This window comes from Bradyrhizobium sp. SUTN9-2, from assembly GCF_003122645.1.
GTDB classification, from domain to species: domain Bacteria; phylum Pseudomonadota; class Alphaproteobacteria; order Rhizobiales; family Xanthobacteraceae; genus Bradyrhizobium; species Bradyrhizobium yuanmingense.
Window position 1 is genome coordinate 924115 of the sequence record NZ_LAXE01000001.1, and the last position, 56768, is coordinate 980882.

The following is a 56768-nucleotide window of genomic DNA, read 5'->3' on the forward strand; positions in this document are numbered from 1 at the left end:
CGGAGGAGCTGCAGGCGGCTGGGGCGGTGCAGCCGCCGGCGGCGGAGCCGCGGGGCGTGCGGGTGCTGCAGGCGGCGCCGCGCCTGGCGGTCCCTTCGGCGGCTGCTTCGGTCTTCCGTCAGGGCCCGCGTCCTGCGGCTGGGCCTGAGCGACGACGAACGGCGCAGCGTCTTGCGCATGCGATGCGGTGTTGGCCAATTGCATCGCGGTCAGAGCCGTCGTCGCAAGCAGCACGAAACGAAGGTTGGTCATGTGGTGAACTTCCCCGGAAGGTTCTTTGTCGAAGTGTCGGGATGAACGGCTAAGCGTTAGGCCGCATTGTGGCGGGCGATGCAACTGCGACCCGATTTATTTCTGCACGCAAATCATCTCACTATGGCAACGTTCATTGCGCATTCAGACGCTGGTGGCAATCGCCTGACATTGCTTCGCTGCTTCACGCGTGATCGCGCGGCGGAATCGCATCCGTCGCAGGATTGGGCGTGAGCGGCCCGTTCGGTCCGCGCGATGGGATCTCCTCAGGCATGCGGCCCGGCAATTCGTCGGGCCGCGGCGGCGAGCCGGGCTCGCGCACCGGCGGCGTGATTTCGGGCTGCGGATTGCCGGGCGGGATTCCGGGCGGCGGCTCAGTCGGCGTACCGGGCGTCGACGGCGGAATCTCGGGCGGTTCAATCGGCATCGGCATCATCGGGATCGTTGTCAGAGAACAACAACGAAGGTGCAGCACCGATGTTCCGCGTCACATCGCTTCGGAGACCGGATTATTCCGGCGTGTGGCAGACCGCTTCGATGTTGTGGCCGTCGGGGTCGAGCACGAAGGCGCCGTAATAGTTCGCGTGATAATGCGGGCGGATGCCGGGCGGGCCGTTGTCGCGGCCGCCGGCCGCCATCGCCGTCTTGTAGAACGCATCGACGGTGGCGCGGTCATTGGCGCGGATGGCGACATGCACCGGCTTGTTCATCGCGCCTTCGCCCCCGATCCAGAAATCGGGCTTGCCGTCGGCACCGAAGCCTGCAGCCGCAGCGTGTCCGGTCTGCTCGGCAGTGACCTCCATGATCAGGCTGTAGCCGAGCGGCGCCAGTGCCTTCGCATAGAACGCCTTGGCGCGCTCATAGTCGGAGACGGAGAATCCCAGATGATCGATCATCGCAACCTCCCTTGTTCGTACCCGTCAGCGGGACAAAAACGTATTGCTTCGTGTCTTGCGTGCGATCGTAAAGCCGCGCCCGACCATGTCGGCAATACAATCCTGCTGCCATTCGTTTTGTGACAGATGCTCGATCACCACCGCACGTGGCCAGAGCGATTGCGGCGCGTCGCGGAAGAAGCCGATCAGCACGCGGTCCTCAAAGCCCTCGACGTCGATCTTCAGCGAATCGACTTGGCCGACGCCGGCCTCCTCCAGAATGCGCACCAGGCGCAGCGACGGCACCTTGATGGCCTCGGCACTGGCCGTGCCGGTGACGACGTGGGTGGCGCCGAGATTGCCGCCGCCGCTCTCGATCATCAGCTCGCCGTCGCTGTCGCCGGCGGCGGCCTGCACCAGGCGCACCTGCGGCGTCTTCGATGCGGCGTGGTTGAACGAGAGCCGTCCGAAGGTCAGCGGATGCGGCTCGATCGCCACCACTTGTCCGGATGGCCCGACCTGCCGCGCCATCACCAGCGCAAAGGTGCCGACATTGGCGCCGACATCGACGAACGTGCCGCCCGCAGGGGTGTGCTGGCGCAGGAAGTCGAGCTCGTCGAGATTGTAGTCGGGATTGAACAGCGCGCCGCGCTCGGTCGCGCTGCCCTGGTGATGGAAGCGGAACGAGGCGCCCTGATATTGGACGTCGACCGGGCCGCTGCGCAGCAGGTTGACCAGCCGCGACATCCACGGCCGGAACGCGCCGCGCTTCAGCCCCGATCGTTGAGCGAGGCGGATGATCGCGGCCTGTGCCGCATTGGGCGCAAACGCACCGAACGGCGCGGACGAAGGGGCATTGTCGGACGTCAAGCAGCAGATCCTCGTTGCAGGCGGCGCATGCATAACCGGTTTTGACGAGGACTCCAACTTCAGGTCCGTAGCCCGGATGGAGCGCAGCGAAATCCGGGATTCTTGCTGACGGATAGATCTTTCCGGATTGTGCTGCGCTCCATCCGGGCTACACGCCGCGAACCTCACGCCGCCTTCTTGCGCTGCCGCAAGAACCGCCCCAGCAGCCGGCGCCGGCCCTTGCGCGGAATCAGGTCGATATCGCTGACGAGCTTGGCGCCGCCCTTGCGCCGCTCCAGCACGATCTTGCGGCTGTGGAAAGCCTCCAGCTCGGCGCGATGCGCGACGCTGACGATGGTCGCCTTCGGCAGCGCCTCGGTGATCATCTGCATCATCTTGTCCTGGCTCTTCTCATCGAGCGCCGAGGTCGCCTCATCGAGCACGACGATGTCGGGGTTGTGCAGGAGCAGCCGCGCAAAGGCGAGGCGCTGCTTCTCGCCGCCCGACAAGGTCTGGTCCCACGGTGCCTCCTCCTCGATCTTCTCCTTGAGATGATCGAGGCCGACCTTGTGCAGGGCTGCGCCGATCTCGTCCAAAGTCCAGTGGTCGGCCGCGCCGGGATAGGCGACCGCCCGCCGCAAGGAGCCGGAGGGCACATAGGGCCGCTGCGGCAGCATGAACAGCCGGCGATCGGCATGGAAATTCACGCTGCCGCCGCCCCACGGCCACAGCCCGGCGATGGCGCGCACCAGCGTGCTCTTGCCGGTGCCGGATTCGCCGGCGACCAGCAGCCGCTCGCCGGGCTCGATCACCACCTCGGTCTCGCCGACCACGGCCGTGCCGTCGTCGAGCGTGACCGAGAGATCCTTCAGCTCCAGCATGGCCTCGTTGCTGGTTTCGCCGCGCTTGATGCGGCCGAGGCCGTCGCCCTGCTCGGCGCGCTCGAGGCCGTCGAGCGACATCATCAGCGAGGCGATGCGGCGTGCACAGGCGTTCCAGTCGGCGAGCCGCGGATAATTGTCGACCAGCCAGCCGAACGCGCTCTGCACGATGGTGAAGGCGGACGCGGCCTGCATCACCTGGCCCAGCGTCATGCTGCCGTCGAGGAATTTTGGCGCGCAGAGCAGAAGCGGCACGACCGGCGCAACGAGGCTCGATCCTTGCGACACCAGCGTGGTGCGCATGTGCTGGCCGGCAAGGCGCGCCCATTGCCGCAGCACGCTCGTGAAATTGCGATCGATGCCGTCGCGCTCCTCCTCCTCGCCGCCGAGCAGGGCGATGCTCTCGCCGTTCTCGCGCACGCGCGTCAGGGTGTAGCGGAACTCGGCTTCGGCCTGGTTCTTGCCCTCGGAGACCTGCACGAAGCGCCGGCCGATCACCACGATCGATCCGGATGCGATCGCGGCGTACAGCATCGCGGCGATCACGAGGAAGCCGGGAATGGTCACCGACGAACCGCCGAGCGTGACGGTAAGTGCCCCGCCGATGGTCCAGAGCACGACGATGAAGGTCGCGGCCGACAGCAGCGCCGAAGTCACGCCGGCGAGGAAGTCGACGGGGGAGTCGGTCGCAATCCGCAAATCCTCCGCGATCCGGTATTCGGGATTCTTGTGGTCGCCGCCGACAAGGTTGAGCTGATAGTAGCGCCCGTTCTTGAGCCACCGTGTCAGCACGCTCGCCGTCAGCCAGGCGCGCCAGCGTCGCTGGATGCCCATGCGCGCGAACACCTGCACAACTGCGAGCACGATGCTGCCGATCGCGAGCGGGAAGAACATTGCGGTGAGATGGAAGACGCTCGCCGCATCGCGCTTCTCGATGGCGTCGAAGATCGCGCGATTCCAGACATTGATGCCGTATTGGAAGCCGACGGTCAGCACGATCAGCAGGCCGAGACCAACCGAGAACGGCCAGGCGAGGCGGTCGCCGTTGCGGCCCCAGAAGCCGCGGGCGCTGATCCAGAACCGTGTCAGCAGATAATCCTTGCGGACCTGCTCGGCTGCCTCGGGTGACAATTGGGGGTCGGGTTCGACCAGTTCGGGCGGCGGCGGTGTCACTTCGTCGCCGTTCTCGCCCTGGATGTCGATGATGGGCGGCTTCTTGCCCTTTTCACGCGTCGCGGCCGGCTTGTACATGAGCGGACAACGCCAAGGGAACTCGGCCGGTTCCCACGAGAGTTCCGCGTGCCCCTATTCGGCGGCGCCGTTCCTGACGCGCCGGATCCGCGCCGCCCGATGCAGAACGCGCGACAATTCCTCGATCGTATAAGGCTTTTGCACGAGGTCGCAGCCGCCTGTACCCTCCTGCGACAGGGCCTGGCTGTAGCCGGTGGTCAGCACGACCGGCACGCCGAGGCTGCGCTCGCGGATCGCCTGCGCCAGATCGAGCCCGGTCATGCCGGGCATCACCACGTCCGAGAACACGACATCGAAGCGGTCGGTGTCCACGACGAGCTCGGCGAGCGCGTCGGCCGCGTTGTCGACCAACGTGATGCTGTAGCCGAGCTCGGTGAGCCCGTCGGCGGCGAAGTTGGCCAGCTCGATATTGTCCTCGACCACCAGCACCGACATGCCGCTGCCGGCCACCGCCGGCGCCGTGTTGGGCGCTTGGCGTTGCGGCAGCAGGCCCGGCGGCACGCGCGGCAGATAGAGCGAGAAGGTGCTGCCGTGCCCCACCTCGCTCGTCACGGTCACCTCGCCGCCGGATTGTCGGGCGAAGCCGAACACCTGGGACAGACCGAGGCCGGTGCCGCGGCCGACCTGCTTGGTGGTGAAGAACGGCTCGAAGATGCGGCCGAGCCGCGCGGCGGGAATGCCGACGCCGGTGTCGCTGACGGTGACGCGGACGAAGCCGTGGTCTGGGCTGGCGGAAAGTTGCACCAGCGCGTCCGGAACGGTCGTCGTGGCCTCGACCCTGAAAACGATTCGCCCTTGGCCCTGCATGGCATCGCGCGCATTGGTCGCCATGTTGATCAGGGCCGTCTCGAACTGGCTGGCATCGGCATTGACGAGGCACGGTTCCGCCGGCAGTTGCATGACGATCTCGATCGCGGGGCCCAGTAGCGTGGCGAGCATGTCGTGCAGCGACTGCACCCGTGCGCCGACGTCGAACACCTCCGGCTTGAGGGTCTGGCGCCGCGCAAAGGCGAGCAATTGCGAAGTCAGCTTGGCCGCACGCGCCACCGAATCGGCAATGGCCGTGATGTAGCGTTGTCGCCGCTCCTCCGTCAGCTGCGGACGGTTCAAGAGATCGACCGAAGCACGGATCACCGTCAGGAGGTTGTTGAAGTCGTGCGCGACGCCGCCGGTGAGCTGGCCGAGCGCTTCCAGGCGCTGGCTGTGCTTGAGCGCCTCCTCGGCCTCGCGCCGCCTTGCAGCTTCGGCCTGAAGGTGCTGGGTACGCCGCAGAGCGAGCACCAGCAGCAGGAACAGCAGCGCGGTGGCGGGAATGCCGAACACCAGATGCTGGCCGATGGTGGCGAGCCAGCGTGCGCGGATCGCAGAGGTCTCCAATCCGGCGCTGACATAGATCGGATATTCGGCGACGCGCCGGTAGGCGATGCGCCGCTCGATACCGTCCGAGGGCCAAGCGACCGTGATGAGGCCGTGCACGGGCTGGGTCGCGATCTTCTGGCCCACCGGTCCGGTCGGATCGAGCCGAAGCTCGTGGTCGAGCCGGGGAAAATGCGCGAGCATTGCGCCGTCGGTGCGCCCCATCGCGAAGAAGTTGCCGGGATCGGTGCCGATCCTGGCATAGAAGCTTTCGAAATATTCCGGCAACACGGAGGCCTGGATCACGCCGATGAAGCGACCGTCGTCGGACTCGCGGCGGCGGCTGACGCCGAAGAATCGGGCGCCCTGATAGGGCGGTCGTGGCGTCAGCGCCGTGCCGATGAACGTGCCGATGCTCTGGTCGACATGGGAATAGAAGTAATCGCGGTCGGCAAAGCTCAGGTCCGGCGGCGGCGAGACGAGGCTGTTGACCAGCGCCTTTCCGTTCGCGTCGAAGATCCAGGCCGATTTGAGCTGCGGCAGCGAATCGGTCAGCCGCTTCAGCCGGCGATGCAGCGTCGGCTCGCGCTCGCGGATGATGCCGTCGGGCAGACCGCGCACGACCTCGTTGAGCTCGGCGAGGCTGCGGTCGATGGTCTCGAAGACCTTGAGCGCGTGCTCATGGGCGACATCGACCGTGCGCTCGATCTCGCGGTCGGCGGTATCGTTGGTCGATGTGTAGGAGATCGCGGCGGCGACGACGAACAGCCCAATCGGCAGCGCCAGGGATGCCGCCATCATCCACTGCAACAGCCTCAGCGAGTTGCGTTGCGCCCTCTGCACAGTCGCTCCGTCCCTGACGGGAGCTTAACTGAATCCCGCGCAAGGAAGGAAGCAGCTTGTGCTGGAACCGTTGGTTGCGAGCCGGAAATTTGCGCGTCGAGCGGGTCAGAGAAAAATTCTGCTCGAATTAACGGCAAATGCAGAACACCCCGGCCGGTTTAGCCGGAGCGGCAGGGGGGACTTCGCCTCAGATCTGGCGTTCGACCATCTTGAGCTTGAGCTCGGCGATGGCTTCGGCCGGGTTGAGGCCCTTCGGGCAGGCCTTGGCGCAGTTCATGATGGTGTGGCAGCGATAGAGCCGGAACGGGTCCTCGAGATTGTCGAGCCGCTCGCCGGTGGCCTCGTCGCGCGAATCCGAGACCCAGCGGTTGGCCTGGAGCAGCGCGGCGGGGCCGAGATAGCGCTCGCTGTTCCACCAATAGCTCGGGCAGGAGGTCGAGCAGCAGGCGCAGAGGATGCACTCGTAGAGGCCGTCGAGCTTCTCGCGGTCCTCGTGGCTCTGGCGCCATTCCTTCTGCGGCGTCGGCGAGGTCGTCTTCAGCCAGGGCTCGACCGAGGCGTATTGCGCGTAGAAATTGGTGAGGTCGGGGACGAGGTCCTTCACCACCGGCTGATGCGGCAGCGGGTTGATCTTCACCGCGCCGTCCTTCACGTCGTGCATGGACTTGGTGCAGGCCAGCGTGTTCTGGCCGTCGATGTTCATCGCGCAGGAGCCGCAGACGCCTTCACGGCAGGAGCGGCGGAAGGTCAGCGACGGGTCGATGTGGTTCTTGATCCAGATCAGGCCGTCCAGCACCATCGGGCCGCAATCATTGGTGTCGATGTAATAGGTATCGACGCTTGGATTCTTGCCGTCGTCCGGATTCCAGCGATAGACCTTGAACTCGCGGAGCTCGGTCGCGCCCGGGGGCTTCGGCCAGGTCTTGCCGCCAGTGATCTTGGAGTTCTTCGGAAGTGCGAATTCAACCATTCGATTAAGGCCTTCGCTGTTCGATCAATACACGCGCGACGTTTAGTAAACGCGAGCTTTGGGCGGGATGTACTGCACGTCGTTGGTCATGGTGTAGTTGTGAACCGGGCGATACTCGATCCTGACCTTGCCGGCATCGTCCAGCCAGGCCAGCGTGTGCTTCATCCAGTTCTTGTCGTCGCGCTCGGAGAAGTCCTCGCGGGCATGGGCGCCGCGGCTCTCGGTGCGGTTGGCGGCCGAGTTCATCGTCACCACCGCCTGCGAGATCAGATTGTCGAACTCCAGCGTCTCGACGAGGTCCGAATTCCAGACCAGCGAGCGGTCGGAGACGGCGATGTCGGTGATGCCGCTGTGGACCTTCGCGATCAGGTTCTGGCCTTCGCTCAGCACTTCGCCGGTGCGGAACACGGCGCAATTGTTCTGCATCACGTGCTGCATGCCTTCGCGCAGCTTCGCGGTCGGCGTGCCGCCTGAGGCGTAGCGGTAATGGTCGAGGCGACCGAGCGCCATCTCGGCCGAGTTCGTCGGCAGCTCGGGCTGCTTGGCGTTGGGTGTGAGCTTTTCGGCCAGGCGCAAGGCGGCGGCGCGGCCGAACACGACGAGGTCGATCAGCGAGTTGGAGCCGAGGCGGTTGGCGCCGTGCACGGAGACGCAGGCCGCTTCGCCGATCGCCATCAGGCCGGGGATCACCGCGTTGTCGTCGCCGTCCTTCTTGGTCAGCACCTCGCCGTGATAATTCGTGGGGATGCCGCCCATGTTGTAATGCACGGTCGGCACGATCGGGATCGGCTCGCGCGTCACGTCGACATTGGCGAAGATCTTGGCCGATTCCGAGATGCCCGGCAGGCGTTCGGCGAGCACGGCGGGATCGAGATGGTCGAGATGCAGGAAGATGTGGTCCTTCTTCTTGCCGACGCCGCGTCCCTCGCGGATCTCGATGGTCATCGCGCGCGAGACCACGTCGCGCGAGGCGAGGTCCTTGGCCGACGGCGCATAGCGCTCCATGAACCGCTCGCCTTCGGCGTTGACGAGATAGCCGCCTTCGCCGCGCGCACCCTCGGTGACGAGACAGCCCGAGCCGTAGATGCCGGTCGGATGGAACTGCACGAACTCCATGTCCTGCATCGGCAGGCCGGCGCGCAGCACCATGCCGCCGCCATCGCCGGTGCAGGTGTGCGCCGAGGTGCAGGAGGCATAGGCGCGGCCATAGCCGCCGGTCGCCAGGATCGTGGTCTGGGCGCGGAAACGGTGCAGCGTGCCGTCGTCGAGCTTGAGCGCGATGACGCCGCGGCAGGTGCCCTGGTCGTCCATGATCAGGTCGATGGCGAAGAACTCGATGAAGAACTCGGCCGCGTGGCGCAGCGACTGGCCGTACATCGTGTGCAGCATGGCGTGGCCGGTGCGGTCGGCGGCGGCGCAGGTGCGCTGCGCCTGGGCCTTGCCGAACTCGGTGGTCATGCCGCCGAACGGACGCTGGTAGATCTTGCCGTCCTCGGTGCGCGAGAACGGCACGCCCCAATGCTCGAGCTCGTAGACCGCGTCGGGCGCGTTGCGCACCATGTATTCGATCGCGTCCTGGTCCCCGAGCCAGTCCGACCCCTTCACGGTGTCGTACATGTGCCAGCGCCAGTCGTCCTTGTGCATGTTGCCGAGCGAAGCGGAGATGCCGCCCTGCGCCGCGACCGTGTGCGAACGGGTCGGAAACACCTTGGTGATGCAGGCGGTGCGGAGGCCGGCTTCGCTGCAGCCGACGACGGCGCGCAGGCCGGCACCGCCGGCGCCGACCACGACGACGTCATAGGTGTGGTCTTCGATCGGATAGGCTTTTCCGTTGGTGGCGGGAGCGCCGTTGCCCTTGCCATTGGTCTCAGCGGCCATGGGTTACACTCCGGAAGAAAGCTTCAGGATCGCGTAGGTCGAGGCGAGCGCCACGGCGACCGAGAAGAAATTGTTGAGCATGATCGCGGTGAGCTTGAGCTTCTCGTTATGGACGTAGTCCTCGATCACCACCTGCATGCCGATCTTCATGTGCCAGGCGCTGGCGAAGATGAAGAGGAGCAGGATCACCGCAACGGGAATGGAGCTCAGGGTCTGCGCCGCGTAGACCTGGTTGCGGCCGAGCAGCATCATGATAATGACCAGCGCCGGGATCATCAGCAGCGTCATGGCGACGCCGGTGATGCGCTGGCGCCAGAAATCGGACGTGCCGGAATGCGCGGCGCCGAGATTGCGGACGCGGCCGAGCGGGGTGCGCATCGAGGGACGCTTCGGAGAGCCGTGGGATTCGTCAAAGCTCATCGGCCGCCTCCGTTTGCATAGGCGATGATCCAGATCAGCACCGTCAGTGCGATGCCGCCGACCAGGGCGCCCCAGGTCAGCGCTTCGCGCTCGTTGGCCTTGAAGCCGTAGCCGAGATCCCAGACGAAATGCCGGATGCCGCTGAGCATGTGGTGCATCAGGGCCCAGGTGTAGCCGAACACAATCAGCCGGCCGATGATGCTGCTGGAGAAAGCCTGGACATGGGCATAGGCGGCCGGGCCGGAGGCCGCCGCAACCAGCCACCAGACCAGCAGCAGGGTTCCGACGTAAAGGGCGATACCGGTGGCGCGGTGCACGATGGATAGAGCCATCGTCAGCGTCCAGCGATAGGTTTGGATGTGCGGCGAAAGCGGTCGTTCGATCCGTGCGGTCATGGGCGGCTTTTGATGTTTGTTGCGGCCCAGCATGGGGCGCGCGGGGATCGCGAAAGGTGGGCTCTATTTACGGAGTCGATCTGGCCTGCGCAATCACCAAATCGCCATAAACCGAACTGTGGTTCAGCTCTATGGCCTTGATGAACCAAGGCCAATCAGGGTCTTGGTATACCAGCCTATCGGTCCGCCAACGAACATAGGAATCCAAATTCATCTCTTTGGCGCGAGCGTACGGCGCATTGAAATCGCTATTGGAACGCCTCTAAGCCGCCTTGAGCCCGTGCGGCCGCAACGTGCGAGGGGACGATGCCGAGGGTAAACCGTCCCGGCTGCGACCCACCGCGACTCCCGGCACGCGCACCGGTTCCCGCGCTCCGGGCGGATATGCGCACCCTGCATTCCACCCCAGCCCGACCGTGCGACGTGTCAGGTGCTATCTGTTGGTCTCGGCCGCCGGCTTGCTTCGTCGCAAGAGCTCCTCGCAATGACGCCGACAGAGCGGAGCTCTCTCACTTCTTCGCGTAAATATCCTTGTACGTTTCGCGCAGCACGTTCTTCTGCACCTTGCCCATCGTATTGCGCGGTAGCTCGTCGACCACGAAGACCCGCTTCGGCATCTTGAATTTCGCGAGGCGCCCGTCGAGGCCCTTCAGCACGGCCGCTTCATCGATGCTCGCGCCGGGCTGGCGCACCAGCACCGCGGTGACGCCCTCGCCGAAATCGGCGTGCGGCACGCCGATCACGGCCGACTCCACCACGCCAGGCATGGCATCGATCTCGCTCTCGATCTCCTTCGGGTAGACGTTGAAGCCGCCGGAGATCACGAGATCCTTGCCGCGTCCGAGGATGTGCACGTAACCCTTGGCGTCGATCTTGCCGAGATCGCCGGTGATGAAGAAGCCGTCGGGCCGGAATTCGGCCTTGGTCTTCTCCGGCATGCGCCAATAGCCCTTGAAGACGTTCGGCCCCTTCACCTCGATCATGCCGATTTCGTCGCGCGGCAGCTCTTTCGCTGTCTCGGGATCGGTCACGCGCACGGAGACGCCCGGCAGCGGAAAGCCGACTGCGCCGGGCACGCGCTCGCCGTCATACGGGTTCGACGTGTTCATGTTGGTCTCGGTCATGCCGTAGCGCTCGAGCACGGCATGTCCCGTGCGCGCCGACCATTCGCGATGGGTGTCGGCGAGCAGCGGCGCCGAGCCCGAGATGAACAGCCGCATGTGCTTCGTCGTCTCATGCGACAGCGCAGGGTTCTGCAGCAGGCGGGTGTAGAAGGTCGGCACGCCCATCAACACCGTGGCGCGCGCCATCAGCTTGATGATCAGGTCCGGATCGAGCTTCGGCAGGAAGATCATCGACGCCCGGGCGAACAGCGTCACGTTGGTCGCCACGAACAGGCCGTGGGTGTGGTAGATCGGCAGCGCGTGGATCAGGACGTCCTTGTCGGTGAAGCGCCAATAGTCGACGAGCGAGAGCGAGTTCGACGCGAGATTGTCATGCGTCAGCATCGCGCCCTTGGAGCGGCCGGTGGTACCCGAGGTGTAGAGGATCGCGGCAAGATCGTCGCTTTCACGCGGCACCGTCGTGAATTCGCGGCTCGCTTTGTCGGCGGCCTCCGTCAGCGAGCCCTTGCCGTCAGCCCCGAGCGTCTCGACCTTCGCCCTCACCTTGCCTGCGATCGGCGCGAGCCCCTCCGCCTTGGCGGGATCGCAGACCACCAGCGACGGCTCGGCATCGCCGATGAAGTAGTCGAGCTCGTTCAGCGTATAGGCCGTGTTCAGCGGCAGATAGACCGCGCCGGCGCGCACCGTGCCGAGATACAGCACGATATTGGCGACCGACTTCTCCACCTGTACCGCGACGCGGTCGCCCGGCTTCACGCCGCGCGCGACCAGCACGTTCGCCATCTGGCCCGCGCGCGCGATCAGATCGCCATAGCTGATATGGGCGCCGTCATGCGTCTCGATCGCGAGCCGCTTCGGATCGGCGAGGCCCTCGAACAGGCGGGAAAACAAATTGGCGTTGGCAGCTTGGTTCATGCAACATTCCTCGCCGGCACAGGCCGGTCAAAACCGCGGGCTGGATTAGCAAAAACCGCCCCGATCAAGCAACGGAGACAGTTTGCATGTCAAAAAGCGGGAAACGCGTGGCCTGGGTCACGGGTGGCGGCAGCGGGATCGGGGAGGCCGGCGCCGAGGCGTTAGCTGCCGACGGCTGGACGGTGGTGGTGTCCGGACGGCGGCAATCAGCCCTGGACGCCGTGGTGGCGAAGATCAGCAGTGCAGGTGGCGCGGCCGAGGCCATTGCGCTCGACGTCGCCAACGCGGCCGCAGCCCAGAAGGCGGCCGACCAGATCGTCGCGAAGCACGGCCGCATCGACCTGCTCGTCAACAATGCCGGCATCAATGTCCCCAAGCGCAGCTGGAAGGACATGGAGCTGGAGGGCTGGGACAGACTGGTCCAGGTCAATCTCAACGGCGTGCTTTATTGCATGCGCGCCGTGCTGCCGACGATGCGCCAGCAGCAGGACGGTTCCATCATCAACGTCTCGTCCTGGGCCGGCCGTCACGTCTCGAAGATGCCGGGTCCGGCCTACACCACCACCAAGCACGCGGTGCTGGCGCTGACCCATTCCTTCAACATGGACGAATGCGTCAACGGCCTGCGCGCCTGCTGCCTGATGCCGGGCGAGGTGGCGACGCCGATCCTGAAGCTGCGACCGGTGGTGCCGAGCGAAGCCGAGCAGGCGAAGATGCTGCAGCCCGAAGATCTCGGCCGTACCATCGCCTTCATCGCGAGCATGCCGGCGCGGGTCTGCATCAACGAAGTGCTGATCAGCCCGACGCATAATCGCGGGTTCATTCAGACGCCGAACAACAGGGATTGAGGCGAGGACACTGCCTCAACGGGTACGCCGTCGCAGGATGGGCAAAGGCGCGAAGCGCCGTGCCCACCATCTCTCTCCGCATTTGCGTTTGGTGGGCACGCTTCGCTTTGCCCACCCTACTGCTTCGCTACGCTTGTCCGGGTGCTCTCGTTCGCACACGAAGATCCCCGCCGATAGTTTCACCCATCACAAAGAATTTTTCCTCGAAACCGCACCTGAAACCCTCCCGTAGTTCGGTCCAACGACGGCACTGCTGCATCACCCTTAACTGTCGCAGGCGCCGTTGTTGCTCAACTCAACGCCGGCCAACGCCGGTCTCAATTCAATCGGGAGACTCTCTCATGTCGAAGCGCATTGCCTATCTCGCTGCCGCCGCCTTCAGCGCCATGGCCCTCACCGCGACCGTCGTCGCGCCCGCCAGTGCCGAGGAAAAGACCGTCATGGTCGGCGGCGCCGCGATGTACCCGTCCAAGAACATCGTCCAGAACGCGGTCAACTCCAAGGATCACACCACGCTGGTGGCGGCGGTGAAGGCGGCCGGCCTGGTGCCGACGCTCGAAGGCAAGGGCCCGTTCACGGTGTTCGCGCCGACCAACGCCGCCTTCGGCAAGCTGCCGGCCGGCACCGTCGACAACCTGGTCAAGCCCGAGAACAAGGCAGCGCTGACCAAGATCCTCACCTACCATGTCGTGCCCGGTAAGCTCGCGGCTTCCGACCTCACCGACGGCAAGAAGCTGAAGACCGCCGAAGGCGAGGAGCTGACGGTGAAGAAAATGGACGGCAAGGTCTGGATCGTCGACGCCAAGGGCGGCACCTCGATGGTGACGATCACCAACGTCAACCAGTCGAACGGCGTGATCCATGTGGTCGATACCGTGCTGATGCCGGCGACGTAACACCGCGCGATCCTGTTTCATCCCCGAACAGGACGTCCTCAGACCGCGAGCCGGGGATACCCGGCTCGCTCTTTTGTGACCACAATAGCCTCACGACATCGATTCGATGGCGAACGGGATGTAACGAAAGCCGAAACACCGGCGTATAATCGCTGTCACACGACCTCAGGATGGAACCCGCCATGGCGAGCCTCACAGTCACTGACGAGCAGGTCACGGCCACCAAGTCCAAAGTGATCCAGCCGGCCTGGGTGCGGGTCATGCATTGGATCAACGCGCTCGCCATGATCCTGATGATCCTGTCGGGCTGGCAGATCTACAACGCCTCGCCGCTGTTCGACTTCCGCTTTCCGCGCGAGTACACGCTGGGCGGCTGGCTCGGCGGCGGCCTGCTCTGGCATTTTGCGGCGATGTGGCTGCTGATGATCAACGGCCTCGCCTATCTCGTCACCGGCATCGCTACCGGCCGCTTCCGCAAGAAGCTGCTGCCGATCACGGCATCAGGCGTGCTCCACGACGTCAGGGCGGCGCTGACCTTCAAGCTCGGCCATGACGATCTCACCGTCTACAATTACGTGCAGCGGCTGCTCTATGCCGGCATCATCGTGGTCGGCGTGCTGATCGTGCTGTCGGGCCTTGCGATTTGGAAGCCCGTTCAGCTTTATTATCTCGTGATGCTGTTCGGCGATTATCCGGCCGCGCGCTATGTCCACTTCTTCTGCATGGCCGCGATCTGCGCGTTTCTGGTCGTCCACGTCTTGCTTGCGCTGCTCGTGCCGAAGAGTCTGCGCGCGATGATCATCGGTCGCTGAGGAGGAGAATATGGCGAAGCGCCCGTTCCTGATTCCCGGCGTCGACAAGCGGCTCCTGATCAAGGATTCCCTCAAGACGATGCCAGACGTCACCCGCCGCCGCTTCATTGCGGGCGGCGCCAGCCTGGGCGCACTGACGCTGCTCAGCGGCTGCGACGTGATCGACTCGTCCTCGGCCGAGACCATGCTGGCGAAGGTCTCGAAGTTCAACGACGCGGTGCAGGCCTGGATGTTCAATCCCGACGCGCTGGCGCCGACCTTCCCCGAAAGCGCGATCACCAAGCCCTTCCCGTTCAACGCCTATTACGATCTCGACGACGCGCCCGATATCTCGGCCGCGGATTGGAAGCTCGAGGTGCGCGGCCTCGTCGACAACAAAAAGTCCTGGACGCTGGACGAGCTCTACAAGCTGCCCCAGGTCACGCAGATCACGCGCCATATCTGCGTCGAGGGCTGGAGCGCGATCGGCAGCTGGACCGGCACGCCCTTGCGCGATTTCCTCAAGCTGATCGGCGCCGACACGCGCGCGAATTATGTCTGGTTCCAGTGCGCCGACAAGGACGGCTACAATTCACCGCTCGACATGCGCAGCGCGCTGCATCCGCAGACCCAGATGACGTTCAAATACGCAAACGAGATCCTGCCGCGCGCCTACGGCTTTCCGATGAAGATCCGCGTGCCGACCAAGCTCGGCTTCAAGAACCCGAAATACGTGGTCTCGATGGAAGTCACCAACGATTACAAGGGCGGCTATTGGGAAGACCAGGGGTATAATTCGTTCAGCGGGAGCTAGCTCCGCTGTCGTAGGGTGGATTAGCCGAGCGGCTGCGCGAAGCGCAGTCGGTGGGCGTAATCCACCATACTTCCGCAGTTGCCGAGCGAAGTTGGTGGATTACGCTTCGCTAATCCACCCTACGGCACCGATTGCTTGGCCGGCCCCACCTTCCGCTGGCACAACGCCGCCACCGCGCCCAGCGCCAATAGCGCCGCCGACACATTCAGCGCGTAACTCAGGCTCCCCAGCGCATCGGTGATCGCGCCGACCACGATCGGCCCGAGCGTCTGGCCGACGCCGAACGAGATCGTCATCGCCGCGATCGCGGTCGGCCACACCTCTGGCGGATAGTTGAAGCGGACGAAGGCGGTGGTCGAGCCGACCACGGCGAAAAAGGCGACGCCGAACACGATCGCGGAGACCGCGAGCCAGGCCGGCGAATGCCCGAGCATCGGCAGCGCTGCGCCAGCTGCGTTGGTGCCGAGGATGATGGCGGTGGCGAGCCCGCCGCGGTCGAGCGCCAGCACGCCGCGCCAGGCCCAGGGCGTCACGAACGCAGATAGACCGATCAACCCCCAGAACGCCGCCTGCGCCGCGGCCCCGCCGCCGCCGTCGCGCACATAGGCGATCATGAAGGTCATGTAGGCGATGTAGCCGGCGCCGAACAGAAAATAGCCGGCCAGATAAATCAGCACCGGCAGGATCGCGAACGAGGCATGACCGCCTTCAGAGAAGCGCGCGCCGCTCTCGATCCGGATCAGGAACAGCGGGATCGTCATCGCGACCGACAGCAGCGTCAGCGCCCACCACACGATCCACCACGAGCCCGGCCCGAAATATTGCAGCGTGAACGGGGCGATCAGCCCCGAGGACAGAATGCCGATGCCGGGTCCGGCATAGAACAGGCTGAGCAGAAAGTTGGCCCGTTCGGGCCGCGACTGGGCGATGGTGGCGGCGAGCGCGCCGCCGGCGACGAAGCCGGCCGCCGCGCCCAGGCCCAGCACCAGGCGCGCCAGGCTCAGCGCGACGAAATCCCCCGTCAGAGCGCAGGTGGCGAGCGCTGCGACGCAGGCAATTGTTCCGCCGCGGATCGCGGCGGCCCAGCCGACGCGCCGGATCAGGCGGGACGCCACCAGCGCGCCCACGAGATAGCCGACGGCGTTGATCGTGTTCATGAAACCGGCCGCCGAGTAGGACCAGCCGAGGTCCTCCCGCATGTCCGGCAGCACCAGCGCATAGGCAAAGCGGCCGATGCCGAGCCCCACGGTGGCTGCCAGCGACAGGGTCAGGATCAGCCGCGCGGGGTGTGCGTCGGGCAGGGGGCGATCAGGTGCGTGCAAGGGGTACTCCGGTTTGTCCAGTGTGGCAGGCCCCGCCGGCCTTGCACAGCCGCAGCGCGGCAATGGTGTCTTGCCAAGCGCGCAACGCCGCTCTAGCACTCCGGCGCCGTCATTCCGGGGCGCGCGAAGCGCGAGCCCGGAATCCATAACCCCGGCTGGTGGCTATGGATTCCGGGCCCGCGCTAAGAGGCGCGTCCCGGAATGACGAGAGAGGATCGAAAAGGACACGACCATGGCGACCCACAAACTGCTGCTGCTTCCCGGCGACGGTATCGGCCCCGAGGTGATGGGCGAGGTGAAGCGGCTGATCGACTGGCTCAATTCGGCCGGGATCGCCAAGTTCGAGACCGACACCGGCCTCGTCGGCGGCTCCGCCTATGACGCGCACAAGGTGTCGATCTCCGAAGGCGACATGGCCAAGGCCAAGGACGCCGACGCCGTGATCTTCGGCGCGGTCGGCGGTCCGAAGTGGGATGCCGTGCCTTACGAGGTGCGCCCGGAAGCCGGCCTCTTGCGCCTGCGCAAGGATCTCGCGCTGTTCGCCAACCTCCGTCCCGCCGTGTGCTATCCGGCGCTGGCGGATGCTTCCAGCCTGAAGCGCGAGGCGGTCGAGGGCCTCGACATCGTCATCGTGCGTGAGCTCACCGGCGGCGTCTATTTCGGCGAGCCCAAGACCATCACCGATCTCGGCAACGGCCAGAAGCGCGCCATCGATACCCAGGTCTACGATACCTATGAGATCGAGCGCATCGGCCGCGTCGCCTTCGAGCTTGCCCGGAAGCGCAAGAACAAGGTGACGTCGATGGAGAAGCGCAACGTCATGAAATCGGGCGTGCTCTGGAACGAGGTCATGACTCAGGTCCACAAGCGCGAATACCCCGATGTCACGCTCGAGCATCAGCTCGCCGATTCCGGCGGCATGATGCTGGTGAAATGGCCGAAGCAGTTCGACGTCATCGTCACGGACAACCTGTTCGGCGACATGCTCTCCGACATCGCGGCGATGCTCACCGGCTCGCTCGGCATGCTGCCCTCGGCCTCGCTCGGCGAGGTCGACGTCAAGACCAAGAAGCGCAAGGCGCTGTACGAGCCCGTGCACGGCTCGGCCCCCGATATCGCCGGCAAGGGCCTCGCCAATCCCATCGCGATGATCTCGTCCTTCGGCATGGCGTTGCGCTATTCTTTCGACATGGGCGATCTCGCCGACAAGGTCGACCAGGCCATCGCTGCCGTGCTGGCCAGCGGCCTGCGCACCGCCGACATCAAGTCGGAAGGCACCACGGCCGCTTCCACCACGCAGATGGGCGAAGCCATCCTGAAGGAATTGCAGAAGCTGCACGCGTAAGGCGGGAAGAATCGTAGCCTGGATGGAGCGAAGCGAAATCCGGGTTCTCACCCCGTGGACAGACCTTCCCGGATTGCGCTTCGCTCCATCCGGGCTACGGCCTCATTGGAAACCGCCTCATGGATACACCCCGCCCCAAGATCGCGGAAACCGTCATCCATGAGACGGTGCGCCTGCGCGAGGCGCAGGTCGGGCGGCGTTGCGAGGTGCTTGCGGGCACGCGCATCGAATATGCTTCGCTCGGCGACTACTCCTATCTCGGCGAGAATTGCGACGTCGCCGACGCCGTGATCGGCAAGTTCACGGCGATCGCCAACTCGGTGCGGATCGGTGCGCCAAACCACCCGATGGGCCGTCCCTCGCAGCACCGCTTCACCTACGTCCCCGAATATTACGAGGCGGGCGCGACGCGCGACCGCGACTTCTTCGCAGGTAGGCGCGGCGACCGGGTGATCGTCGGCAACGACGTCTGGATCGGCCACGCCGCCATCCTGCTGCCGGGCGTGAGCGTCGGCGATGGCGCAGTGATCGCCGCAGGCGCCGTCGTTAGCCGCGATGTCGAGCCGTACACCATCGTCGGTGGCGTTCCCGCCCGTCCCATCCGCAAGCGCTTTGACGATACCGTTTCCGCAAGCCTGCGCCGCATCGCCTGGTGGGATTGGCCGGATGCGCTGATCTTCGAACGCCTCAGTGATTTCCGCTCCGAGGCCATCGAAGAATTTTGCCGGCGCTACGATCCGGCAGCCAATGCGTAAGACGGACGCATCTCGCGAAAAACAAAAATGGCCGGGCGTGAGCACCGGCCATTTTGATTCGGTCGTGACGCCCGCCTCAGTACAGCGGGAAGTTCTGCGGATAGCCGCCGACATCCTGCGGCGGGGAGAGCGGCTGGCGGTCGATCGGCCGGTTGAGGTTCTCGCGGGCGAAGGACGGATAGCCCACGGCCGGGGGGAAGGCGTAGTCGGTGAACTTGCGGTCGCCCGGATTGACCTCGGTGCCGCCATCGAGCCAGGAGCGCTTGCTCACATAGAGGCGGGTGCGGCCCTGTTGATAGACCGTGTTGGGGCCGCTCGGGCCGTAATAGGGCCGGCCGCGGTCGTCATAGCGCTGCTTGGTCCTGGTGTCGGCGGAAGCCGCGGTCGCGAACGCAACGGCCATTGCGGCGCCCGCCGCAAGCAATGTCGCCAGTTTGTTCGCGGCAGAAAATTTCAAGCTCATCACGTCCCCTTCAGGCGGCAGGCCGCCAGTCGATTTCACCCCATACTAGCCCGGCCGGGGCGGACGCAACTAGGTCAATTGGGTCACACCAGCTCGGAATAATCGTGCGCGCCGGCAAAAGTTGCATGCAAACCAGCTACTTGAGCTTGATGCAGAATCCTTGATGCAAGTCAAAGCGCTCCGCGCAATTGCGCGTTCGCTGCGCCCAGCAGCCAGTCCGGCGAGCCCTGAGGGTCACAGCCGCGGCGCCTGAGCTCGGCATGGGCGAACAATTCCGCCAGCCTCGGCTCGTTGCCCGAGGCCAGCAGCGTCAGCCGGTTCAGCGTGCAGGCGATCGCCGCGCGGCGGGCGGGCAAGCTGTCGCCCTGGCAGGAGAAGCCGGAGATCTGCAAGGCGGGCTCCTCGTAGCGCTTGAGATAGCCGAGGCAGGCCCGCGTCCCCTCTGTCGCGCCGACCGGCCGGAACAGGGCGACGGGGCCGAATTTGCTGTCAATCAGGCCGGCCTGCTCGAGCGGGGCATCTGCACCCAAACCCATCCGGGCGGCCAAGCCCGCGGCCGCCGGCCGTGTCACGTCGAATTCGGCGCCTTGCCGGTAGATTTCGAGTTCGGCCACCGGCTTGTCCGCCATATCGGTCCAGCGCAGCACGTCCCTGCGGCCGCCCTCGGGATGCCTAAAGATGACGTAAGAGGCTGTTTTTTCTGATGAATCGATCCGGCTGACGGCGAAGGCCAGATGCGAGCGGTCGGCGATGCTCCAGCCCGGTCTGTCCGCCGGACCATCGCCACGCAGGTCAGGCAGCTGTCCCAGGCCTGCGAGGGCGAGGATGGCAAACAGGGCGAGCGCCCCCACATAGGCGACCAGATGCGCCAGCGTGCCGACGACCTCGTCGGCCAAGGCCAAGAGCGTCAGCTGGATCTGGGTAGGGCTAACGGCCGTGCTGGCCTCAGGCGACTGCATCCACGTCCCTAAGGCATGGTCTTAACGTTGTCTTGAGTCCGGTTCTCGCATAGAAGCGCTGCTCTTCCTGTTTAAGCGTCAGCTTCGGGAACGGGCTTTTTCATCGGAGAGTGAACGATGGGTTACAAAGTCGCAGTCGTCGGCGCGACCGGCAATGTCGGTCGGGAAATGCTCAACATCCTGGATGAGCGCAAATTCCCCGCGGACGAGGTCGTGGCCCTGGCGTCGCGCCGCAGCGTCGGTGTCGAAGTCTCCTATGGCGACCGCACCCTGAAGGTCAAAGCGCTCGAGCATTACGACTTCTCCGACGTCGACATCTGCCTGATGTCGGCGGGTGGGTCGGTGTCGAAGGAATGGTCGCCGAAGATCGGCGCCGCCGGCGCTGTGGTGATCGACAATTCCTCCGCTTGGCGCATGGATCCGGACGTGCCGCTGATCGTGCCCGAGGTGAATGCGGCCGCGACCGAAGGCTTCAAGAAGAAGAACATCATCGCCAACCCGAACTGCTCGACCGCCCAGCTCGTGGTGGCGCTCAAGCCGCTGCACGAGAAGGCGACGATCAAGCGCGTCGTGGTCTCGACCTATCAGTCGGTGTCGGGCGCCGGCAAGGACGCAATGGACGAATTGTTCTCGCAGACCAAGGCCGTCTACACCAACGACGAGCTGGTCGCGAAGAAATTCCCCAAGCGCATCGCCTTCAACGTCATCCCCCACATCGACGTCTTCATGGAGGACGGCTACACCAAGGAAGAGTGGAAGATGATGGCGGAGACCAAGAAGATCCTGGATCCCAAGATCAAGCTGTCCGCCACCTGCGTGCGCGTGCCTGTGTTCGTCGGCCATTCCGAGGCCGTCAACATCGAGTTCGAGAATCCGATCACCGCCGATGAAGCGCGCAACATCCTGCGCGTGGCGCCCGGCTGTCTCGTCATCGACAAGCAGGAGCCCGGCGGCTACGCCACGCCCTATGAAGCGGCCGGCGAGGACGCGACTTACATCAGCCGCATCCGTGAGGACGCGACCGTGGAGAACGGTCTCGTGCTCTGGTGCGTGTCGGACAATCTGCGTAAAGGCGCCGCCCTCAACGCGATTCAGATCGCGGAAGTCTTGATCAACCGCAAGCTGATCACCGCCAAGCAGAAGGCGGCGTAAGGGGCTTACATCGGCCGGACTTCGACCACGTCAGGCACGAAGTGCTTGAGCAGGTTCTGGATGCCGTGCTGGAGCGTCGCCGTCGATGACGGGCAGCCGGAGCAGGCGCCCTTCATGTTGAGATAGACGATACCGTCCTTGAAGCCGCGGAAGGTGATGTCGCCGCCGTCATTGGCGACGGCCGGCCGCACCCGGGTCTCGATCAGGTCCTTGATCATGTCGACGGTCTCGGCGTCGGCCTCGTCGAAGAACTCGTCCTCGTCGTCGAGATCGGCCTCGCTTGTGGCCGTGCCGTCGGCCAGCAGCGGCGCGCCCGACATGTAGTGCTCCATGATGGCACCCAGGATCGCCGGCTTGAGCTGCTGCCACTCACCGCTCGCCTTCGTCACGGTGATGAAGTCCGATCCGTAGAACACGCCGGTGACGCCGGGCACCTCGAACAGCTTTTCGGCGAGCGGCGAACGCGCCGCCGATTCGCGGCTCGAAAATTCCATCGGGCTGCCGTCGACCACGACGCGGCCGGGAATGAACTTCAGCGTGGCGGGATTGGGGGTGGCTTCGGTTTGAATGAACATGGTTTTCTCCAGACGTCGCCGGTTCAAGGCCGGCGCGTGCTCTATCCCCTAGCAGATGGCGACGGCTAACGCACGGTCAAGGGGAGGCGGGATATTAGCTCATGAAAATCAGTGGGTTGGCCTTGCCCTCCCCTGGAGGGGTCCGGGACGAGCGTAGCTCGCCCGTGGTCGATCGCGCACAGCGCGAGCGGGGTGGGGTGATCTCTCCACTCGGGCAGTGTCGGATGTGGAGAGACCGTCACCCCACCCCGTCTCATGCCTCGCTTCGCTCAACATGAGCCGACCCTCTCCTCCAGGGGAGGATAAGATGCATCGTCGCTAGGACAGCGAATCCACGCTCTCATCGCTCAGGGCACCCGAGATGATCGTCACCGGCACCGGGAATGTGCCGAGCGCATGCGCGAGCAGCGAGACCAGAGGCCCGGGCCCTTCCGCGCCAGGATTGGCGGCGAGCACCAGCATGGCGATATCAGGATCCTCGTCGATCACTGCGAGCAGCTGTTCCATCGCGCTGCCTTCGCGAATGACGCGCTCCGGCGTGATGGCGGCGATGCCGTTGGCGCGCCCGGCGGCGCGGTCGAGCGCGGCTTCGGCGGCTTCCTGTGCCTCGGCGCGCATGATGTCGGCGACCCCCAGCCATTCCTGGCTCTGCTGCTCAGGCTCGATGATGCGCAGCATCACCACGCCGCCGCCGGCGCGAATCGCCCAGCGGCTGGCGTAATAGACGGCGCGATCCCATTCGGCGCTGTCGTCGACGATGACGAGGCATTTGGGCTTGTGACCCGGCTCGTAGCAAAGTCGCTTGCTGGTCATGCATGTCCCGGATTGTGCACGGGGAGCATGCTGCCACACTCCCGCGATGTTTGGGAGGGGCGAAGCGGCCGGCGCCGTGGCGCCAGCCGGTATCGCGAAGCGCGCCCTAGCGCCGGCGAATGAAGCCGACGATGTCCTTGGAGAGCTTCATGGTCTCGTCGGCGATCGCGCGCGCCCGGTCGGATCCGTCGTTCAGGATCGCCTCGATGTGGCCAGGGTCGGCGACGAGGCGCTTCATCTCACCGGCGATCGGCGCGAGCTTGGTCACGCACAGCTCCGCCAGCGCGTTCTTGAAGCTGGAGAACTGGCCGCCGCCGAACTCGCGCAGCACGTCCGCCTTGGAGCGGCCGGACAGCGCGGCGAAGATGCCGACGAGATTGTCGGCCTCGGGCCGCGCTTCCAGGCCCTTCTCTTCCGTCGGCAGCGGCTCCGGATCGGTCTTCGCCTTGCGGATCTTCTGCGCGATGGTGTCGGCATCGTCGGTGAGGTTGATGCGCGAATTGTCGGAGGCGTCCGACTTCGACATCTTCTTGGTGCCGTCGCGCAGGCTCATCACGCGTGTCGCCGGACCCGTAATCAAGGGTTCCGGCAGCGGGAAGAACAGCCCGTCATTGACGCCCTGCGCGCGGATCGAGTCGCCGAAGTCGTTGTTGAACTTCTGCGCGATGTCGCGCGAGAGTTCGAGATGCTGCTTCTGGTCCTCACCCACGGGAACGTGGGTGGCGCGGTAGAGCAGAATGTCGGCCGCCATCAGCACGGGATAGTCGAACAGGCCCACCGAGGCGTTCTCGCGGTCCTTGCCGGCCTTCTCCTTGAACTGGGTCATGCGTCCCAGCCAGCCCATGCGCGCGACGCAGTTGAAAATCCAGGCGAGCTCGGCATGGCCCGAGACCTGGCTCTGGTTGAACACGATGTGCTTCTTCGGATCGATGCCGGCCGCGATGAACGCGGCGGTCACCTCGCGGGTGTTGCGCGCGAGCTCGACCGGCCCGCCCCAGACGTCCACCCCTTGCGTGATCGCGTGCATGTCGACGACGCAATAGATGCAATTGTGGGTTTCCTGCATCTTCACGAAGTTGACGATGGCGCCGAGGTAATTGCCGAGGTGCAGATTGCCCGTCGGCTGGACGCCCGAAAAGACCCGTTCAACGAATGGCATGGTCAGCCTTCCCATAGGTATTCGGCCGTCGTTTCCAACAGCGGCGCTGCCCCGTCAAGGGTCTTTCGCGGAGGCCGTGGTCTAGCTGGGCCGTTTCAATGCGTTAACCGCCTCGCGCCAGGAGGCGGCACCGAGGATCTGCAGCAACAGGCCGTAGACGGCGATCCCGGCTGCGATCTGCACACCCAGCACAATGAAGTGGATGAGCCCATGGGCGCCGGCCGGCACCAGACCCGCGGTCAGCCAGAGCAGGGCGCCCATGGCAATCGCGGCCAGCACGATCCGCGGCAATCGCGTGCGGGCCGCCGCGTCGATCGAGAAGCCGAACTCGCCCGCGCCCTTGCGGAGCAGCGCGAGCGCGCTGCTCCAGGCGCCAGCCGCGATGCTTGCCGCGATTCCGCTTGCGCCAAAGACATGACCGAGCAGAACCGCGAGCACGACCGTCACCACGAAGCCCTTGGCGGTCGCGAGCAGCGGCGTCATCGTGTCGCTGCGGGCATAGAACGCCGGCGACAGCGCCTTGATCAGCACATGCGCCGGCAGGCCCAGCGCCAGCCACATCAGGGCACGCGCGGTGGCCGCGCTGTCCGCCGCACCGAACGCGCCATGCTCGAACAGCAGCCCCACGATCGGCTCGGCGAGCACGATCAGGCCGACCGTGGCCGGCAGTGCCAGCCCGGCGGAAAGCTCCAGCGCGCGGGATTCGGCATGCGCCACCGCCTCGCGATCGGAGCTCGCGACGGCGCGCGTCAGCTCCGGCACCAGCACGGTGCCCATGGCGACGCCGACGATGCCGAGCGGCAGCTCGATCAAGCGGTTGGCGAAATAAAGCCAGGACACCGCGGACGGCGTTGCGGACGCGATGATCGCACCCGCCACCATCAGCCATTGCGGCCCCGAGCTTGCGATCATGCCGGGGATCGCCTTGGCGAAGAAGCCGCGCATCTCCTTGTCGAAACTCGCGCGCAGCGGTGTCGCAAGGCGCGCGCTTCGCTGCGACAGCAGCATCAAGAGTTGCAGCAAGCCGGCGAGGCCGACGGTCGCTGCCAGGATCCAGGCGGCGAAGCCGGCGTCTGCATGCCAGACCAGCAGCATCGCGATCGCGGCGATCAGCGCAATGTTGAACAGCAGTGGCGAGAACGCCGTCAGCGCGAAGCGTCCCTGCGCATTGAGCAGCCCCATCAGCACGGTGACGGGACCGGCGAAGGCGAGGTAAGGCAGCATCAGCCGCGCGTTCTGAACCGCGAGATCGAGCGTGCCACTGCCGAGGAATCCCGGCGCGATCACCGTCATGATCAGCGGCATCAACAATGCGAGCAGGAGTGAGATCCCGATCAGGGCCGTGCTGACCGTGCCGATCACGCGCCCGGCGAACGCCGCGGCTTCCGCCACCCCGTCGCGGTCCCTCACCCCCAGCCAGGCTGGGATCAGCGCCGCGTTCAGCGCGCCCTCGCTGAGCAGCCGCCGCACCACGTTGACGAGCTGGAACGCCGCCAGAAACGCATCCGCCACGGCGCCGGTGCCGAGCAGCGCCGCAATCAGGGAATCGCGGGCGAAACCCAGCAGGCGCGAGGCCAGCGTTCCCGTCGAGACGGTCAGGAAGGAGCGGATCATGCTCTCGAAAATACCGTTGCTTGCCCGCCAAGGCCCGGTCGTGATAGGCCGCGAGCTTGGATTTCAGGCCGACAGGAAGCGGATTTCCGGTTAGATCGCAATCCGGCAAACAGGATCAAGGTGAATGGCTGACGTGAAATATGACGTTCTCGGCATCGGCAACGCGCTGTTCGACGTGCTGGTTAGGACCGACGAGGCCTTTCTGGCCAAGCATGGCATGGCGAAGGGCAGCATGTCGCTGATCGACGAGGCGCGCGCGGCCGCCATCTACAAGGACATGGGTCCGGCGACCGAGGTCTCGGGCGGTTCGGCCGCCAACACCATCGTCGGTATCGGCAGCCTGGGGGCGCGCGCCGCCTATGTCGGCAAGGTCAAGGACGACCAGATCGGCAAGCTCTACGTGCACGACATTCGCGCCGCCGGCGTCGCCTTCAACACGCCGGCCGCCAAGGACGGCCCCGCCACCGGCTGCTCCTACATCCTGGTCACCGGCGACGGCGAGCGCACCATGAACACCTATCTCGGCGCGGCGCAGGACCTGTCGCCCGCCGACATCGATCCGGCCGAGATTGCCGGCGCAGGCATCGTCTACCTCGAAGGCTATCTCTGGGACCCCAAGAACGCAAAGGAGGCCTTCGTCAAGGCGGCCAAGATCGCCCATGACGCCAAGCGCAAGGTGGCGCTGACGCTGTCGGATTCCTTCTGCGTTGATCGTTATCGCGACGAGTTTCTCTCGCTGATGCGAGGCGGCACCGTCGACATCGTGTTCGCCAACGAGTCTGAGCTGCACTCGCTCTACATGACCTCGGACTTCGACACCGCGCTGAAGCAGCTGCGCAACGACGTCAATCTCGGTGTCGTCACCCGCAGCGAGAAGGGCTGCATGGTGGTCTCGTCCGAGGATGCCGTCGCAGCGCCGGCCTTCCCGGTCGAGAAGGTGGTCGACACCACCGGCGCCGGCGACCTGTTCGCCGCCGGCTTCCTCTACGGCCTCGCGCGCAACTTCGGCTACAAGCAGTGCGGCGAGCTCGGCGCGCTCGCCGCCGCCGAAGTCATCCAGCACATCGGCGCGCGGCCTCAGGTATCGTTGAAGGAGCTGGCCGAGCAGCGCGGGCTGACGGCGTAAGAAATTATCTCTGCCTCCACGATGCGGTCGGCATAGCGACCGCACTTTGCCGGCGTGCCGCGTAGAACGAGGCGCTCTCTCTGGCTCCTGATCAAAAAAAAACGGCTCCGAGCCGAATGGCCGGAGCCGGGATCTTGGGCTTCTTCGCTTCTCAGTACTTGGCCATCATCGGCCCGCCGAACTTGTAGTTCAGGCCGGCCCGCACGGTATGGAAGGTGAGGTCCTGCGAGATGCGTTCGACGTAGTTGGAGCCGGGCGGAGCAAAAGTGCTGCCGGGCACGTAGGTCGATGTGTAATCCACGCCGCCGAGATCGGTGTAGAGATATTCGAGCTTAACCGTCCAATTCGGCACGAAGGCGTGCTCAACGCCGGCGCCGACCGTCCAGCCGACCTTCGTCTCGGACACCGAACCCGTCTTGGTATAACCATTGGACGAGGTGAGATCCCAGCTTCCCTTGACGCTGCCGACGGCCAGACCGCCGGTGACGTACAGCAGGGTCTTGTCGACCGCATAGCCGGCGCGGCCGCGAACGGTCACGAGCCAATCGTTGCGGATGCTTTCGTCGAATGTGCGGATCACCGGCGGATTCGCTCCGGTGAAAACGGTGCGCGCACCGATATCTGTTGCGTTGGCGTCGGCTTCTACACCCAGAACCCAAGCACCGGTCTGCCAGTTCGCGCCGATCTGAAGACCGCCGATAGCGCCGGCCGGATCGAGGCGGCGATTGCTCAGCGCCACAAACTCGTTCCTGAACGCTACGCCTTCCACGGCCCAGCTGCTGGTGGGATCGAGCACGGTGCCGAGATCCGACTGCCCCCAAGCGTAACCCGCATTCACGCCCACGTAAAAACCGGTCCAGTTATAGACGGCTACGGCGGTCGCTGGTGCCTTGAAGGGTCGGGCCGCGAGATCTGCAGCGCTTGCCGAGCCGACGGTTGCAAATCCAATTCCTGCAACCAGGATGGTCCTCCAAGCCAATTACATGGCATTCCCCCTAGATCAACAATCGATCAAGTCAGGACACGACCGTAACATTGTACTGCCGCCGATGGCTGTGCCGGGCCTGCCACAGGTGATCGACATTGAACGCGCGTGGGAGACGCCACAAGCAGAATGAATGGCGCACCTGTCCAAATAGCTGGAACTAAGGGTGCCGCGCAGCATCCGGCGGCGTAACGCTCGTCATCCCCGTCATTGCGAGCGCAGCGAAGCAGTCCAGAATCTCTGCGGGGAGACAGCTGGATTGCTTCGCTGCGCTCGCAATGACGATGTAGGCAGGCGCGGGCCTCAATCAAAGCTGTCATCGCCCGGCGAAGACCGGGCGATCCAGTACTCCGAGCGGCTGTGATGGATCGAGAAGCCGCGGCGTACTGGATTCGCCTGCGGGGGGAATGACGGTCGTTGTATATGGAGAGCGTTCAACACTTTCACGCCGTCTTCGCCGCCTTCAATCCGAGCCGCTGCTCGACTGCCTCGCGCATCAGGAATTTCTGGATCTTTCCGGTCACGGTCATCGGAAATTCGTCGACGAACTCGACGTAGCGCGGGATCTTGTTGTGGGCGATCTGGCCCTCGCAGAAGGCACGTACTTCCTCAGCCGTCAGTTGCTCGCCCGCTCTGACACGAATCCAGGCGCAGAGCTCCTCGCCGTAGCGGGTATCGGCGACGCCGAAGATCTGCACGTCCTGGATCTTGGGATGACGATACAGAAACTCCTCGATCTCGCGCGGATAGAGGTTTTCGCCGCCGCGGATCACCATGTCCTTGATGCGGCCGACGATGTTGCAATAGCCTTCGTCGTCGACGGTGGCGAGATCGCCGGTATGCATCCAGCCGCTGGCGTCGAGCACGTCGGCTGTCTTTTCCTTCTCCTCCCAATAGCCCAGCATGATGCTGTAGCCGCGGGTGCACAGCTCGCCGCGTTCGCCGCGCTTGACGATCCTGCCCTCGAGATCGACGATCTTGACCTCGACATGCGGATGGATACGTCCGACCGTGGAGACACGTCGCTCCAGCGGATCGTCCACCGCGCTCTGGAAGCTGACGGGGCTGGTTTCGGTCATGCCATAGGCGATGGTGACCTCCCGCATGTTCATCTCGGTGTTGACGCGCTTCATCACCTCGATAGGGCAGGGCGCGCCGGCCATGATGCCGGTCCGCAGCGATGTCAGGTCGAAGCCGGCGAATTCGGGGTGATCAAGTTCGGCGATGAACATCGTCGGCACGCCGTAGAGCGCCGTGCATTTCTCCTGCTCGATGGTGCGCAGTGTCGCGAGCGGGTCAAAACCCTCGCCGGGATAGACCATTGCGGCGCCGAGCGTCACGGAGGCAAGGTTGCCCATCACCATGCCGAAGCAATGATAGAGCGGCACCGGAATGCAGATGCGGTCCTGCTCGGTGAGGCGCATCGCGCGGCCGACGAAATAGCCGTTGTTGAGGATGTTGTGGTGGGTCAGCGTCACGCCCTTCGGTGATCCGGTCGTGCCGCTGGTGAACTGGATGTTGACGGGATCGTCGAACTGCAGCTCGGCGCCGAGCGCGGCCAATTGCTGACGGTGCCGGTCGCCACCCATCTGCGCGACCTCGTCGAAGGCAATTGTGCCCGGTGCGGCCGGGCCGCCGATCTGGATGACATTGCGGAGGGCCGGCAGCCGTGCCGCTTGCAGCTGTCCGGGCCTGGCGGATGACAGCTCCGGCAATAGCGTGTTGAGCATCTCCATGTAGTTGCTGGTCTTGAACGCCGTCGCGGTGACGATCGCCGCGCAGCCGACCTTGCGAAGGGCAAATTCCAGCTCGCTCAGGCGATAGGCAGGATTGATCGTCACCAGGATCAGGCCGGCCTTGGCGGCGGCGAACTGGGTCAGCGTCCATTCCGGTCGGTTCAGCGACCAGATGCCGATCCGCTGGCCCCGCTCGAGTCCGAGCGCGAGAAAGCCGGCGGCGAGCGCATCGACCCGTTCGGCGAATTCCGACCAGGTCCATCGCACCCCGTGGCTGGGCGAGACCAGCGCTTCGCGATTGCACCAGCGCTGCGCGGCCTGGTCGAGACTCCGGCCGATCGTGTGGCCGAGCAGCGGCGCGTCCGAGATGCCGCAAACGTAGCTGTCCGCTTTGTCCGCCAAGTCGAAATCCTTTCGTGAGTGATGATCGGCACACTCTACCCGTCGTCATGCCCGGGCTTGTCCCGGGCATCCACGTTCTTTGTGCCGCGTGGCAAGTCGTGGATGGCCGGGACAAGCCCGGCCATGACGTCAGGTGAGAGGTTGCGAGTCACGCCGCCTTCTGCCCGCTTCCGGCAGCATCGAGCCCGGCATAAACGCCGCGCTCAAAGCCCGCGAACGCCTCCAGGCATTTCGCATCCGCGAACGGCAGCAGCTGCATCAGGATGACGCCGGTGACGTCGCGCGCCGGATCGATCCAGTAATAGGTGTTGGCAAGGCCTGCCCAGGCGAGGCTGCCGGCGCTGCGGCCCTCGGCGGTCTTGGCGGTGTTGATCATGAAGCTGAGGCCCCACTTCTTCACCTGCTCAGGATAGAGATCGACGTCGTTGGTGTACATCGGCGCCGCCGTCGTCATCTTGCCCATAGCGAGATCGCCGATGTGGTTCTGCCCCATCGTCGCGACCGTGTCGGCCTTCAGCACCTGGTTGCCGTTGCCGCGGCCCTTGTTGAGGATCATCTGGGTGAACTTGATGTAGTCGGCCGCCGTCGAATAGAGCCCGCCGCCGCCCATGTGGAATTCCGGCTCCTGCTCCAGCTCGAACGGGATCGCTGCCAGCTGGCCGTCCTCGCCGCGCGCATGCATGCCCACCAGCCGCTTGCGCATGTCGTCGCTGATCTTGAAAGCGGTGTCCCGCATGCCGAGCGGCGCGAACAGATTGTCGCGCAGGTACGCGTCGAGCCGCTTGCCGCTGGCCGCTTCCACCGCCTTGCCGACGAAATCGATGTTGGTGCCGTATTCCCAGCGCGTGCCGGGATCGGACATGATCGGGGTCTTCAGCGCCGCGTTCTGGCAGGTGGTGATGGCTGGAATGCCGTTCTTGTCCAGATAGACCGCGAGATCGCCGTTCCACATGTTGTAGCAGAAGCCGGCGGTGTGGGTCATGAGCTGGCGCAGCGTGATCGGCCCCTTGGCCGGGCGCAGCTTCGCCTCGCCATTGGCGTCAAAACCTTCGAGCACCTGCGGATTGGCGAGCTCCGGCAAGACATCGCCGATCGGCGCATCCAGCGACAGCCTGCCCTGCTCGACCAGCTGCATGGCGCCCGCTGTGGTCACCGCCTTCGTCATCGATGCGATCCAGAACACGCTGTCGGCGGTCATCGGATCGGGCTTGGACAGATCGCGCTTGCCGAACGCGCCCTGATACAGCACGTCTTGTCCGCTGGCGGCGATGGCGACGACGCCTGGGATCTCCTTGGTCTCGCTCTTCTGACGCAGAATCTCATCGATCTGGGCTTGGCTTTGCATGGCGTTTCCTCGGGTTTGATTATTTTGTTGGAAGCGATCGATTGTCTTCCCGGATCTCCGGCGCGGCAAGCGCCATCTATGGACCTGCACCGGTCGCGATGTCGTGACTTGACGGTCTTGATCCAACGCAGGACGACAACGAGGCTGAGCGTGTACGCTCTTTTACAATCTGCGGTGGATCGACGTGTCTCGCCTCACCTCGGATGGGTTTCTCGCGATATGCTTCGTGGTTCTGAACCCCTGAAACATTTCGTGAGCTGCCGCGTTCAGCACCCGGCCCGATCGACGAGCCGTTAAGACTTGATGCAAATGTGCCGGCCGTGGATGGGCGGCGAGGGGGACCTCAGATGATTTCGACCTGGAGCGAATGGAAGCGCTATCCCCGTCCGGGACGTGGCGAGAACCTGGAGGCGCCGATTTCGCCGGGAATCTACGAGGTCCGCGTCGCCGGTACCGGCGCCCTTTATTCCTTCGGGGCGGTGGACAATCTGGCGCAGGCGCTGGCGCTGCTGCCGGTCGGCTCGAAGTCATGGTTCGGTCGCCGCGACACCTCGTCAGTCCCCGATTTAGAGTACCGGACCTGCGCGACGTCCACGAAAGCGGATGCCAAGGCTGCCGCGGAGCGCATGATCGGCCGCCGCGAGACCTATATGAGCGGCGCGGCCTAGGGCCGCTGCCAGTTTAGCTGCCATCTGACGTGCGTTTGCAGGGCGGTGCATTGCGCACCGTCTTTCCCTATATTGCGGCCGATCCGATCGCCGCCAGGGAGAAACGCCATGACACCGACCACCGCCGCCGCCCGCGCCCCGCAAGCCACCGCCACCCTGCGCGACCGGCTGAAGGACCCCTCGCTGCTGAAGGAGGCCTGCTACATCGACGGCGCCTGGGTCGGCACGCCGGTCTTCGCCGTCAACAATCCCGCCACCGGCGTCGAGCTCGCAAAGGTGCCGCAGCTTGGTGCCGACGACACCACCCGGGCGGTTGAAGCCGCCGAGCGCGCCTTTCCGGCCTGGGCCAAGCACACGGCCAAGCAACGCTCCAACACCTTACGCAAATGGTTCGAGCTGATCACCGCCAACCGCGAGGATCTCGCGCTGATCCTCACCTCAGAGCAGGGCAAGCCGCTCACCGAGGCGCTCGGCGAGGTCGATATCGGCGCGGCCTATATCGAGTTCTTCGCCGAGGAAGCGAGGCGCGTCTATGGCGAGACCATCCCGACCCAGCGCGCCGATGCGCGCCTGCTCGCCATCAAGCAGCCGATCGGCGTCTGCGGTGCGATCACGCCGTGGAATTTCCCGAACTCGATGATCACGCGCAAAGTGTCGCCGGCGCTGGCGGCCGGCTGCACGGTGGTGCTCAAGCCCGCCAACGAGACGCCGCTGTCGGCGCTGGCGCTGGCCGTGCTCGCCGAGCGGGCCGGCATCCCCAAGGGCGTGCTCAACATCATCACCGGCGATGCACCGCCGATCGGCAAGGTGCTGTGCGAGCATCCAGCGGTGCGCTTCGTCGGCTTCACCGGCTCGACCGCCGTCGGCAAGATCCTCTACCAGCAGGCCTCGGTCGGCGTGAAGCGGCTCGGCCTCGAGCTCGGCGGCAACGCCCCCTTCATCGTATTCGACGACGCCGACATCGACGCCGCGGTCGAAGGCGCGATCGTCTCGAAATATCGCAACATGGGCCAGACCTGCGTCTGCGCCAACCGCATCTACGCCCAGGACAAGATCTACGACGAGTTCGTGCAGAAGCTGTCGAAAAAGGTCGCCGCGATGAAGATCGGCGACGGCACCGAAGGCGGCGTCACGCAAGGCCCGCTGATCAACATGAAGGCGGTCGATAAGGTCGAGCGCCACATTGCCGATGCCGTCAAGCGCGGCGCCAAGGTCGTCACCGGGGGCAAGCGCAGCGAGCTCGGCCGCTCCTTCTTCGAGCCGACGGTGCTCGCCGACGTCAAGCCAGATTCGCTGGTGTCGCAGGAGGAGACCTTCGGCCCGCTCGCGCCCGTGATCCGCTTCAAGGACGAGGCCGACGTCATCGCGATGTGCAACGCCTCGCCGTTCGGCCTCGCGTCGTACTTCTACTCCCGCGATCTCGGCCGCGTCTGGCGCGTCGCCGAAGCGCTGGAGTCGGGCATGGTCGGCGTCAACACCGGCCTCATCACCACCGAAGTCGCGCCCTTCGGCGGCGTCAAGGAAAGCGGCCTGGGTCGCGAAGGCTCGCGTCACGGCATGGAAGAATATGTCGAGATCAAATACGTGATGATGGCGGGGGTGTGAGCGGCTCGCTCGTGTCAGCGCGAATGCGAGCCAGGCGGAGATGTTGGAGAGGCCGACCGGCCTCTCCACGTCATTGCGAGCGCAGCGAAGCAATCCAGAATCCCTCCGCGGAAAGACTTTGGATTGCTTCGCTGCGCTCGCAATGACGGAGCTGCGGTAACAGTCGGGCCTAAATCTTCAGCTCTGTCCCCGTCACGCGCCGATACGCTTCCAGGTACCGCTTGCTGGTCGCGTCCACCACGCTGGCCGGCAGCGGCGGCGGCGGGGCGTCGCCGTTCCAACGGCCGGCGCGGCGCTCGACGTCGAGATAGTCGCGCAGCGGCTGCTTGTCGAAGCTCGCCTGCGGCTGGCCCGGTCTGTAGGCGTCGACCGCCCAGAACCGCGACGAATCCGGCGTCATCACCTCGTCGATCAGGATGATGCGGCCGTCCTTGTCGCGGCCGAACTCGAACTTGGTGTCGGCGATGATGATACCCTGCTCGCGGGCGAGCTCCTCGCCCAGCGTGTAGATCGCCCGCGTCATGCTCTCCAGCGTGTAGGCGACCTCGTCGCCGACCACCGCGCTCATCTTCGCGATGGTGATGTTCTCGTCATGGCCGCTTTCGGCCTTGGTCGCGGGGCTAAAGATCGCCGGCTCCAGCTTCTCGCTCTCGACGAGGCCCGGCTTCAGCTTCTCGCCGGCCAGCGTGCCGCTCGCCGCATATTCCTTCCAGGCGGAGCCTGAGAGATAGCCGCGGATCACGCATTCGATCGGGAACACGGTGGTGCGCTTGCACAGCATGGCGCGGCCGAGGATCTCGGCGCGGTGCGGCTGCAACGCCGGCACGGCCGCAATGATCTCGTCGGTGTCGGCGCTGATCATGTGATGCGGCACCACGCCTTCGAGCTCATTGAACCACCACGCGCTGATCTGGGTCAGCACCGCGCCCTTCATCGGGATGGTCTCGCTCATCACCACATCTAAGGCGCTGATGCGGTCGGTGGTGACGAGCAGCAGGCGCTCGTCGTCGACGGCGTAGATATCGCGCACCTTGCCGCGTCCGATCTTGGATAGAGGCAGGTCGCTGGAGAGCATGGTGGTCATCGGCAAAGCCTTCGCACAGGACATCCGGCCGCGTCTGATGGCGCGGCCGGACACCGGATTAGCCTATTCCGGCAGCGGAATGAACTCGTGTTCCTGCGGAACTGCGGCGAAGCGCCCGGTTTTCCAGTCCTGCTTGGCCTGCTCGATCCGCTCCTTGCTGGAGGAGACGAAATTCCACCAGATGTGGCGCGGGCCTTCCAGCGCATCGCCGCCGAGAAACATCATTCGCGTCGCCTTCAGCGCCTTCACGGTGATGCGGTCGCCGGGCCGGAAGATCAGCAGGCGCGGCCCCTCGTAGCGCTCGTTGGCGATCTCGATTTCGCCGTCGACGACATAGATCGCACGCTCCTCATGATCGGGGTCGAGCGGCACGCTCGCGCCCGCGAGCGCCGTGACCTCGGTGTAGAACCAGGGCGAGACCATCGACACCGGCGAGGCGATGCCGAAGGCGGAGCCCGCGATCACCCGCGCGGTGAAGTCGCGCTCGGAAATCATCGGCAAATCGCCTGCCGCATAATGCTGGAACGACGGCGCGATCTCTTCGGAGCCCGCCGGCAGCGCGATCCAGCTTTGCAGGCCGAGCATCTTCTGGCCCGAGGCGCGCTGCGCGTCCGGCGTGCGCTCGGAATGCGCGATGCCGCGCCCGGCCGTCATCAGGTTCATTGCGCCGGGCGCGATCTCCTGGACGTTACCCTCGCTGTCGCGATGCATGATGGCGCCGTCGAACAGATAGGTGACGGTGGCGAGCCCGATATGCGGATGCGGCCGCACGTCCATGCCCTTGCCGGAGACGAACTGCACCGGGCCGAAATGGTCGAAGAAGATGAAAGGCCCGACCATCTGCCGCTTGCCATGCGGCAACGCCCGGCGCACCGCGAACCCGTCACCGAGATCGCGCGTGCGCGGCACGATGACGAGATCGAGCGCATCGCAGGACATGGGATCGCCGAGCACGGGATCGTTCGAGGGCTGCCAGCTCATGGGGGGACTCCTTTTGGCTTTGTTGAACGCGACGCTAGCAGGATTTGGCGTCGCCGTCGCGACAAAGCTCCGCTAACCCTTGCATGCGGATCGTCCTTGAAAAACCGGGCGCAACGAACGATGTTCGGCTGCCCTTCAACCGCGACCGTTCGCCCCAGCCGATGACCCTTGCCGCAACCGAACTTGCCTTCCGCGCTGCCAGCGTCGCGCTGCTATTGGTGCTGGCGGCGTCATTGCTCTCCGATTTCCGCAATGTGCTCGCGGCCCGCCTCGGCGCGGCCTTCGCGCTAGGCTCGGCGGCGCATGCCGCGAGCTATTCCATCGGTGTGTCGTCGCTCGTTCCAATCTGGCACGCGCCGCTGATTGCACTGTCGACCGGCAACATCGTCGTGTTCTGGCTGTTCACGCGCGCGCTGTTCGACGACGACTTTCGGCTACGGTGGTGGCACGGATTGATCTGGGCCGCGGCGACCGCCTTCAGCTTCGTCGGATGTCTCTGGATCGCGCCCGGCGGCAACGCGCGGTTCTCCGTGACGGCAGTGAACCTGATCGTGCTCGGCTTCATCGCGCTCGCGGTGGTGCAGACGATCGGATCGTGGTCCGCCGATCTGGTCGAGCGTCGCCGCCGCCTGCGCGTCGTCATCGTCTGCGCCGCCGCACTCTATGGCGGGTTGAATGCGCTGCTCCAGATCCTCGTTGCCTTCAGCGCGAGCGATGTCGCCGACACCATCAATACAGGCGTGCTCGCCTGCATCGTTGCCGCGATCGCCTACGCAATGTTGCGAGTCGATGGCGCCGATCTGTTTCCGATTGCGCCAGAGCCCGCACCCGCGATCGCGCCGATCCAGCCTTTGGCCGAGGACTCCGACCAGAAACTCATCGATGCCCTGATGCGCCTGATGGCGGACGAGCGGATCTATCGCCAGGAGAACATTACCATCGGTGTGCTGGCGGGCCGGCTCAGGATTCCCGAATACAGGCTGCGCCGCCTGATCAACCAGCGGCTCGGCTATCGCAATTTCAATGTGTTCCTGAACAACCACCGCATCGAGGAAGCCAAGGCCGCGCTCGCCGATCCCTCCCAGGCCGAGGTCCCCGTCATCACCATTGCCATGGACGCCGGCTTCCAGTCGCTGGGACCATTCAACCGCGCCTTCAAGGCGGTGACAGGCGTAACGCCGACCGAGTACCGGCGGTTGAAGACGAGTGCGGCCTAGTTTCCAAGCCATTCTAATCACATTGAAATTCTGGAATCGGCCAGCTCGCTCCGAATTCGACCAGCCTGTTTTCCAGATCCGGCGAGCATCCACCGTCCGCATCCCGCTTCCTGCCCGGCCTACGCCCCAGCCGGAGAAAGCCCCGTGGCCCGTCGCCGCAAGATCGTCCTTCTCGCTACCGCCATCGCCGCAGCCGGCCTTGCGCTCGGCGCGGCCCAGGCCCGCGACGTTCCGAGGGTCGTGACCGGCTTCGTCGCCAACATCCTATGCGCCGAGACGTTCGTGTCCGGCCTCGATCCCGGACGCAACTTCGCCGAGACCACCGACGCCATGCCCGGAGCGAGCCTGATCAGCTGGGCGATGGAGTACAGAATCGACCGCGTCCGCAAGGACGTCACGGTGACGCTGTTCGGCTTCGGCGGCAGCCACGCCGTGTATCGCGAGGGGCTCGGCTGCACGCTCGCGCACGGCGCTGGCATCGTCGCCGTCGAGCCGCTGCCTGTCGACAAACGGCCGGCCTTGCTGCCCGAGATCGCCGGTCCCGCGATCGTGCCGCCGCAAAGCCCCGCGCTCGCCGCTGCGCTCGACCGCGCCTTCGCCGAGCCCACGCAGCCGCCTCACCGCCGCACCCGCGCTATTGTCGTGATGAAGGCCGGCCGCATCGTCGCCGAGCGCTACGCCGACGGTATCGAACCCGAGACGCCGCTGCTAGGCTTCTCCATGACCAAGTCGGTAATCTCGGCGCTGATCGGCGTGCTGGTGCGTCAGGGCAAGCTGAAGGTCGACGGCCCCGCGCCGGTCACCGTCTGGAGAGATTCCGACGATCCGCGCCATGCCATCAATGTCGACCAGCTGCTGCGTCACACCGCGGGCCTTGCGCTCGGCAGCTCGCTGCAGGCCTCGCTCGGCTCCGCGCTCGAGCCCATCAACCGGATGAAATTCGCTGAGAAGGACATGGCCGCCTACGCCGAGAGCATCCCGCTCGCAACCGCGCCGGGCACGGCATGGAATTATCACGACGGCAACAGCCTCATCCTCGCGCATCTGATTCGCGATGCGGCCGGCGGTACACCGGAAGATGCCTTGCGCTTCGCGCGCCGCGAATTGTTCGCCCCGCTCGGCATGCGCCATGTCGTGCTCCAGCTCGACGGCGCCGGCACGATCGAAGGGTCGAGCGAGATGCTCGCCTCCGCCCGCGACTGGGCGCGCTTCGGCCAGCTCTATCTCGATGACGGCCTCGCCGGCGGCAAACGCATCCTGCCGGAAGGCTGGGTGAACTATTCGGCGAGTGCTACGCCAAATGCGTGGGTCGGCATCGGCGCCGGCTTCTGGACCAACCGGGGCGACAGCCTTGGCGCAAATTATCGCGTGGAGCACGGCTGGCCGCGCGATGCCTTCTTCGCCAAGGGCACGATCGGGCAGTACACGATCGTGATCCCGTCGCAGCAACTGGTGATCGTGCGCATGGGCCGCTCGCCGAACGCGCCGCCGCAAGCCGATGGGGTGTTCGACCTCGTGCGCGACGTGGTTGCGGCAACGCGCGAGAAGGGGAAGCTGGCGGGAGGGAAATGAGTTCTTTCTTACCCTCCCCTGGAGGGGGAGGGTCGATCGCGCGCAGCGCGAGCGGGGTGGGGTGACGGTCTCTCCGCGACGAACAGTGCCCGAGTGGAGAGATCACCCCACCCCGTCACGCAATCTCGCTTTGCTCGATCGCGTGCCGACCCCCCCTCCAGGGGAGGGTAAGCGAAGCCCTGCGGCGAACCTGCTTACCTCCCCAATTCCGTCGCCTGCGCCACGCGGTCGAACCGCTCCAACGTCATGATCGCGTCGGCAAATTTTTCCGCGCGCGCGTTCAGCACGGGGCGGGCCAGCGTCAAGAACTTCTGCTGCATCGCCTGGGTGTCCGGAAAAGAATTCGGCTCGCCCGAGGGGTCGGCATAGAGCCGCTCGTGCACGCCGTCGTCCGTGGTGATGCTCACGCGCGCGCCGAAGGGATGAGTGCGGCCGATCTCGAGCCGGTCGTCCTGCACCACGTCGAACTTGTCGGCGAGCGCGTCGATGGTGGCGTCGCCGAGACGGTTGTAATCGTCCCAGCCGAATGAACCCTGGTCGAGTGCGAGCGCACCGGTGAAGAACATCGAGAACTGGCCGCCGACGATCGAGCGCGGGTGCCGTTTGGTTGCGGCGTCGCCGGTCAGCGTGATGCCGTTGCGGTGCAGGCCGATCTCGACGCGCTTGACCTGCTCCGGCGTCAGATTGTGCTCGCGCCGCATCGCGATCAGCGCGTCGATCGCGGCATGGGTGTAGCGGCAGCTCGGATAGGGCTTCACGCCGATCTTCATGGTCTCATAGGTCTTGCCGAGCTCGGCCACCGCCTTGTCGGGATGCGCATCGTCGGTGTAGCCGGCGAGCAGGCCGTGCTTGCCCTCGACCGACTCGGTCGCGCCGACGAAATCGTTGCGCGCGAGCGTCGCGGCGATCACGCCGTTCATCGCGGCGGCGCCGACCTGGTAGCGCTTGTTCCAGGCGCCGTTGACCAGAAATTGCAGCGAGCCCGCGGCCTGGCTGCCGGAGACGCCGAACGCGGTAATCAGCTGCTTTTCGCTCAGACCGAACAGCTTGCCCGCCGCCGCAGCCGCGCCGTAGGTGCCGGCCGTCGCCGTCGGGTGGAAGCCGCGCGCGTAATGCGAGGTCGGATCGAGCGCATTGCCGAGCCGGCAGCAGACCTCATAGCCGGCAACGATCGCCGTCAGCACGTCGCGCCCGGAGGCGCCGACCATCTCGCCGACGGCGAAGGCGGCCGGCACCACCGGTGCGCTCGGATGCAGCGAGGAATCGGCATGGGTGTCGTCGAAATCGAGGGAGTGGCCGAGCGCGCCGTTGAGCAGCGCCGCGACCGCCGGCGTCCAGGTCTTGGCATCACCGAACACGGTGGACTCGCCCTTGGTGTCGAGCGCCAGCGCCTCCAGCATCTTCAGCATCGACGGGGTCGATTCCGCCTCGCGCCGCGCCCTGATGGCGCTGCCGAGGAAGTCCAGCGTCAGTACCTTGGCGCGCTCCAGCACCTCCGCCGGAATATCCTGGTACTTGAGATTGAAGACATAGGCGGCGAGCGTTGCGGTTTCGTGAGCCATCGTGTTTCCTCGATTTGGCGCGCAAGTTAGGCGGGCTGATTTGGCCTTTCAAGCGGCCTTGCGTCGGCGGGGATCAGCCATGCTTTTGCTTAGGCGAAAAGGATCGGGATATTCCGCATGACGCGCGCAAGGCAGCTGTTCGACCGGATTCGAGCGCGGCGGACGCAATTGGGGCTGGCGATCCGGGTCACGGTCGCCGCGACAGCGGCCTATGCGATCGCGACCGCGCTGCATCTGCTGCTGCCGCTCTGGGCGGTGCTGACCTCGCTGATCGTGACCCAGATGAGCGTCGGCCGCTCGCTGAAGGCGACGCGCGACTACATGCTCGGCACCATCGGCGGAGCCCTCTATGGCGGCGCCATCGCCATCCTGATTCCCTATTCCAGCGAGGCGGGCCTGCTCGGCCTGCTGGTCCTCTCCGTCGCCCCGCTCGCCTTCATCGCCGCGATCAATCCGAGCCTCAGCGCCGCCACTGTCACCGCCGTGATCGTGCTCCTGGTTCCCACCCTGCATCATGCCGATCCCCTGACCTCGGCGATCGATCGGGTCAGCGAGGTCGGTGTCGGCGCCGTCACGGGATTGCTGGTCTCCTTCCTGGTGCTGCCCTCGCGCGCGGTGCGGCAGATCCGCGCCAGCGCGGCGGTTCTGCTCGAGCTGATCGCCGATGCCCTCGCCGAGCTGCTGGCAGGCCTCACGCGCGGCCGCGACAACGACGCGCTGCACCGGATCCAGGACGGCATCGGCACCGCGATGGTCAATCTGAATGCGATCGGCTCCGAAGCCGAGCGTGAGCGCGCGGCGCGCTTGTCGAGCGGTCCGGACACCGGCCCATTGCTGCGAACGATCCTGCGGCTGCGCCATGACGTCGTGATGATCGGCCGCGCCACGGTGGTGCCGCTGCCGGTGGAAGTGCAATTGCGGCTGGCAGCGCCCCTGTCGGAAGTGTCGACCGTGATCGCCCGCTTCCTCCGCTCGGCCGCTGGCGCCTTGCGCGAGGGCGTCGGCGCGCCGCCGATCCATCCCGTCCATGTCGCGCTCCAGCGCTACGCCGAGGCGGTCGCGTCCGTCCGTCAGGATGGCCTGATCCGCGGCCACGCGAGTGACACAGCCGAGCGCTTCTTCGCGCTCGGCTTCTCACTGGAGCAGATGCACCAGAATCTCGGCGACCTCGACCGCGTCGTCGGCGAATGGTCGGAGGCCTCGACAGATAAAACCGCACGCGTTGCGGAGTGAGTTCGGGCGCGTCGTCGTCAACGTCGGCTTTCGACAGTAATGCGCGTGTGCGAAGCGCGGCGGTGATCGGCGGTCTGCGGCTCTAAGCCGCTCCACGCACAAGGTTCCATCGGGTCATGTTGCTGACGCATTCTCTGTTTTAATCGGCGGCAAGCTAAACACGACGTGAGACCACTCCGGTTCTCACAACGGTTCCGTAGCCAGGGGTTGGCTCGAATCCGCAAAACGTTCGGCAAGTTCATGAGCGCTGCTGCGTTCGCTTGACCACGTTTGCGGTTCTGGAACCGGACAATCTAAAAAATCACAGGACTCATGATGCTCTTCCGCTCGAGCGCCGCAGTTTGCGGCGCCCTGGTTACGCTTGCCTTCTCTGTTGCCGTTGCTCGAAGTGAAACGCGTGGGGATCACTCAAGTGCCGTCGTCGATGCCGCCTCAGGCGATGCGATTATTGGCGCGGCGTCCACCTATAATCCGTTCAAGCCCGGCAAGGAGGAGGGCGGTCCGCAGACGGCTTCCGGCGAACGTTATGATCCCTCCGCCTGGACGGCTGCCATCAAGACGAGCCTGCGCCGGAAATTCGGTGGGGTCGGATTCGGCGCGAGGCCGAAATATGCTCTCGTCGAGGCCGTGGGCAAGAAGGTCATCGTCAAGATAAACGACGTGGGACCACTAAGACCTGGCCGCATCATCGACCTCAATGAGCGAACGATGCGCCATTTCGATCCGAGCATGGACCTCGGTGTCATTCCTGACGTGAAAGTCAGTCCGCTCGCTGGCGACAATTGGACTGCAGGGCCGGTGGGCTGAACAGGGCGTGTTCGTTCAATGTCGGCCCGCACAGTTCATCGGGCCGTCTCCACGATGCGTCCCATCATGTTGCGGACCACGAGCTTGTGGAAGGGCATGATCAGCGCAAGATAGGTCCGGCCGAGCAGGTTGTGCGTGCGCACCAGCGTGGTCGAGGTCACCTGCCGGCGCGCGGCATTGCCTGAAACGTCGACTACGATGCGGAAATCGAGGTGCGAATCATCGAAGCCCGCGACCAGCTGCTCCGGCGTCTCGCTCAGCACCGGAAACAGGCCGATCAGGCCGTACGGCGCCGGCGCGCCTTCGCCCGATGTCTTCAGCCCGAACGGCCTCACCAGAATGTTGCGCAGGCGCAGCAGTGCGTCGATCCAGCGCGGCCCGTGCAGCACCATCCTGGTGCAGGCTTCGCGGGCATTCACCGTCGCGGCGCCGATGTCCACGCAAAACGCGTCGATTAACTGCGCGCCGGCGAGCAGCGCATCGGCATCGACTTCAGGCGCGACTTCGCGGACCGTCCCGATCATCCCGCCATTTTGCGCGTCAGCATCCGGAAGCGCAAGATCAGGAGCCCGGCATAGACGAACGTGCCGATCGAGAATCCGATCCAGACGCCGATCGCGCCCAGCCCTGTGTGGAACGCCAGCAACCAGCCGATGGGAAAAGAGACGCCCCAATAGCCGATCGCGGCGAACAACAGGGTCATCTTGGTGTCGTTGATGCCGCGCAGCGCGCCGCCCATGATGGTCTGCAGGCCGTCGGCGATGAAGAAGCTGGCCCCGACCAGCAGCAGCGTTGCCGTCAGCTCGACGGTGGCCGCACTTTCGCTGCCGGCGCCGAAGAACAGCCGGCCGAGCTGATAGCGACCGATCACGATGGCGATCGTCAGCGCGGAGACCAGCGCGAGGCCGAGCACGGCTGCGACGAGTCCTGCGCGCTTCACCGCCGCCGGATCCTTGCGGCCGAAGGCATGACCGACCCGCACGGTCGCCGCCATGCCGATGCCGAGCGGCACCATGAACAGCACGGCGGTGACCTGGAGCGCGATCTGGTGCGCGGCAATCGCGGTGGTCGAGATCAGGCCCATCAGCAGCGCGGCCGAGGAGAACAGGCCATATTCCAGCAGCAGCGAAAACGAGATCGGCGCGCCGATCGCGATCAGCTGGCGCATCAGGGGCCAGTCGATCCGCCAGAGGTGGGCGAGCGGACGATAGTCCGCGAACGGCTTGCGCAGCCCGGCGATCGCGAGCGCGGCGAGGAAGGTGCCGAGATTGACCAGCGTGGTCGCAAGCCCCGCGCCGAACAGGCCGAGCTCGGGCAGGCCGAACAGCCCGTGGATCAGGGCATAGACCAGCGCGGCATTGACCGGGATCGCCGCCAGCGTGATCCATAGCGGCGCCTGCGGCCGGTTCACTGCGCTCATCATGCTGCGCAGGGCGATGAATCCGAGCGCCGGTGCGATGCCCCAGGCCAGGCCATTCAGGTAGTGCTGTGCCAGCGCGGCCGAGTGCGGCATTTGACCGAGCGTGAGCAAAATCTGCTCGCCATAGAGCGGCGAGGCCATCATCGGCAGTGAGATCAGCAGCGCGGCCCACAGACCGACGCGCAAGGAGCGCCGAATGCGCCTGACGTCGCCGGCGCCGAACGCCTGCGCCGCCAGCGGCGACACTGCGGACGTCAATCCGAGCCCGAACGTGAAGCTGACGAAATAGACCGTATGGGCCAGCGCCGCCGCGGCCACCGCCTCCTCGCCGAGCCGCCCGATCATCGCAAGATCGGTCGTGATCATTGCGATCTGCCCAAGCTGGGTCAGCATCAGCGGCACGGCGAGGCGCAGCGTCTCGATGAATTCTTCGGCAAGATGGTTCTGCCGTGCGTCCAGGCGTGCCCGGTACCGCCGTTTGGTATCCAAAAGCTCGGTCATGCCGGGGACATAGCAGCCTCGTTCGGCGAAGTAACGGCAAAGAAATGTGAGGGCGCGGTGCCGCTGAAAAAGGCGGGCTCAGGCGAAGGAAAGGTCGGGTTGCGCCGTATTCGTCATGTGCGGCGAATCTGGGCCGGTCTCACATTGGGAATTGAGTATGATAACGAGATTTAGACTGACGTTCGCCGCACTGTTCATCGGTTCTGCCATCCTGGGGGCCGGCGCCGCTGCAGCGGCCGACCTGAGGCTGCCCGCAGCACCGCAGGCGCAGGCGGCGTCGGCAGCCCTGCTGAGCTGGGCGGGGCCCTATTTCGGCGTTCAGGCCGGCTATCTTTCGGGCCGCTCCGAGATCTCGCTGCCCGCGACGGGTGAATTCCACTTTGTCGATCCGAAGGGCGCGATCGTCGGTGCAACGGCGGGCTTCTCGGCGCAATGGGGCCGGATCGTCGCCGGGCTCGACGGCGACGTGAACTTCGTCGATGCGCGCGCGACGATCGATACCGGCTTTGCGCCTACCCCCGCGGTCACGCAGCTTCAATCCGCGGTCAATTGGAACAGCCATCTCCGTGGACGGATCGGCTATGCTTTCGACCGCACGCTGCTGTTCGCCGCCGGTGGCCTTGCCGTCGCGGGCGTCGAGAGCAAGGCGTTCGACAATGGGATCGGGGCCGTTGCGAGCTGGAGCGATACACGGATCGGCTGGTCGATCGGAGCGGGCGGGGAATTCCGCCTGGCACCGCAGGCCTCGGTCCGGCTCGAATATCTCTATGACAATTACGGCTCGAAGACGCTGGCCGCCCAGACGGTCGGCGCGACGACCTTCGGCGCGCGCGAGTCCCGGCTCGACACGCACACGGTGCGAGCCGGAGTCTATTGGCGCTTTTGATGCTCGGTTGGAGGCGGCTATCGCCTGGTAGGATCGGTTCGCAATTCTCGACTACGATGTCCGCAGGCCAGAGCAACAGATCGATGTGATGGAAGAGCCATCGGACGAGGCCTTGATGGCGGAGGTTTCGGCGCAGCGGCAGCATGCGTTTCGCGTCCTCATGCGGCGCCATATGCCTCGGGCGCTGCGGGTCGCGGAGCGGATCGTGCGCGACCCGGCCGAGGCCGACGATATCGGCCAGGAGGCGTTCATGCGGGTCTGGACGCACGCAGCCTCTTTCGACCCAGAGGTTGCGAAATTCACGACCTGGCTCTACCGCATCGTCCTCAACCTGACGTTCGACCGCACGCGGCGGCGAACGTTCCTGCCGCTCGAAGACGCCGGCGACGTACCCGACATGGGACCGCATGCTGTCGAGCGGCTGATCGCGGATGAGGAGCTCAGTCTTCTCAATCGCGCGATGGCCGGCCTGTCGGACCGGCAGCGCGGCGCGATCGCCCTCTTCCACATGGAGGGATTGAGCGGCGAGGAGGCGGCGAACGCGATGAATCTCAGCGCCAAGGCGTTCGAATCGCTGCTGGGCCGCGCCCGCACGGCGCTGAAGGCAAACGTCCAGAAAATACAGGAGACAGGGAGCTACGCATGACGCCGGATCAGTTCAGACGATTGGCCGAGACATGGGGAGGCGATGTCGAGCGTTGGCCCGCGGCAACGCGCGAGGCCGCGCGGCGATTTGCGGCAAGTGCGGAAGGCGCGGCCGTCCTGGATGAGCAGGGACGGCTCGATCGCCTGCTCGCGGTGGCCCCGGAGATCGACGAGGCGAGGGCGGATCGTTCGAGCCTGCTCGTCCTGCAGCGGCTCGCCGCGGTCCCGCAGCAGCATCGGCCGGCATGGTATCGACGCCTGCTGCGCTGGCCCACGCTCGTTCCCGCCGCAAGTCTCGCCTGCTCCGCGATCGTCGGCGTGTGGCTGGCGGGGGCGATGCCCTATGTCCATTCGGCGTCGGACCCGTTGTCCGTCATGAGCGGCGTCTTCGACGTCTACTCAATCGGTTTGGGATCGGTGCAATGAAGTTCCGGCGAGAATGGTCCATACCCTGGCGGGCGCTCATGCTGCTGTCGCTGTGCGTCAACGTCGTCCTGTTCACCTATGTCTCGGTGCAATGGCTGCGGCCCGGCGGCTTCCGGGCCGGCGCGGGCGTGCCGCTCCGCATGATCGAGCGCGTCGCGGAGCGATTGCCGGCGGAAGACGCGGAGATCCTGTGGAGCATCTATCGCGGCAAGGAGGCGAAGCTGGCCCCGCTCCAGGCCGAGTACCGGCTCGCGTTGATGAAGGCGATGAAAACGGCGGCGCAGACGAATCTCGACAAGGCCGAGCTGGAAGCAGCCGTGAAGGATGCCCGCGACAAGCGCGTGAAGATTGGCGACCTCGTCGTCTCGACCTTCGTCGAGATGCTGGAACGAATTTCAGCGAAAGGACGCCGACAGCTCGTCGGCGGCTATTTTCGCTGAGTCGCGCAAAGTGAACGAGGGATTCGGCCCGTCCAGACGTATCACCTACATCGATGTCTGCGAATTGGTGGAGATGACATGGTGCAACGATTTGACAGGACGGCAAGCGGACCAGTGGTGAGGTTCTCGCATCGGATGGCCGTCTACGTGCGTGCGGGTCTTGCGGCCGCGAGTCTGATCGCACTTCTCGTGCTGTTTCTTTCGCAAGCCTCCGCAGGTGATGCGCGGAGTGAGGCGAAGCAGGCCTGCAAGGCAGACTATTCACGGTTCTGCGCCGGCACCATGCCCGGGGGCGGCCGCATCCGCAAATGCCTCGGCGACAATTACGCGAGCTTGTCCGCGGCCTGCAAACAGGCCTTCGACGCGAATCCGCCAAAATAGAACAGGTTAGCTCCGCTCCGGCACGCGCTTGATCTTCGCACCAAGCGCGTTCAGCCGCTCCTCGATGCGCTCATAGCCGCGCTCGATCTGGTCGGCGTTGTTGATGGTCGAGGTGCCCTCGGCGCAGACGGCCGCGAGCAGCATCGCCATGCCGGCGCGGATGTCGGGCGAGGTCATTGTGGCGCCGTGCAGGCGGCTGGGGCCGGCGATGATGGCGCGGTGCGGATCGCACAGCACGATGCGTGCGCCCATCGCGATCAGCTTGTCGACGAAGAACATCCTGGATTCGAACATCTTCTCGAACATCAGGATCACGCCCTCGCATTGCGTGGCGGTGACGATGGCGATCGACATCAGGTCGGCCGGGAAGGCCGGCCAGGGCTGGTCCTCCAGCTTCGGCACATGGCCGCCGAAATCGTCCTGGATCTTCAATGTCTGGTTGGAGGGCACGATAAGATCATCGCCCTCGATTCGGCAGACGATGCCGAGCCGCTCGAAGCCCATGCGAATCGAGCGCAGATGCTCGACGCCCGCGCGCGCGATGCGCAAGGGCGAGCGCGTCACGGCGGCAAGCCCGATCAGCGAGCCGACCTCGATGTGGTCGGGCTGGATTCGGTACGTCGTCCCGCCGAGCGTCGCTTGACCATGGATGATCATGGTGTTGGTGCCGATGCCTTCTATCCTGGCGCCGAGCGCGACCAGGAAATTGGCGAGGTCCTGCACATGCGGCTCGGAGGCCGCGTTGCGCAAATAGGTGATGCCGTCGGCGGCGACCGCCGCGACCAGCGCGTTCTCGGTGGCGGTGACGCTGGGCTCGTCCAGGAACACGTCCGCGCCCGCGAGCTTTGGCGCACGGAATTCGAGCCGATCGGTCGCGGTGACCTTGGCGCCGAGCTGCTCCAGCGCGAGCACATGCGTGTCCAGTCGCCGGCGGCCGATGACGTCGCCGCCCGGCGGCGGCAGCATCACCTCGCCGCAGCGGGCGAGCAGGGGCCCGGCGAGCAGGATCGAGGCGCGAATGCGCACGCACAGCTCGGGGTCGAGGTCGGCGGCGCGGATGCTCTTGGCATGGATGTGAAGCGTGTTGCGCGCGGACCATTCGGCCGACGCGCCGACCGAGCGGACCAGCTCGACCAGCGTCTCGGTGTCGCGGATCCGCGGCACGTTCTCCAGCACGACCGGATGCTCGGTCAGCAGCGCGGCGGCGATGATCGGTAGCGCCGAATTCTTATTGCCGGACGGCTCGATCGAGCCCGAGAGCCGGTGACCGCCCTCGACGATGTATTGGATGGGCGCCACGGGGTTCTCGCTGTCCTGTTGAGTGGGAGGGCCTGTTTCGGGCGGAAACTACAGAGATTTGAGCGCGGGAGCAATTGTGCCGGCTGGGACCCGCACACGTCCGTCCGTCGCTTGTGGCAGGACCCGCCCTCAGAACAACCCGATGATACTCCCGACCACATAGAGGAACGCGATCAGGATCAGGACGCCCATCAGGAAGAAGGAGATTTCGATGGCGATGGCGCCGGTGCCGAGTGCGGCGGCGACAGCGGCAAGGAGCCGTTCCTCCCGAAAGATCAGCGAGAGCACCGACAGCAGGATGGCGAGCAGGCCGAGCGAGATCGCCGTGACCGATGCGATATCACGCCAGCTTCTTCCAGCCGACTTCTCGAGGTCCGGAGCCTTGAACTCCACGCCCTTCACCTTCGCGACGATGCGGTCCTTGATGCGATGTCCGGTGTCGACGATCACCTTGTCCGCCGGCGGCGGCGGAAACACGATCGGCACGACCCAATGCGGCAGCACTGCCGCTATCAGCGCCAGCACGCCGACGATGCTGCCGATGATGCCGAGGCGGCGCGAGGGCGCGGCGGAGCTGGTCGTTGCAGAGGCGGTCATGGCGCGACACTTCCCGGCCCGAATTGGCCTTGCGGGGGCATGCCGTTTCGTCGCGATGGCGGGTGGGGAGGTTCAGGGGCGGTGTTGCCACGAAGGTGGTGCGCCCCCTCCCCCGCTTGCGGGGGAGGGCGGGGGAGAGGGTCTCTCCACACGGGACAATCCCCTAGAGGAGGAAGCCCTCACCCGCCACGCTCTGCGAGCGTGTCGACCTCTCCCGCAAGCGGGAGAGGTGCAGCGAGTGCTTGGCCAGCAGATCAATCCAAAGCCAGCCGCCCTCAAATATCGATCGTCGCGCTCAGCGAATGTTCCTGAATGAAATCGCGGCGCGGCTCGACGACGTCGCCCATCAGCTTGGTGAAGATGTCGTCGGCCTCGTCGACCTCCTTGACCTTCACCTGGAGCAGCGAGCGTGCCTCGGTGTCGAGCGTCGTTTCCCAGAGCTGCTCCGGGTTCATCTCGCCGAGGCCTTTATAGCGCTGCAGGCTGATGCCCTTGCGACCCGAATCGGTCACGGCCTCGAACAGATCGACCGGGCCGTGGACCACGTGCTCGGAATCCTTGCGCCGTAGCTTGCCGGAGCGGGCGTAAACGTCCTGGAGCTTGGTCGTGTATTCGTCGAGCTTGCGCGCCTCGGCCGAGCCAAGCAGCGCATCGTCGATGACGGCGGCTTCCTTGACGCCGCGCACGGTGCGCTCGAACAGGAAGCCCTGGCCCTCGATGAATTGTCCGACCCAGCCCCGCTCGACCTCCTCGGCCTGGTTGTCCAGCCGGCTCGCGATATATTGCGCGGCGGCCGCCGCCTTCTCGGGATCGCCGTAGATCTCCTTGTTCAGCACGCCGGTGATGGCGGCCTGCTCGACCACCTTGCGATTATAGCGGCTGTGCAGGTTGCGCAGGACGCTGCGGACTACGCGGGCGTCGTCGACCAGCGCGCGCAGATCGCGCCCGGAGCGGTCGCCGCCGGTGCCGGGGATGTACACGCAATCATCGAGGCCGGCGTCGATGAGATAGTCTTCCAGCGCCCGCTCGTCCTTCAGGTACTGCTCGGACTTGCCGCGTGAGACCTTATAGAGCGGCGGCTGGGCGATATAGAGATAGCCGCCATCGATGATGTCGCGCATCTGCCGGTAGAAGAACGTCAGCAGCAGCGTGCGGATGTGAGCGCCGTCGACGTCGGCGTCCGTCATCACGATGATCTTGTGATAGCGCAGCTTCTCGACCGAGAACTCGTCGCTGATGCCGGTGCCGAGCGCGGTGATCAGCGTGCCGATCTGCTCTGACGACAGCATCTTGTCGGGACGCACGCGCTCGACGTTCAGGATCTTGCCGCGGAGCGGCAAGACGGCCTGGAATTCGCGGTTGCGGCCCTGCTTGGCGCTGCCGCCTGCCGAGTCGCCCTCGACGATGAAGAGCTCGGACTTGGCCGGATCCTTTTCCTGGCAGTCGGCGAGCTTGCCCGGCAGCGAGGAGACCGAGAGCGGGCTCTTGCGCGTCAGCTCGCGCGCTTTTCGCGCAGCTTCACGGGCCGCCGCGGCCTGGATCACCTTGCCGACGATCATCTTGGCTTCGCTCGGGTGCTCCTCGAACCAGGCGGCAAGCGCCTCGTTAAGGACGTTCTCGACCACGGGGCGCACTTCCGAGGACACCAGCTTGTCCTTGGTTTGCGACGAAAACTTCGGATCGGGCACCTTCACCGAGAGAACGGCGGTGAGCCCTTCGCGGCAATCGTCGCCGGTCAGCGCGATCTTTTCCTTCTTGGCATTGGCCTCGGCATAGCCGTTGACCTGGCGCGTCAACGCGCCGCGGAAGCCGGCGAGATGGGTGCCCCCGTCGCGTTGCGGGATGTTGTTGGTGAAGCACAGCACGTTCTCGTGGTAGCTGTCGTTCCACCACAAAGCGGCCTCGACGCCGATGCCGTTGGCTTCCGAGCGCACCATGATCGGCGCCGGCACCAGGGCCTTCTTGTTGCGGTCGAGATATTTGACGAACTCCTCGACGCCGCCGGAATAGAACATCTCCTCGCGCTTCTCGACCGCGTGGCGCATGTCGGAGAGCACGATGTTGACGCCGGAATTGAGGAAGGCGAGCTCGCGTAAGCGATGCTCGAGCGTGGCGAAGTCGTATTCGATGTTCTTGAAGGTCTCGGTCGAGGCCAGGAACGTCACCTCGGTGCCGCGCCGGCCCGGCGCCTCGCCGACCACCTTCAGCGGTGCGACGGCATCGCCGTGAGCGAACTCGATATAGTGCTCCTTGTTGTCACGCCAGATGCGCAACCCGAGCTTGCTCGACAGCGCGTTGACGACGGAGACGCCGACGCCGTGCAGGCCGCCGGAAACTTTGTAGGAGTTCTGGTCGAACTTACCGCCGGCGTGCAGCTGGGTCATGATGACCTCGGCCGCCGAGATGCCTTCGCCCTTGTGGATGTCGACGGGAATGCCGCGGCCGTCGTCGCGCACGGTGACGGAATTATCCGCGTTGAGGATCACCTCGACGCGCGAGGCATGGCCGGCGAGCGCCTCGTCGATGGCGTTATCGACGACTTCGTAGACCATGTGGTGCAGGCCCGAGCCGTCGTCGGTGTCGCCGATATACATGCCCGGGCGCTTGCGGACGGCATCGAGTCCCTTGAGCACGCGGATCGATTCCGCGCCGTAATCGCTCGCGTTGGAGGGCTCGTTTTCGGCAGCGTGCTGCCGAGCAGGTTCTGTCATGAGAGGCCTTCGAGATGTCGCCCGAATCAGCGGCGCAAAAGGCGCTGATTTGCGGGGCTATTTGTGCCATGAAAGACCGCCTGCGCCTAGCGCAAAGTATCCTCCGGCAACCCTTTGAGCAGATAGGGTTTTTCGGCCGGCTTTCAAGGCGCCGGAGGGCCGATTCTGGGCGCCGCAAAAAGCCCGATTCGAGGGCAGTTTTTTGCCTCGAAAAGCCGTGGATTTTGCGGGGCCAGGAAGAGTGGTTTTGGGGCACCTGAAACTGATTCATCGATCGCCGTCATGCCCGGCCTTGTCCTGGCATCCACGTTCTTGGCGTCTCGGAAGACGTGGATGGCCGGGACAAGCCCGGCCATGACGATACCGCGAATCTGAAAGCGTGCAGCCTCAATACATCTGCAGCGGCAGCACGTCGCCGCTCGGGCCCACCAGAAGGCCCCAGGCCTCGCCGGCGGCAACGGTCAGGGACTCGCTACGCGCAGGGCGGCCGGGCAGGCGCAACGCGTATACGTATTTGCCGGGCGGCAAGTCGAGCATCGGGCCTTTCGGTGATTGCGGGCCGCCGGCGCCGGCTGCGATCTTCACCGTCTGCTTGTTGATCGTCAGCGCGACCTCGTTCGCTGCCATGTTTCCGAGCATGAGCCGCGCTTGTCCCGCCTTCGGCATGATCTCGGCCTTGGCCGCGGCATCGGCATTCTTCTGCGCCAGGCTGACCGTGGTCTCGCCCTTGGCGCGGCCGAGCTTGAGCACGGCGGGACCTTGCGGCGAGGTGAATTCGATCTGCGCGCGTTCTGCGGACGCGGCTGCGCCGTCGGTCTTCTCCTGCCAGCCCAGCTTTGCAAGCTCGGCCCGGTAGAAGGCGAGGACCTCGTCGAGCGAAGCGGGGATGCGGGCCTCGAGCTCGCGGCGGAGCGGCGCTTCGCCTCCGGGTATCTTGGTGGTCGCGAGCGATTTCGACGAACGCTGCGTCGGTACCGGCAGCGGGGACTCAGGATCGGGCTTGAGCGGCTCGGCGGATTTGGCCTGAACCTCCACCTCCGCGCCGGCCGCAGCCTTGGCCGCTTCCGTCACCAGGCCCGATCCGTCGGCGCGGACATTCACCTTCGGGCCCATCTGCATCACCGTCATCGAGATCGACTTGCCGCCCTTCGAGAACGCCATCACCGCCATGTTCGGCTGGTTGATGACGGAGGGCTGCTCCTTCCAGCCCGAGCTCTTCAGCGCCGCCCGATAGAAACTGCTGAGCGCCTTCACGCTCGACGCCGAGGAGAATTCCAGGTGGCCGTCGCCGCCTTCGAACGTCACGGCTTCGGCGTTTTCGGGCAGCGGCACCGGCGTCTTGCCGTCAGCGAGCGCGGTGAGCGGGGCGTCCGACAGGGAGGCGGCCTGCGTCTTGCGCCTAATATCATCGGCCGCAATGAGCTGCTGAGCCGTACCCAAGGCATCGCTCAGGAACCTCGCGTCGGCCTCCTTCTTCGCCTTGGCGCGGGCAGCGAGCGCGGATTCCTTCACCTGCGCGGTCAGGCTGACCATGGTGAAATCATATTTGCGGCCGAGCCGCAGCACGCCGGTTTCATCAGAGTTGGAGATCTTGATCGCCACCTCGTCGCCGGGCGCGAGCGGTGCGCTGCCATCCTCCTGCCAGCCGCGCGCGGCGAGCTCGCGCTGATAGAAGGCGCGCACGGCGGGCAGCTCGGCGATCGCGGCGGCCGAGATCTCGCGCTTGTTCGAGCTGGCGCTGCCGAGACCCCGTGCAGATTTGGTTGGCTTCGGCCGCGGCAGGCCGGCCATGTCGTCGTCGGCCTCGAGCACCTCCGGCAGCGCGAACGGCGCGACCCGGATCTCGACATTGGTGCGGCCATCGTCGCGGCGCGTCAGGGTCAGCATCACCGGCTTCTGGTAGACGTGCGTCGCGTCGCGATCGGGGTGGTCGTAGAAGACGCGAACGCCGTTCGGAACGGCTCCGGCAAGATCGGCGTTCGGCCAGCGCGATGCCGTATCGGGGTTAAGCTTGCGCCACCCCATCGCCGCCATGTCCTTGGTAAAGAATGCTGCGGTCGCATCGAGCGCGCCGGGCGCAATGCAGCTGAGATAGGGCCGGGTCTCGTCGAACACGAGATCGATCGCGCCTTCCGGAAAGGGCACGTTCGCATAGATCCGGTTCGGCGTGTAGAACACGGCGGACTGGTCGGGTCGCCCGCGCGCCTGTGTGAAGGAAACGCGCAGCCCCTGCCGTCCCTTCTTGAAGGTCAACGCTGCGCTTCTCTCATCCAGGGGATACACATAGGGCACCCAGCCGTCGGCGCTCAGCAGCTTCCTGGTGGCGTCCGACGTGCCGGCAAGCGGGGTCGGCACGGTGTAGATCACGCGATAGGTGTCGGGACGCGAAGTGTCCTCCACCGCGCCGTCGAGCCGCGGCAGCGTATGGACGTCGACGATGCCGTCGTCTGCCGCGCCGGCGGGACGCGAGGGGATCACTATCGCGAGAATGCCGCAGGCAAGCAGCAGCCATCTTGCCGGGACTTGCGCCCCGCGCCGGATCATCGGCATCGTCAAAAAACTCCTGGATGTCGCGCGGGTCGTCATGCCCTTGCGCATTGGCGGGCTGCGGCGCCGTCGGTGCGGCCTCAGACGAGAAGTCGCGCCGGGAACCGGAGAGGTTCAACAGGCTCAGTACAGCTGCAACGGCGGCCAGGCGTCACCGTCGCGCCCGACCGTGAGCTCCCAGGTGTCGCCGGCGGCGACGGTGAGGATGCTCGTGGTGGCGGGTTGGCCCGGGACGCCCAGCCTGTACGAATATTCGCCCGGCGCGAGGTCCAGCGCGACAGCGTTCGCGCCGGCCGGGCGCGAGATGGTCCGCTCGTTGATTGTGAGGACCGCTTCCTTGTCGCCGATATTGCTGAACACCAGCTTCGCCTGGCCGGGCTCGGGCAGCACGTTCGCCTTCGTCGCCGTGTCCGCGTTCTTCTGCACCAGATGAACCGAGGTGCCGGAATCCTTGCGATCGAGCATCAGCGCGGCCGGCCCCAGCGGCGAGACGAAGGCGAGCCGGACGTGATCGGCGTTGATCACGGCGCCATCATGCTGCTCTTGCCAGCCGAGCTTGCGAAGCTCGGTCCGGTAGAAGGCGAGCACGTCGCTGATCCCCGCGGGCACGGTGGCCTCCAGCCTGACGCGGAGCGGCGCGTCGACGCCCTGCATCAGCGTGGTGTGGATCCCCCTGTAAGTATAGCGGGTCGGTGCGGGCAGCTTGGCATCGGAATCCAGCGTGAGCGGCGTCGGAAACAGATGCGGCAGCGAGGCACCGGCGCTGGCCGCGAGCATGCACATCGCAAACAGGGCGAAGCCGCACGCAAACAACTGCCATCGTGCCGGGGCTTGCGCCCCATGCCTCACCGCCGTCATGCTCATGCTCCAAAAATATCGCGAAGGATGTCGCGCATGTCCGAGTGCTGCGCGATGGCCGCTTCTTGCGGCCTCAAGCAGCTAGTCGCGATCTGGAACAGGCGGGTTCAATGCGGCGGCCTAGCTGCGGGCCGAGACTCGTCCGCTCTCGACGTCAAACACTTCGCCCCCCGCGCCGATCTCGGCGAAGGCGGCAGGATCCGCACCGGTCAGCCACACCTGCGCGCCGAGCTTCTTCAGCTCATCGAACAGCGCCGCCCGGCGGTTCGGATCGAGATGCGCAACCACCTCGTCGAGCAGCAGCAGCGGCACGATGCCGGTCATCTCGGCGACCAGGCTCGCATGCGCCAGCACGAGGCCGATCAGCAGCGCCTTCTGCTCGCCGGTGGAGGCATCGCGCGCCGGCATGCTCTTGGGCGCGTAGATCACCTGGAGATCGGTGAGATGCGGGCCGTCGGTGGTGCGGCCGGCGATCGCATCGCGCGGGCGGTTGTCGCGCAGGATCTGGCGGTAGCGGTCCTCGACCGAGGTCGCGGTCTCCTCGAGCAGCGCATTCTCCATCCAGCCGTCGAGCGCGATCTGAGCGGACGGAAATGCGGATGCCTGTGCGCGCGCGTTGAGCATGCCGGTGAGCCTTGCCGCGGTCTGGCCGCGCGTGGCCGCCACCGCGACGGCGAGTTCGGCCGTCTCGCGCTCGATCGCGTCGCACCAATGGTCGTCGTAATTGCGCGTCTCCAGCAGGCGGTTGCGCGAGCGCAACGAGCGCTCGAGCGAGTTGATGCGGCTGGAATGCTCACTGTCGATGGCGAGCACGAGACGGTCGAAGAAGCGCCGCCGTTCGGACGCTGCGCCCATGAACAGCCCGTCCATGGCCGGCGTCAGCCACACCATGCGGATATGATCGCCGAAGGCGCTGGCCGAGCCCACCGGCTCGCGGTCGATGCGGCAGCGCCGGCTGACCGTGGTATCCGCGCGCGGCGCATCGATGCCGGTGCCGAGCGTCGCCAGCCCCAGCGCGCCCTCGACCTGCGCCGACACCGCCCAGGAGCCGTCGCCCTGGTTGTCGGCGACATCCTCCAGCGTCGCCCGGCGCAGGCCGCGGCCCGGCGACAGGAACGAGATCGCCTCGATGCAATTGGTCTTGCCCGCCCCGTTCGGCCCGACCAGCGCCACCAGATCAGCCGCCGTCTCGAGCCCCGCCGCCCGGTAATTGCGAAAATGCGTCAGCGTCAGCCGATGAATGCGGGAGGGGGTCATGAGATCTTTGTCATGGACGCGATTCTTCCCTCTCCCCGTGTGGGAGAGGGTGGCGCCTCACGAAGTGAGGCGACGGGTGAGGGGTATCTTACCGCCCGGCAAGCTTTGCAAGGATATCCTCCAACACAGAGGTGGGCTGCTGCAGCACGTCATTGTTCCAGTAGCGCGCGATCGAAAATCCTTCTGCAGAAAGTGCAGCATCGCGGGCGGCGTCGCGTGGCGACTCCGCGTGCTGACTGCCGTCGATCTCGATCACAAGGCGTTTTTCGAAACAGACGAAGTCGAGAATGTAATTCTCGATCGGCACCTGTCGACGGAATTTGTAAGCCGATAGCCGGCGATCCCTCAGCAATCGCCACATAGCCGCTTCCGCATCCGTCGGCTCGTGCCGCATGTTCTTCGCGAACTGGCGAAGATGCTTTGCAGTCGGCCGGTGATGCGGGTCATTCGGCATCGGTGTTCATTCTGAAAGGCGTTGGAGCGCGGTACTTTCACCCTCTCCCCTTGCGGGAGAGGGTGCCGACGCGAAGCGGCGGCGGGTGAGGGGTTGCCTCCACGTAGAAGGTGCCGCGAGCGGACCCCTCACCCGAGTGAGGTCTTGGCCGATGGCGGAGATGCCCTCTCCCGCAAGGGGAGAGGGCGCATCAACGAGCATCGCGTTCGGTTCTAAAGGCAGTCTGCGCTGGCGAGGGAACACGCCCCTCACACCCGCATCGGCATCAGCACGTATAGCGCGCTCTTGTCGTCGCGGTCCTGCACCAGGGTCGGCGAGCCGGGGTCGGCGAGGCGGAGCGTGGCGACGTCGCCTTCGATCTGGGCGGCGATGTCGAGCAGATAGCGGGAGTTGAAGCCGATATCGAGCGCGTCGGAGGCGTATTCGACCTCGAGCTCTTCGGTCGCGCTGCCGGAATCCGGATTGGTCACCGACAGCACCAGCTTGCCCGCCGACAGCGACAATTTGA

Annotated in this window: 52 protein-coding genes and 1 pseudogene (1 of these 53 running past the window's edge); 19 read left to right on the plus strand and 34 right to left on the minus strand. The window is 65.4% G+C overall.

All coding sequences use genetic code 11. The features are described 5' to 3' along the window. The 11 genes and pseudogenes from XF30_RS38840 to XF30_RS04415 all read right to left on the minus strand — a co-directional run. A pseudogene (locus XF30_RS38840) lies at positions 1–252 on the minus strand (OmpA family protein); the annotation flags it as partial. 184 nt (positions 253–436) lie between these two features. Further along, entirely contained in the window at positions 437–679 is a 243-nt protein-coding gene (locus XF30_RS04370; RefSeq protein ID WP_036002774.1) for a hypothetical protein, read from the minus strand. Between the two features lie 82 nt (positions 680–761). After that, on the minus strand, positions 762–1148 hold the full coding sequence (locus XF30_RS04375) for a VOC family protein (RefSeq protein WP_036002763.1): 387 nt from the start codon (positions 1146–1148) through the stop codon (positions 762–764). A 24-nt stretch (positions 1149–1172) separates the two neighbouring features. Beyond that, positions 1173–1997: an FkbM family methyltransferase gene (locus XF30_RS04380; RefSeq protein WP_192893028.1), complete on the minus strand. Its 825-nt coding sequence runs from the start codon at positions 1995–1997 to the stop codon at positions 1173–1175. Positions 1998–2161: 164 nt separating this feature from the next. Then, positions 2162–4108 carry an ABC transporter ATP-binding protein/permease gene (locus XF30_RS04385; protein ID WP_036002757.1) on the minus strand — a complete coding sequence of 649 codons (1947 nt, stop codon included), beginning with the start codon at positions 4106–4108 and terminating at the stop codon, positions 2162–2164. A gap of 54 nt (positions 4109–4162) precedes the next feature. Continuing rightward, positions 4163–6307 (minus strand): hybrid sensor histidine kinase/response regulator family protein, encoded by a 2145-nt coding sequence (locus XF30_RS04390; protein ID WP_109142021.1) that lies wholly within the window; start codon positions 6305–6307, stop codon positions 4163–4165. A 187-nt stretch (positions 6308–6494) separates the two neighbouring features. Next, the gene (locus XF30_RS04395; RefSeq protein ID WP_036002750.1) at positions 6495–7277 is read right to left on the minus strand and encodes a succinate dehydrogenase iron-sulfur subunit; all 783 of its coding nucleotides are present in this window, start codon (positions 7275–7277) and stop codon (positions 6495–6497) included. Between the two features lie 42 nt (positions 7278–7319). After that, positions 7320–9155, minus strand: coding sequence for a succinate dehydrogenase flavoprotein subunit (sdhA, locus tag XF30_RS04400; protein ID WP_036002747.1), 1836 nt, complete (start codon positions 9153–9155; stop codon positions 7320–7322). A gap of 3 nt (positions 9156–9158) precedes the next feature. After that, the gene (sdhD, locus tag XF30_RS04405; protein ID WP_036002745.1) at positions 9159–9575 is read right to left on the minus strand and encodes a succinate dehydrogenase, hydrophobic membrane anchor protein; all 417 of its coding nucleotides are present in this window, start codon (positions 9573–9575) and stop codon (positions 9159–9161) included. Then, positions 9572–9970, minus strand: coding sequence for a succinate dehydrogenase, cytochrome b556 subunit (gene sdhC / locus XF30_RS04410; protein WP_036024159.1), 399 nt, complete (start codon positions 9968–9970; stop codon positions 9572–9574). Before sdhC ends, sdhD begins: the two co-directional genes overlap by 4 nt. 509 nt (positions 9971–10479) lie before the next feature. Next, entirely contained in the window at positions 10480–12009 is a 1530-nt protein-coding gene (locus XF30_RS04415) for a malonate--CoA ligase (RefSeq protein ID WP_109142022.1), read from the minus strand. A gap of 86 nt (positions 12010–12095) precedes the next feature. Between XF30_RS04415 and XF30_RS04420 the strand changes: the two genes are divergently transcribed. From XF30_RS04420 to XF30_RS04435, 4 genes are all read left to right on the plus strand, one after another. Then, entirely contained in the window at positions 12096–12857 is a 762-nt protein-coding gene (locus XF30_RS04420) for an SDR family oxidoreductase (protein WP_109142023.1), read from the plus strand. A 341-nt stretch (positions 12858–13198) separates the two neighbouring features. Then, positions 13199–13753 (plus strand): fasciclin domain-containing protein, encoded by a 555-nt coding sequence (locus XF30_RS04425; RefSeq protein WP_109142024.1) that lies wholly within the window; start codon positions 13199–13201, stop codon positions 13751–13753. 182 nt (positions 13754–13935) lie between these two features. Further along, positions 13936–14565, plus strand: a complete 630-nt coding sequence (locus XF30_RS04430; RefSeq protein ID WP_036002769.1) for a cytochrome b/b6 domain-containing protein — start codon at positions 13936–13938, stop codon at positions 14563–14565. Positions 14566–14575: 10 nt separating this feature from the next. After that, positions 14576–15358 (plus strand): molybdopterin-binding protein, encoded by a 783-nt coding sequence (locus XF30_RS04435; protein WP_109142025.1) that lies wholly within the window; start codon positions 14576–14578, stop codon positions 15356–15358. A 119-nt stretch (positions 15359–15477) separates the two neighbouring features. Here XF30_RS04435 and XF30_RS04440 read toward each other — a convergent pair whose 3' ends face one another. Next, entirely contained in the window at positions 15478–16680 is a 1203-nt protein-coding gene (locus XF30_RS04440) for a YbfB/YjiJ family MFS transporter (RefSeq protein WP_036024151.1), read from the minus strand. A gap of 232 nt (positions 16681–16912) precedes the next feature. On the opposite strand from XF30_RS04440, the gene leuB reads away from it, so the two are divergent. Together leuB and XF30_RS04450 are read left to right on the plus strand one after the other, a co-directional pair. Beyond that, on the plus strand, positions 16913–18025 hold the full coding sequence (leuB, locus tag XF30_RS04445) for a 3-isopropylmalate dehydrogenase (protein ID WP_036002726.1): 1113 nt from the start codon (positions 16913–16915) through the stop codon (positions 18023–18025). Between the two features lie 119 nt (positions 18026–18144). Then, the gene (locus XF30_RS04450; RefSeq protein ID WP_036002723.1) at positions 18145–18780 is read left to right on the plus strand and encodes a DapH/DapD/GlmU-related protein; all 636 of its coding nucleotides are present in this window, start codon (positions 18145–18147) and stop codon (positions 18778–18780) included. A 76-nt stretch (positions 18781–18856) separates the two neighbouring features. On the opposite strand, the gene XF30_RS04455 is transcribed toward XF30_RS04450, so the two are convergent. Both XF30_RS04455 and XF30_RS04460 read right to left on the minus strand, forming a co-directional pair. Beyond that, positions 18857–19243, minus strand: coding sequence for a hypothetical protein (locus tag XF30_RS04455; RefSeq protein ID WP_036002720.1), 387 nt, complete (start codon positions 19241–19243; stop codon positions 18857–18859). A 170-nt stretch (positions 19244–19413) separates the two neighbouring features. Next, a complete protein-coding gene (locus XF30_RS04460; RefSeq protein WP_109142026.1) occupies positions 19414–20202 on the minus strand; it encodes a hypothetical protein in 789 nt (262 codons plus the stop codon). A 117-nt stretch (positions 20203–20319) separates the two neighbouring features. Here XF30_RS04460 and XF30_RS04465 point away from each other — a divergent pair, with 117 nt between their 5' ends. After that, complete coding sequence (locus XF30_RS04465; RefSeq protein ID WP_036002717.1) at positions 20320–21354, plus strand: aspartate-semialdehyde dehydrogenase; 1035 nt, start codon at positions 20320–20322, stop codon at positions 21352–21354. Between the two features lie 5 nt (positions 21355–21359). Here XF30_RS04465 and XF30_RS04470 read toward each other — a convergent pair whose 3' ends face one another. The 4 genes from XF30_RS04470 to murJ form a co-directional block, all read right to left on the minus strand. Further along, complete coding sequence (locus XF30_RS04470; RefSeq protein ID WP_036038709.1) at positions 21360–21929, minus strand: NifU family protein; 570 nt, start codon at positions 21927–21929, stop codon at positions 21360–21362. Positions 21930–22247: 318 nt separating this feature from the next. Continuing rightward, a complete protein-coding gene (locus XF30_RS04475) occupies positions 22248–22742 on the minus strand; it encodes a universal stress protein (RefSeq protein ID WP_036002710.1) in 495 nt (164 codons plus the stop codon). 106 nt (positions 22743–22848) lie between these two features. Then, entirely contained in the window at positions 22849–23901 is a 1053-nt protein-coding gene (trpS, locus tag XF30_RS04480) for a tryptophan--tRNA ligase (RefSeq protein ID WP_036002766.1), read from the minus strand. Positions 23902–23982: 81 nt separating this feature from the next. Continuing rightward, positions 23983–25515, minus strand: coding sequence for a murein biosynthesis integral membrane protein MurJ (gene murJ / locus XF30_RS04485; RefSeq protein ID WP_109142028.1), 1533 nt, complete (start codon positions 25513–25515; stop codon positions 23983–23985). 124 nt (positions 25516–25639) lie between these two features. Here murJ and XF30_RS04490 point away from each other — a divergent pair, with 124 nt between their 5' ends. Beyond that, on the plus strand, positions 25640–26641 hold the full coding sequence (locus XF30_RS04490; RefSeq protein ID WP_109142029.1) for an adenosine kinase: 1002 nt from the start codon (positions 25640–25642) through the stop codon (positions 26639–26641). 151 nt (positions 26642–26792) lie between these two features. Here the strand turns inward: XF30_RS04490 and XF30_RS04495 are convergent, their stop codons facing one another. The 3 genes from XF30_RS04495 to XF30_RS04505 all read right to left on the minus strand — a co-directional run bounded on the left by XF30_RS04495 (position 26793) and on the right by XF30_RS04505 (position 31109). Further along, positions 26793–27620, minus strand: a complete 828-nt coding sequence (locus XF30_RS04495) for an outer membrane protein (protein ID WP_244608873.1) — start codon at positions 27618–27620, stop codon at positions 26793–26795. 449 nt (positions 27621–28069) lie between these two features. Next, the gene (locus XF30_RS04500) at positions 28070–29764 is read right to left on the minus strand and encodes an AMP-binding protein (RefSeq protein WP_109142030.1); all 1695 of its coding nucleotides are present in this window, start codon (positions 29762–29764) and stop codon (positions 28070–28072) included. 148 nt (positions 29765–29912) lie between these two features. Further along, complete coding sequence (locus XF30_RS04505) at positions 29913–31109, minus strand: serine hydrolase domain-containing protein (RefSeq protein WP_109142031.1); 1197 nt, start codon at positions 31107–31109, stop codon at positions 29913–29915. Positions 31110–31456: 347 nt separating this feature from the next. Between XF30_RS04505 and XF30_RS04510 the strand changes: the two genes are divergently transcribed. Together XF30_RS04510 and XF30_RS04515 are read left to right on the plus strand one after the other, a co-directional pair. Continuing rightward, positions 31457–31777, plus strand: a complete 321-nt coding sequence (locus XF30_RS04510) for a hypothetical protein (RefSeq protein ID WP_036002694.1) — start codon at positions 31457–31459, stop codon at positions 31775–31777. A 108-nt stretch (positions 31778–31885) separates the two neighbouring features. Further along, positions 31886–33382, plus strand: a complete 1497-nt coding sequence (locus tag XF30_RS04515) for an NAD-dependent succinate-semialdehyde dehydrogenase (RefSeq protein WP_109142032.1) — start codon at positions 31886–31888, stop codon at positions 33380–33382. Positions 33383–33551: 169 nt separating this feature from the next. On the opposite strand, the gene XF30_RS04520 is transcribed toward XF30_RS04515, so the two are convergent. Both XF30_RS04520 and XF30_RS04525 read right to left on the minus strand, forming a co-directional pair. Beyond that, on the minus strand, positions 33552–34466 hold the full coding sequence (locus XF30_RS04520) for a phosphoribosylaminoimidazolesuccinocarboxamide synthase (protein WP_109145563.1): 915 nt from the start codon (positions 34464–34466) through the stop codon (positions 33552–33554). A 63-nt stretch (positions 34467–34529) separates the two neighbouring features. Next, on the minus strand, positions 34530–35447 hold the full coding sequence (locus tag XF30_RS04525; protein WP_036038693.1) for a pirin family protein: 918 nt from the start codon (positions 35445–35447) through the stop codon (positions 34530–34532). 161 nt (positions 35448–35608) lie between these two features. Here XF30_RS04525 and XF30_RS04530 point away from each other — a divergent pair, with 161 nt between their 5' ends. After that, positions 35609–36664, plus strand: a complete 1056-nt coding sequence (locus tag XF30_RS04530; protein WP_109145564.1) for a helix-turn-helix domain-containing protein — start codon at positions 35609–35611, stop codon at positions 36662–36664. A gap of 144 nt (positions 36665–36808) precedes the next feature. Further along, positions 36809–38236, plus strand: coding sequence for a serine hydrolase domain-containing protein (locus XF30_RS04535; protein ID WP_109142033.1), 1428 nt, complete (start codon positions 36809–36811; stop codon positions 38234–38236). Positions 38237–38430: 194 nt separating this feature from the next. On the opposite strand, the gene XF30_RS04540 is transcribed toward XF30_RS04535, so the two are convergent. Next, positions 38431–39798, minus strand: coding sequence for an MmgE/PrpD family protein (locus XF30_RS04540; RefSeq protein WP_109142034.1), 1368 nt, complete (start codon positions 39796–39798; stop codon positions 38431–38433). A 117-nt stretch (positions 39799–39915) separates the two neighbouring features. On the opposite strand from XF30_RS04540, the gene XF30_RS04545 reads away from it, so the two are divergent. Both XF30_RS04545 and XF30_RS04550 read left to right on the plus strand, forming a co-directional pair. Continuing rightward, positions 39916–41031, plus strand: a complete 1116-nt coding sequence (locus tag XF30_RS04545; RefSeq protein ID WP_109142035.1) for an FUSC family protein — start codon at positions 39916–39918, stop codon at positions 41029–41031. Between the two features lie 312 nt (positions 41032–41343). Then, entirely contained in the window at positions 41344–41838 is a 495-nt protein-coding gene (locus XF30_RS04550) for a septal ring lytic transglycosylase RlpA family protein (protein ID WP_192893029.1), read from the plus strand. A gap of 35 nt (positions 41839–41873) precedes the next feature. Here the strand turns inward: XF30_RS04550 and XF30_RS04555 are convergent, their stop codons facing one another. Beyond that, the gene (locus XF30_RS04555) at positions 41874–42362 is read right to left on the minus strand and encodes a DUF2867 domain-containing protein (protein WP_109142036.1); all 489 of its coding nucleotides are present in this window, start codon (positions 42360–42362) and stop codon (positions 41874–41876) included. Further along, positions 42359–43759, minus strand: coding sequence for an MATE family efflux transporter (locus XF30_RS04560; RefSeq protein WP_109142037.1), 1401 nt, complete (start codon positions 43757–43759; stop codon positions 42359–42361). The genes XF30_RS04555 and XF30_RS04560 overlap by 4 nt, the downstream gene beginning before the upstream one ends. Positions 43760–43916: 157 nt before the next feature. Here XF30_RS04560 and XF30_RS04565 point away from each other — a divergent pair, with 157 nt between their 5' ends. The 5 genes from XF30_RS04565 to XF30_RS04585 all read left to right on the plus strand — a co-directional run bounded on the left by XF30_RS04565 (position 43917) and on the right by XF30_RS04585 (position 46537). After that, positions 43917–44645, plus strand: a complete 729-nt coding sequence (locus XF30_RS04565) for an outer membrane protein (protein WP_158284327.1) — start codon at positions 43917–43919, stop codon at positions 44643–44645. Between the two features lie 79 nt (positions 44646–44724). Beyond that, positions 44725–45291 (plus strand): RNA polymerase sigma factor, encoded by a 567-nt coding sequence (locus XF30_RS04570; RefSeq protein WP_074447594.1) that lies wholly within the window; start codon positions 44725–44727, stop codon positions 45289–45291. Next, entirely contained in the window at positions 45288–45716 is a 429-nt protein-coding gene (locus XF30_RS04575) for a hypothetical protein (protein WP_036024094.1), read from the plus strand. The genes XF30_RS04570 and XF30_RS04575 overlap by 4 nt, the downstream gene beginning before the upstream one ends. Continuing rightward, positions 45713–46156, plus strand: a complete 444-nt coding sequence (locus XF30_RS04580) for a periplasmic heavy metal sensor (RefSeq protein ID WP_109142039.1) — start codon at positions 45713–45715, stop codon at positions 46154–46156. Before XF30_RS04575 ends, XF30_RS04580 begins: the two co-directional genes overlap by 4 nt. Before the next feature lie 78 nt (positions 46157–46234). Continuing rightward, entirely contained in the window at positions 46235–46537 is a 303-nt protein-coding gene (locus XF30_RS04585) for a hypothetical protein (RefSeq protein ID WP_244608874.1), read from the plus strand. Between the two features lie 6 nt (positions 46538–46543). Here the strand turns inward: XF30_RS04585 and murA are convergent, their stop codons facing one another. The 8 genes from murA to dnaN form a co-directional block, all read right to left on the minus strand. Continuing rightward, positions 46544–47836, minus strand: a complete 1293-nt coding sequence (gene murA, locus XF30_RS04590; protein WP_036024088.1) for a UDP-N-acetylglucosamine 1-carboxyvinyltransferase — start codon at positions 47834–47836, stop codon at positions 46544–46546. Positions 47837–47965: 129 nt separating this feature from the next. Continuing rightward, positions 47966–48433, minus strand: a complete 468-nt coding sequence (gene yidI / locus XF30_RS04595; protein ID WP_109142040.1) for an inner membrane protein YidI — start codon at positions 48431–48433, stop codon at positions 47966–47968. A 275-nt stretch (positions 48434–48708) separates the two neighbouring features. Then, positions 48709–51144, minus strand: a complete 2436-nt coding sequence (gene gyrB, locus XF30_RS04600; protein WP_036002622.1) for a DNA topoisomerase (ATP-hydrolyzing) subunit B — start codon at positions 51142–51144, stop codon at positions 48709–48711. A gap of 387 nt (positions 51145–51531) precedes the next feature. Continuing rightward, complete coding sequence (locus XF30_RS04605; protein WP_109142041.1) at positions 51532–53694, minus strand: hypothetical protein; 2163 nt, start codon at positions 53692–53694, stop codon at positions 51532–51534. 120 nt (positions 53695–53814) lie between these two features. Next, positions 53815–54549 (minus strand): hypothetical protein, encoded by a 735-nt coding sequence (locus XF30_RS04610; RefSeq protein WP_109145566.1) that lies wholly within the window; start codon positions 54547–54549, stop codon positions 53815–53817. 120 nt (positions 54550–54669) lie between these two features. Then, the gene (gene recF, locus XF30_RS04615; protein WP_109142042.1) at positions 54670–55806 is read right to left on the minus strand and encodes a DNA replication/repair protein RecF; all 1137 of its coding nucleotides are present in this window, start codon (positions 55804–55806) and stop codon (positions 54670–54672) included. 88 nt (positions 55807–55894) lie between these two features. Continuing rightward, entirely contained in the window at positions 55895–56260 is a 366-nt protein-coding gene (locus tag XF30_RS04620; RefSeq protein ID WP_109142043.1) for an endonuclease domain-containing protein, read from the minus strand. 248 nt (positions 56261–56508) lie between these two features. Continuing rightward, a protein-coding gene (gene dnaN, locus XF30_RS04625; protein ID WP_036002613.1) for a DNA polymerase III subunit beta crosses the window boundary here: on the minus strand, positions 56509–56768 show its 3' end. The gene runs 859 nt beyond the window's last position; the window shows 260 of its 1119 coding nt (coding positions 860–1119); its start codon lies beyond the right edge, outside the window; it ends in the stop codon at positions 56509–56511.

Coding starts and splice junctions, on each gene's coding strand:
- yidI (WP_109142040.1), bottom strand. CDS start 48,433: ATGACCGCCTCTGCAACGACCAGCTCCGCCGCGCCCTCGCGCCGCCTC.
- XF30_RS04470 (WP_036038709.1), bottom strand. CDS start 21,929: ATGTTCATTCAAACCGAAGCCACCCCCAATCCCGCCACGCTGAAGTTC.
- sdhD (WP_036002745.1), bottom strand. CDS start 9,575: ATGAGCTTTGACGAATCCCACGGCTCTCCGAAGCGTCCCTCGATGCGC.
- XF30_RS04610 (WP_109145566.1), bottom strand. CDS start 54,549: ATGACGGCGGTGAGGCATGGGGCGCAAGCCCCGGCACGATGGCAGTTG.
- XF30_RS04540 (WP_109142034.1), bottom strand. CDS start 39,798: ATGGCTCACGAAACCGCAACGCTCGCCGCCTATGTCTTCAATCTCAAG.
- sdhC (WP_036024159.1), bottom strand. CDS start 9,970: ATGACCGCACGGATCGAACGACCGCTTTCGCCGCACATCCAAACCTAT.
- XF30_RS04420 (WP_109142023.1), top strand. CDS start 12,096: ATGTCAAAAAGCGGGAAACGCGTGGCCTGGGTCACGGGTGGCGGCAGC.
- XF30_RS04525 (WP_036038693.1), bottom strand. CDS start 35,447: ATGAGCTGGCAGCCCTCGAACGATCCCGTGCTCGGCGATCCCATGTCC.
- XF30_RS04415 (WP_109142022.1), bottom strand. CDS start 12,009: ATGAACCAAGCTGCCAACGCCAATTTGTTTTCCCGCCTGTTCGAGGGC.
- XF30_RS04575 (WP_036024094.1), top strand. CDS start 45,288: ATGACGCCGGATCAGTTCAGACGATTGGCCGAGACATGGGGAGGCGAT.
- XF30_RS04490 (WP_109142029.1), top strand. CDS start 25,640: ATGGCTGACGTGAAATATGACGTTCTCGGCATCGGCAACGCGCTGTTC.
- XF30_RS04520 (WP_109145563.1), bottom strand. CDS start 34,466: ATGACCACCATGCTCTCCAGCGACCTGCCTCTATCCAAGATCGGACGC.
- XF30_RS04510 (WP_036002694.1), top strand. CDS start 31,457: ATGATTTCGACCTGGAGCGAATGGAAGCGCTATCCCCGTCCGGGACGT.
- XF30_RS04555 (WP_109142036.1), bottom strand. CDS start 42,362: ATGATCGGGACGGTCCGCGAAGTCGCGCCTGAAGTCGATGCCGATGCG.
- XF30_RS04370 (WP_036002774.1), bottom strand. CDS start 679: ATGCCGATTGAACCGCCCGAGATTCCGCCGTCGACGCCCGGTACGCCG.
- recF (WP_109142042.1), bottom strand. CDS start 55,806: ATGACCCCCTCCCGCATTCATCGGCTGACGCTGACGCATTTTCGCAAT.
- XF30_RS04620 (WP_109142043.1), bottom strand. CDS start 56,260: ATGCCGAATGACCCGCATCACCGGCCGACTGCAAAGCATCTTCGCCAG.
- XF30_RS04515 (WP_109142032.1), top strand. CDS start 31,886: ATGACACCGACCACCGCCGCCGCCCGCGCCCCGCAAGCCACCGCCACC.
- XF30_RS04585 (WP_244608874.1), top strand. CDS start 46,235: ATGGTGCAACGATTTGACAGGACGGCAAGCGGACCAGTGGTGAGGTTC.
- XF30_RS04475 (WP_036002710.1), bottom strand. CDS start 22,742: ATGACCAGCAAGCGACTTTGCTACGAGCCGGGTCACAAGCCCAAATGC.
- sdhA (WP_036002747.1), bottom strand. CDS start 9,155: ATGGCCGCTGAGACCAATGGCAAGGGCAACGGCGCTCCCGCCACCAAC.
- XF30_RS04395 (WP_036002750.1), bottom strand. CDS start 7,277: ATGGTTGAATTCGCACTTCCGAAGAACTCCAAGATCACTGGCGGCAAG.
- XF30_RS04375 (WP_036002763.1), bottom strand. CDS start 1,148: ATGATCGATCATCTGGGATTCTCCGTCTCCGACTATGAGCGCGCCAAG.
- XF30_RS04530 (WP_109145564.1), top strand. CDS start 35,609: ATGACCCTTGCCGCAACCGAACTTGCCTTCCGCGCTGCCAGCGTCGCG.
- XF30_RS04465 (WP_036002717.1), top strand. CDS start 20,320: ATGGGTTACAAAGTCGCAGTCGTCGGCGCGACCGGCAATGTCGGTCGG.
- XF30_RS04545 (WP_109142035.1), top strand. CDS start 39,916: ATGACGCGCGCAAGGCAGCTGTTCGACCGGATTCGAGCGCGGCGGACG.
- trpS (WP_036002766.1), bottom strand. CDS start 23,901: ATGCCATTCGTTGAACGGGTCTTTTCGGGCGTCCAGCCGACGGGCAAT.
- leuB (WP_036002726.1), top strand. CDS start 16,913: ATGGCGACCCACAAACTGCTGCTGCTTCCCGGCGACGGTATCGGCCCC.
- XF30_RS04565 (WP_158284327.1), top strand. CDS start 43,917: ATGATAACGAGATTTAGACTGACGTTCGCCGCACTGTTCATCGGTTCT.
- XF30_RS04385 (WP_036002757.1), bottom strand. CDS start 4,108: ATGTACAAGCCGGCCGCGACGCGTGAAAAGGGCAAGAAGCCGCCCATC.
- XF30_RS04435 (WP_109142025.1), top strand. CDS start 14,576: ATGGCGAAGCGCCCGTTCCTGATTCCCGGCGTCGACAAGCGGCTCCTG.
- XF30_RS04605 (WP_109142041.1), bottom strand. CDS start 53,694: ATGCCGATGATCCGGCGCGGGGCGCAAGTCCCGGCAAGATGGCTGCTG.
- XF30_RS04455 (WP_036002720.1), bottom strand. CDS start 19,243: ATGAGCTTGAAATTTTCTGCCGCGAACAAACTGGCGACATTGCTTGCG.
- XF30_RS04430 (WP_036002769.1), top strand. CDS start 13,936: ATGGCGAGCCTCACAGTCACTGACGAGCAGGTCACGGCCACCAAGTCC.
- XF30_RS04425 (WP_109142024.1), top strand. CDS start 13,199: ATGTCGAAGCGCATTGCCTATCTCGCTGCCGCCGCCTTCAGCGCCATG.
- XF30_RS04460 (WP_109142026.1), bottom strand. CDS start 20,202: ATGCAGTCGCCTGAGGCCAGCACGGCCGTTAGCCCTACCCAGATCCAG.
- XF30_RS04560 (WP_109142037.1), bottom strand. CDS start 43,759: ATGACCGAGCTTTTGGATACCAAACGGCGGTACCGGGCACGCCTGGAC.
- XF30_RS04505 (WP_109142031.1), bottom strand. CDS start 31,109: ATGCAAAGCCAAGCCCAGATCGATGAGATTCTGCGTCAGAAGAGCGAG.
- murJ (WP_109142028.1), bottom strand. CDS start 25,515: ATGATCCGCTCCTTCCTGACCGTCTCGACGGGAACGCTGGCCTCGCGC.
- XF30_RS04580 (WP_109142039.1), top strand. CDS start 45,713: ATGAAGTTCCGGCGAGAATGGTCCATACCCTGGCGGGCGCTCATGCTG.
- XF30_RS04550 (WP_192893029.1), top strand. CDS start 41,344: ATGATGCTCTTCCGCTCGAGCGCCGCAGTTTGCGGCGCCCTGGTTACG.
- XF30_RS04450 (WP_036002723.1), top strand. CDS start 18,145: ATGGATACACCCCGCCCCAAGATCGCGGAAACCGTCATCCATGAGACG.
- gyrB (WP_036002622.1), bottom strand. CDS start 51,144: ATGACAGAACCTGCTCGGCAGCACGCTGCCGAAAACGAGCCCTCCAAC.